We start from the raw sequence: 55,517 nt of genomic DNA on the forward strand, positions 1-55,517 counted from the left end.
TGGCGCGCCGCGCCACCCAGGCCGCGTTCCTCGCCGTGTTCCTGAGCGGGCCGCTGGCCGGGCTGTGGATCGCCCGCGGCACCCTGGCGTCGAGCGAGACCCTGGGGGTGCTGCCCCTCACCGACCCGCTGGTGCTGCTGCAGTCGCTGCTGGCCGGCCACCGGCCGGCGGCGACGGCGCTGCTCGGCGGCGCCCTGGTGCTGGCCGCCTACGCGCTGCTGCGCGGGCGCCTCTATTGCGCGTGGGTGTGCCCGGTCAATCCGGTGACCGACGCCGCCGCGGCCCTGCGCCGCCGGCTCGGCCTCAAGGAGGGCACCGCGCTGAACCGGCGGCTGCGCCTGTGGCTGCTCGCGGCCGTCCTGGTGGCCAGCGCCACCACCGGGGTGGTGGCGTGGGAGGCGGTCAACCCGGTCACCCTGCTGCACCGCGCCCTGGTGTTCGGCGGCCTTGCCGCCGCCGGCGCGGGCTGGGCGGTGGTGGTGGCGGTGTTCCTGTTCGACCTGGCGGTGGCGCCGCGCGGCTGGTGCGGGCACCTGTGCCCGGTCGGCGCCTTCTATGGCCGGATCGGCCGCTTCGGCCAGCTGGCGGTGACGGCGCCGCGGCGCGCCGCCTGCGACCATTGCCTGGACTGCTACCAGGTCTGCCCCGAACCCCAGGTCATCGCCCCGGCCCTCACCGGACCCGGCGCGCCGGCCATCCTGTCCCCCGACTGCACCGCGTGCGGGCGCTGCATCGACGTGTGCCCCCACGACGTGTTCGCCATGGCCCTGCGCCTGCCCCGCCTGCCGGCGGCGGGCGCCGGCGCGCCGCCCCTTCGCCAAGGAGAAGCACCGTGAGATCCCCAAAGACCTTCATTGCCGCGGCGGCCGGCCTGGCGCTGGTGTCCGCCCTCGCCCTGACCGGCCCGATCCCGCCCGCCAACGCGGTGGCCGACGAGGTCCAGTCGCTGCGCGGCCCGGTCGCCGTGCCCGCCGACGACCAGGCGCCGGCCATCACCGTGTTCAAGTACCAGGAGGGCGGCAGCTACTCCCGCAACTTCCGCCAGCAGCCGCCGCTGATCCCGCACCGCGTCGAGGCGTACCAGATCGACCGCAACGTCAACCAGTGCATGGGCTGCCACGACTGGTCCACGGCCAAGCGCATGATGGCGCCGCAGATCAGCGAAACCCATTACGTCGACCGCGCGGGCAACCGCCTCGACCAGATCGCCGGGACGCGCTGGTTCTGCACCCAGTGCCACGTCCCGCAGACCGACGCCAGGCCGCTGGTGGACAACGCGTTCACCGCCGCGCCGACGGTGCGCTGAGAACAGGGAAGGAGTGCCGGCCATGACCACCGACACCGCGGCATCCGGCGGCGCCGACCGCGCCGCCGCCTCCCCCCGCCCGGGCCTGGCGCGGCGGCTGTGGCGCACGCTGTGGCGGCCCAGCCTGCGCTGGTCGCTGGGCGTGCTGCTGATCGCCGGTGCGGTCGGCGGCGTGCTGTTCTGGGGCGGCTTCAACTGGGCGATGGAGGCGACCAACAACGAGGCGTTCTGCATCTCCTGCCACGAGATGCGCGACAACGTGTACGTCGAGTACCGCGGCAGCGTGCACGACAGCAACCCGTCGGGGGTGCGCGCCACCTGCCCCGACTGCCACGTGCCCAAGGACTGGACCCACAAGGTGATCCGCAAGATCCAGGCCTCCAAGGAGCTCTACCACCACCTCATCGGCTCCATGCCGACCCCCGAGACGTTCGAGGCCCAGCGCCTGCGGCTGGCCGGCAACGTGTGGCGGGCGATGAAGGCGACGGACAGCCGGGAGTGCCGCAACTGCCACAACTTCCAGTCCATGGACGTGGCCATGCAGGGCACCCGCGCCCGCGCCCTGCACCTCGAGGCGCCGGCCCGCGGCGAGACCTGCATCGACTGCCACAAGGGGATCGCCCACAACCTGCCCGCCGGCGCGCTGGAGGCGGCGCGGGCTCTGGACGGCGGGCACTGATCCCCCCCATTGTGCCGCGGTCCGGCAGCGGCGGAGGGGACGCGATGGAGCGCGTGGAGTGCGTGGTGGTCGGGGCCGGCGTGGTCGGCCTGGCGGTGGCCCGGCGGTTGGCCCTGGCGGGACGCGAGGTGGTGGTTCTGGAGGCCGCCGGGGCCATCGGCACCGGCACCAGCTCCCGCAACTCCGAGGTCGTCCACGCCGGCCTCTACTATCCCGCCGGCTCCCTCAAGGCGCGCCTGTGCGTGGCCGGCCGCGACGCCCTCTACGCCTATTGCCGGGACCACGGGGTCGCCCATCGCCGGCTCGGCAAGCTGATCGTGGCGACGGATGCGGGCCAGGCCGGGCGGCTGGACGCCATCCGCCGCCAGGCCGCGGCCAACGGCGTCCATGACCTGGAGCCGCTGGACGCCGCCGCGGTGCGGGCGCTGGAGCCCGACCTGCAGGCCGTCGCCGCCCTCTTCTCCCCGTCCACCGGGATCGTCGACAGCCACGGGCTGATGCTGGCGCTGCAGGGCGACGCCGAGGCCAACGGCGCCGCGATCGCCTTCCGCAGCCCGCTGGCCGGCGGACGCGCCGGCGCCGACGGGTTCGAGCTGGCGGTGGGCGGGGCGGAGCCCATGCGGCTCGGCTGCCGCGTGCTGGTGAACGCCGCCGGGCTGGGCGCCTGGGACGTGGCGCGCGCCCTGGACGGGCTGCCCGCCGGCGCCATCCCGCCGCAGCGTCTGGCCAAGGGCAACTATTATGCGCTGGGACACGGGCGGGCGCCGTTCCGCCACCTCGTCTACCCCGTGCCGGAGGACGGCGGGCTGGGCGTGCATCTGACCCTGGACCTCGCCGGGCAGGCCCGCTTCGGCCCCGACGTGGAATGGCTCGACGGCACCGCCTGCGACCACACGGTCGATCCCGGGCGCGCCATGCGCTTCTACGACAGCATCCGCCGCTACTGGCCGGGGCTTCCCGACGGCGCGCTGGTCCCCGCCTATTGCGGCATACGGCCCAAGCTGTCCGGCCCCGGCACCCCGGCGGCGGACTTCATGGTGCAGGGACCGCGCGACCACGGCCTGGCGGGCCTCGTCAACCTGTTCGGCATCGAGTCGCCGGGGCTGACCGCGTGTCTGGCGCTGGCCGACGCGGCGGCGGCCGCGCTTGAATGACGCGGCGGCGGCCGCGCTTGAATGACACGGCGGCGGCCGCGCTCGAGGAACCGGCGGCCGCCGCGCCCGGGTGATCCGGCCGGCCCCAACGCCAACGGCCCCCGCCGGTGGTCCGGCGGGGGCCGCGTGGGCCGGGGTGCCGCCCCTGGACGGGGCGGCGGTCTCCTTACTGCGAGTCCGGGGTGCTGGGATGCACCGCGCCCGAGCTGTTGCCGCTGACGGCTTCGCCCTCGCGGCCGGGCAGCGAAGGCGCCATGGCCTTGCCGCTCATGCCGGTCAGACCGGACGTGCCGGTGCCCACCGACGGGCCGGCGCTGCCGCCGGTGCCATAGGCATTGGACGAGAACGACCCGACGCTGGACAGAGCCTCCTTCGTCTCCTTGTCGGGAAGGCCGCTCACGGTCAGCCCCTGGGCGCGCTGGAAGTCGGACAGGGCGGCCTTGGTCTCGTCGCCCCAGCGGCCGTCGACGGTGACGTCGTGGCCGGCGTTGTTGAGGGCGTTCTGGATGTCGCGGACCTCGATCTCGCTCAGCGCCGTGTCGGGCGAGACGCCGGTCGTCATCAGGGTGTTCTGGCCCATGGCGCTGCTGCCGTCGCCCGCGGCGAGGGCGGCGCCCGAAACGGACAGGGCCCCGGCGGCCACGGCTGCGAAGAGGATACGGCGTGCACGCATGATTGTTTTCCTCCGATAGGAAGTCAAAGCCCGCCGCCGCGGTCCCGAGGGTTTCGGCGGCGGCAGGTCAACGATCAACAGGCGATGCCGGCAAAGCCGCCCCCATCTCTTTGGGCGTACGCTCAAAGGGGCGGGCGCCGGGGGCCGCCATCTTGACCGTTCCGTCGCGTCCCCCATCTATTGCATCGGGGGATGGCGCCGGGCTCGCCCGGGCCACCCCGCATCGCAACCGGGCGCCGCTTGATTGGGCCCTCCTGCTACTCGCTCGCTCCCGAGGAGGAAGCGCCATGTCGACTCGTGTCTCCCTGTTCAACAGTCCCCTTCTGCTCGGCTTCGACCAGTTCGAGCGCACCCTGGACCGCATCGCCAAGAGCTCGGCCGAAGGGTATCCGCCGTACAACATCGAGCAGACCAGTGACGACGGGCTGCGCATCACCCTGGCGGTCGCCGGCTTCACCAACGAGGACCTCTCGGTCCAGATCGAGGACAACCAGCTCGTGATCCGCGGCCGGCAGCAGGACGACAAGGCGCGGGTGTTCCTGCACCGCGGCATCGCCGCCCGGCAGTTCCAGCGCAGTTTCGTCCTGGCCGAGGGCATCGAGGTGGTCGGCGCCACGCTGGACAACGGCCTTCTCAACATCGACCTGGTGCGGCCGATGCCGGAGCCGAAGGTGCGGACGATCGCCATCCACCAGGCCGGCAAGGGCGCCGGGCGCGCCCAGGGCCCGCAGCACATCGACGTGTCACCGGAGCCCCCGCAGGAGGCGTGACGGGCCGGTTCCCGCCGGCGCACCCCCCGCAGATCCTTATTCGACGAAATGAGTCCGACATGAACATCGCCACACAGACGCTGCACCTGCTCTCCCCCGAGGACTTCGCCGCGTTCGGCGTCGACCACGTGGCCTATGTCAAGGAGATCGACGCCGACGGCGCGATCACCTTCTCGGTCCACGCCGCCGACGGCACCCCCCTGACCGTCCTGCCCAACCGCGAGATCGCCTTCGCCGCCGTGCGCCAGCACGACATGGAGCCGGTCAGCGTTCACTGATCCCGCACCCGCTGCGCCCGACACCCCTGCCCCGCCCCCGGCCCCGCCCCGCTCCGACGGGGCCGGTTGACGCGGGGGCCGGTTGACGCGGGGGGTTGAGAGCGGCGGCCGTCGGTGCGCATACTTGTCGCCGGCGATACCACCAGCCGCCACGGGCCAGCACCCCGCCGGCCGGTGCGGCAAGGAGAGCGGCCGTGGATGGAGGTGCGACGTCGAGCGAGGCGCACGAGAACGACGAGGCCGGATCGGCCGGGCACGCCGGAACCGGCGGGCTGGGGCGGGACGAGGAGGCGCGCGATTCCCTGCACATCCTCCCCTTGCGGGCGATTCCCCTGGAAACCCCCGGCCTCCAGCACGCGCGGCTGATCAAGAACGTGCGGCTGCAGACGGTCGTGGAGATGTTCAACGACGCCCAGACCGGCAGCGGCCAGGTCGCCCCGCACCAGATTTCCGTCTATTTCGAATCCCACAAGGAGGAAATCGAACGCGACCTGGTGAAGATCGACAAGATCAGCCAGGCCGCCAGCTTCGACGTCTATTCGTCGCGAATCGAGCTGCGCCGCCTCAACATCAAGGTGAACGACCACGAGTCGCTGGTCCTGTCGCCCAGGAAGCGGGCGGAGCTGACGGAATACATGCGGGTCTTCACGCGCCCGCTGATCGAATATGTGTACGGTGGCGAAGAACTGCAGATCGGCGACGTCGACGACCTCATCGGCATGTTCGCCCATCCCAACCGGGACGAGGCGCTCCGCAATCTGCGGGTGATGGCCGACCGGCTCGACATCGAGCTGATGGACATCCCCAACTTCCTCGAGGAATACGGCGATATCTTCCTGTCGCTCGCGTATTTCCGCAAATGCCTGGACACGATCGTTCCCGAGGTTCAGCGCTTCCTCACCTGGATGTCCGAAGTGCGTGAGTCCTCCGAGGTCAAGCGCGACTTCCGCCAAAGCAAGATCCTCGACGACATCGCCCGCGACCTGACCGACATCTCCACCTCGATCACCGGCCGGTTCGAGAGCTTCGACAACCGGACGAAGGACTTCTGGCGTGACATCAACGCCGAGACCTTCCACAGCATCCGCGAGCTCATCACCTCGCACCACGTGACCATCGGCGGGGTGCTGTGCGGCCTGGCGGTGAAGATGGATCTGTGGAAAGCGCGCTTCGCGCGCGGCGGCGGCGGCCCCAACCGGCGGATGGAGTTCATCAAGTCGGAGATCCTTCCCGGTCTGTCCCACATCAAGTCGCTGGAAACCTCGGCGCGCTCCGCCATATCGTGACGGCCGGGGCGTAAGGGGCATGGCGTGACGGAGGGGGCGGGGCATGGCTGACGGCACTGGCGCCACCTGGCGGTCCGTCGCGCGTGCCTGGCTGGCGCGCATTCCCTACGCCGAGCGCGTCGGCCTGGGCACGGTGGTCCTGCTGCTGCTGACCGCCGGCAGCATCTGGGCGTTCGTCTCGCTGGCGGACGAGGTGGTGGAGGGCGAGACCGAGGCCTTCGACCGCGCGATTCTGCTGGCCCTGCGCGCCGCCGACGATCTGTCCGACCCGCTGGGTCCGCGCTGGCTGGAAGAAACCGGGCGCGACATCACGGCGCTCGGCAGCATGGGGGTTCTGACCCTGTTCACCCTGGCGGTGGCCGGGTATCTGGCGATGCGGCGGCTGTGGCGCACGGTCGGGCTCCTGACGGTTTCGGTGGGCGGCGGCATGCTCGTCAGCACCGTGCTCAAGAGCGTGTTCGAGCGGCCGCGGCCCGACCTGGTCCCCCACGGCGCCTACGTCTACACCGCCAGCTTCCCCAGCGGCCATTCGATGATGTCGGCGGTGACCTACCTGACCCTGGGGGCGCTGCTGGCGCGCATCGAGCCCAACCCGCGGATCAAGGCCTATCTCCTGGCGTCGGCGGCGCTGGTCGCCGTGATGGTCGGGGTCAGCCGCGTCTATCTCGGCGTCCACTGGCCCACCGACGTGCTGGCGGGATGGACGGTCGGCGCGGGATGGGCGCTGGTGGTGTGGCTGGTGGCGCGGGCGTTGCAGCGGCGCGGCGGAATGGATCGGGCGACCGGCGCGGCGGGGCCACCCTCCTGACAGAACGCTGTCAGGAGGGGGGTGCTAGAAGGGGGGCGTGCCGGCACGCCACTGCGATCATCCCCACCCCGTCACCCCCCAACCGTCGAGGATCCCGCGATGAACACCGCCAACGTGGCCGTCTGGTTCGAAATCCCCGCCGCCGACTTCCCCCGGGCCGTGCGGTTCTACGAAGCCGTTTTCCAGGTGCGCCTGGTCGAGGAACGCTGCCCGTCCACCGGCACCGTGATGGCCGTCTTTCCCGCCGCGGAGGGCGCCGTCAAGGGCTGCGTGATCGCCGGCGAGGGCTTCACCCCGGGCGGCGCCGGCGCCGTCGTCTACCTCAACGGCGGCAGCGACCTCGCCGCCCCCCTGGCCCGGGTGTGGGAGGCCGGCGGCCGGGTCGTGGTGCCGAAGACCCTGATCGCCGAAGGGATCGGCCACTTCGCCCACGTGGTCGACACCGAGGGCAACCGCATCGGCCTGCACTCGCCGCAGTAGAAGCCGCCCGCCATGCGCCGCGCCGACCGCCTGTTCCGCATCGTCCAGATCCTGCGCAAGGGACGGCTCGTCACCGCGGCGGGGCTGGCGCATGCGCTGGAGGTCTCCGAACGCACCGTCTACCGCGACCTGCGGGACCTCGCCGCCAGCGGCGTGCCGGTGGAGGGCGAGGCGGGCGTCGGCTACCTCCTGCGGGACGGCTACGACCTGCCGCCGCTCATGTTCACCCACGAGGAGATCGAGGCCCTGGTGGTCGGCGCCCGCCTGGTGAGGGCGTCGGCCGGCGGTGCGCTCGCCGCCGCCGCGGCCGAGGCGCTCGACAAGATCGAATCGGCGGTGCCCGCCCAGCGCCGGCCCGACCTGACGGCGCCGCGGCTGTTCGCCCCGGAAACCTCCCTGTCGCCGGACCTCGGCGAGCGGCTGGACGCGGTGCGGCTGGCCATCAACGCCCGGCGCGTCGTCGCCTTCGACTACACCCGCGAGGATGGCGGTGCCTCCACCCGATCGGTGCGGCCGCTGGGGCTGTTCTTCTGGGGCAAGGTGTGGACGCTGGCCGGCTGGTGCGAGTTGCGCGACGGCTTCCGCACCTTCCGGGTCGACCGCATGAGCGAGGTCCGCGCCCTGGAGCGCGGCTTCGCCGAGGGGCCGGGGCAAGGGCTGGAGGACTATCTGGACCACTGCCGCTCCGGATAGGGGCGGCAGTGGTCCGTCTGCCGTCACGCCTGGGCGAGATTGCGCAACACGAAGTTGAGAACCCCGCCGTTGCGGTAGTATTCGACCTCGTCCAGGGTGTCGATTCGGCACAGCAGGGTCACCGTCTCCTGCCGGCCGTCGGCACGGGTGATGGTCACCGCCACGTCCTGGCGCGGCCGCAGCCCCGCCTCGATGCCGGCGATGTCGAAGGTCTCGCTGCCGTCGAGCTCCAGGGTCTGGCGTGTCGTCCCGTCCTTGAACTGCAGCGGCAGCACGCCCATGCCGACGAGGTTGGAGCGGTGGATGCGCTCGAAGCTCTCGGCGACCACCGCCCTGATGCCCAGCAGCATGGTGCCCTTGGCCGCCCAGTCGCGCGACGACCCCGTGCCGTATTCCTTGCCGGCCACCACCACCAGCGGCACCCCCTCGTCGGCGTAGCGCATGGCCGCGGTGTAGATCGGCATGCGCTCGCCGGACGGGAAGTGCCGGGTCTCGCCGCCCTCGACGCCGGGCAGCAGCTCGTTGCGGATGCGGATGTTGGCGAAGGTGCCGCGCATCATCACTTCGTGGTTGCCGCGGCGCGAGCCGTAGGAGTTGAAGTCCTGGGGCCGCACCTGGTAGCCCAGCAGGTACTCGCCGGCCGGGCTCGTCTTCTTGATGGAGCCGGCCGGGGAGATGTGGTCGGTGGTGATCGAATCGCCCAGCAGCGCCAGCAGCCGCGCCCCCTTGACGTTCTCCGCCGGCTTGGGCTCGCGCGGCATGTCGGTGAACAGCGGCGGCAGCTTCACGTAGGTGGAGCCCTCCTGCCACTGGTAGGTCTGCCCCTCGGCGGTGGCGATGGACCGCCACTCCTCCGGCCCCTTGAACACGTCGGAGTAGCGGGTGCGGAACATCTCCGGGGTGACGTTGGCGGCGATCGCGGCGTTCACCTCCTGCACGGTCGGCCAGATGTCCTTGAGGTAGACCGGCCGGCCGTCCCGCCCGGTGCCGAGCGGCTCGGTCACGAGGTCGATCTTCATGTTGCCGGCCAGCGCGTAGGCGACGCACAGCGGCGGCGAGGCGAGGTAGTTGGCCCGGGTGTGCGGGTTGACCCGCCCCTCGAAGTTGCGGTTGCCCGAGAGCACCGCGGCGACCACCAGGTCGCCCTCCTCCACCGCCGCGGCGATCGGCTCCGGCAGCGGGCCGGAGTTGCCGATGCAGGTGGTGCAGCCGTAGCCGGCCAGGGTGAAGCCGAGCTGGTCCAGGGAGGTTTGCAGCCCCGCCTTCTCCAGGTAGTCGGTCACCACCTGGGACCCCGGGGCCAGGGACGTCTTGACCCAGGGCTTGCTGGCCAGCCCCTTCTCCACCGCCTTCTTGGCGACGAGGCCGGCGGCGATCATCACCGCCGGGTTGGAGGTGTTGGTGCACGAGGTGATGGCCGCGATCACCACCGCCCCCTGCTCGAGGGCGTAGTCGGCGCCGTCCACCGGCACGGCGCGGGCCGGGGCCTCGGCCTTGAAGGTGCCGGTCAGGTCCGCGGCGAAGGCGGCGGCGGCGCCGGACAGGGGGATGCGATCCTGGGGCCGCTTCGGGCCGGCCAGCGACGGCTCGACGGCGGCGAGGTCGAGTTCCAGGGTCTCCGAGAACACCGGGTCCGGCGTTCCGGCCTCGCGCCACATGCCCTGGGCGCGGGCGTAGGCCTCGACCAACGCCACCCGCTCCGGGTCGCGGCCGCTGAAGGTGAGGTAGCGCACGGTCTCCGCGTCGACCGGGAAGATGCCGCAGGTGGCGCCGTATTCCGGGGCCATGTTGCCGATGGTGGCGCGGTCGGCCAGCGACAGGTGGTCGAGGCCGGGGCCGAAGAACTCCACGAACTTGCCGACCACGCCCTTTTTGCGCAGCATCTGGGTGACGGTCAGCACCAGGTCGGTGGCCGTCGCCCCCTCCTTCAGCCGGCCGGTCAGCTTGAAGCCGATGACCTCGGGGATCAGCATCGAGATGGGCTGGCCCAGCATGGCCGCCTCCGCCTCGATGCCGCCGACGCCCCAGCCGAGCACGCCCAGGCCGTTGACCATGGTGGTGTGGCTGTCGGTGCCGACCAGCGTGTCGGGGTAGGCGACCGGGCGGCCGGCGGGGTCGCTGTCGCTCCACACCGTCTGCGCCAGGTACTCGACGTTCACCTGGTGGCAGATGCCGGTGCCGGGCGGCACCACGCGGAAGTTGTCGAAGGCCTTCTGGCCCCAGCGCAGGAACGCGTAGCGCTCGTGGTTGCGCTCGAACTCCATGGCGACGTTGCGGGTGAAGGCGTCCGCGGTGCCGAAGAAATCGACCATCACCGAGTGGTCGATGACCAGGTCGACCGGCACCAGCGGGTTGATCTTCGTGGGATCGCCGCCGAGGTCGGCCATCGCCTCGCGCATGGCCGCGAGGTCACACACCGCGGGAACGCCGGTGAAGTCCTGCATCAGCACCCGCGCCGGCCGGTAGGCGATCTCGCGGTCGGAGCGGCGGTCCTCCAGCCAGGCGGCCACCGCCTTGACGTCCTCCACGGACACCGACCGTCCATCCTCGAACCGCAGCAGGTTCTCCAGCAGCACCTTCAGCGAGAAGGGAAGCCGCGAGACGTCGCCCAGCCCGGCCTCCTCGGCCGCCGACAGGCTGAAATAATCGTACGTCCTACCGCCCACGGTGAGCGTGCGGCGGGTGTTCAACGTATCCTGGCCGGTGAACGTCGTCACGGGAACGCCTCCATTTCGTCGTCGGGCCCTGGTCGAAAGGGCGCCGCATCGCTGTGCGCGCGGGACGGCGGCAGCAGCCGCGACCGCGGCCGTTATCACGGAGATAGGGCGCGCAGGGGCGGGAATCAAAGGCGCAGCGCGGCGGCGGGTCAGGGCAGCAGCTCGCGCAGCACCGGGTCCCAGGTCTGGGCGTAGAGGCCGAGCTGCTCGCTGTCGCAGGACCGGAAGAACCGGATGCGGACGTGGGACGGCACGATGACCTCCGGCGCGTCCAGCAATTCGCCGTCCATCCACCCGTCCGACCCGCGCACGGCGTTGGCGTAGCGGGTGAAATTGCTCTGCAACGCGGCGTTCTCCGGCTGCAGCATGAAGTCGACGAACAGCAGCGCCTCGGCGCGGTGGCGGGCGCCGCGCGGCACCAGCAGGGCGTCGGACCAGATGATCAGCCCCTCCTTCGGATAGACGTAGCGCAGGCTGGGCTTGAGCGCGCGCGCCTTCAGCGCGTCGCCGTTCCAGGCGACGCCGACGGCGATGCGGTCGCTGGCCAGGGCGTCGACCGCGGTGGTGATGGTGTAGACGCGGTCGGCGGCGAGCAGCGGCCGCACCAGGGCCAGCGCCCGCTCCAGATGGGCCGGGTCGGAGGTGCACTGGGGCAGGCCGAGGTGCAGCAGGGCCAGGCGCAGCGTCTCCTCGGCGCCGGCCAGGAACCCCACCTTGCCGGCCAGCGCCGGCGGCGGGTCGAACAGCAGCGAGACGCTGTCCAGGGGGCCGGACCACAGGTCGGTGTCGACCACCAGCGACGTGGTTCCCCACAGGAAAGGCACGCTCCACTCGTTCTCGCGGTCGTAGGGCGGCGAGCGCCAGCCGTCGAGGATGTTGACGTAACCCGGCAGCCCGAAGGCGTCGATCCGCTCCAGCAGACCGTCGCGGGCGAGAACCGGAACCTCGTAGTCGGGCGGGTTGATCAGGTCGTAGGAGGCCGGCGCGGCGCGGAACTTCTCCCGCATCTCGCTGATCGAGACGACCGGGTCGATGACGACGCGGATTCCCGTCTCCCGCGCGAACTTGTCGATCACCGCGGGCGCGACATAGCTGTCCCAGGTGAGCATCCGGATCTCCGTCGCCCCGGAGGGGACGGTTTGCACGACGCAGCAGAGGATCGCCAACACCACCAGTCTCGCGCGCATCATGACGCCCCCTCCTGTTCCCGTACGAGATTTCGGATGATCCATGCCCGCGGGATGATACGATGTTGCCTCCGACCACCCCACACCATTCCCACCGTCCGGGTGGCCGAAGAGGAATGTCCGACGCCGATGTGGCATCGCCGACGCAAACACAGCGTGCGCGCCACCGTGCTGGCGGCGGCCGGCGTCGTCGCGGCGATGACGGTGGTGGCCGGCGCCGTCAGCGCGTTCTTCTACACCCAGATCGAATCGCTGCTGGAGACGGTGGCCGAGGAGCAGGCGACCGCCCTGGCCGACGCCCTGCGGCTGGCCGAGACCTCCAACCGCTATGCCGTCGGCCGCGCCGAGATCGAGTCGGCCCGCAATCAGCTGCAGCGCCAGAACGCCACGGTGGCTTTGGCCCAGCACGCCCAGGGGCTGCACGAGGTGATCGTCGCCCTGCGCCAGGTGCCGCTCACCGCCCCCCACGCCGCGACCGTGGAGGGCCTGGTGACGACCATGGAGGACAATCTGCTGGTCATGAACCGGCTGGTCGAGCGGCGGATCGACCTGGAGGCCGCCGAACGCCGCAACCGCGACGACCTCGCACGGGTGCGCGCCGCCCTGGACCGGCTGCTGGCCGAGCACCGCGACGCCCGCCGGGCGGCCGGTCCGGTGGCCGACCCGGTGGCCGACCCGGTGGCCGACCCGGTGGCCGACCCGGTGGCCGACCCGGTGGCCGACCCGGTGGCCGACCCGGTGACCGACCCGGCCGGCGCGCCGGCGCTTGACGCGGCGGCGGGCCGCATCCTGCTGGCGCTCTACGAGGCCGGGCAGATCGCCCGGCCCGACGCCTTGCAGACGGTGCGGGCGGGCTACGACCGCGACCGCGCCCTGCTCTCCGTGATCGTGGCGGGCACCGCCGCCCGGGCCGCCGTCCTGGAGCGCCTGGACCGCGTCGGCACCGGCCCGGACGGCGTCTTCGCGGTGCGCGCCGCCCTGCTCGACACCCGCGCCGCCATGGACCGCAATGCGGTGCTCAGCCGGGAGGCCGTGGCCAAGATGGGGATCGCCGTCTCCCGGCTGGTGGCGGCGGTCGAGGCCGAGAGCGAGGGGACCAAGGTGGCGGCGGCCGCGCAGATCGACGCCGGGCGGCGCTGGCTGCTGGCGGTCGCCGTGCTGACCTTCCTCGGGCCGCTGGCCATCGTCTGGCTGGCGGTGAGCAAGACCATCGTGGCGCCCCTGGCGCGGCTGGCCGCGGTGACCCGTCGGATCGCCGGCGGCGATCTGCAGGCGCCGATCCCGGCGGCCCGGCACCGCGAGTTCCTGGAGATCGCCGAGGCCCTGGCGGTGTTCCGCGACACCACGGCGGCCCTGGCCCAGCGCACCCGGGCGCTGGGCCTCAGCGAAGAGGCCCAGCGCCAGGCCCGCGAGCAGGCCGAGCAGGCGCTGGCCGACCTCCGGGCAACCCAGGAGCAGCTGATCCAGAGCGAGAAGATGGCGGCCCTGGCCGGCGTCGTGGCCGGCGTCGCCCACGAGGTCAACACCCCGATCGGCATCAGCCTGACCAGCGCCAGCCTGCTCGACGAGGAGCTGGCGTCCATGGCCGCCCGCCTGCGCGACGGCAAGTTGCGGCGGTCCGAACTCGACCTGTTCCTGAGCCGCGCCCGCGACATCGCCTCCCTCATCCAGACCAACGTGAACCGCGCCGCCGGCCTGGTCCAGGCGTTCAAGCAGGTGGCCGCCGACCAGTCCAGCGAGCACCGCCGCCTGTTCGACCTCGCCGAGACCGTCGAGCACACGCTGGTCAGCGTGAAGCCCGCCTGTGACAAGGCCGGCCACGCCTTGCGCTGGCGCTGCCCTCCGGACCTGTTCGTCGACAGCTACCCCGGCGCCTTGAGCCAGGTGCTGACCATCCTGGCCATGAACTCCCTCGACCACGCCTTCGCCCCCGGTGTGCGCGGCAGCATCGTCGTCGAGGCGGCGGCGGCGGGGACCGACGGCATCCGGATCGACTACCGCGACGACGGGCGCGGCGTTCCGCCGGCCCTGCGGCGGCGCATCTTCGAGCCGTTCTTCACGACCCGCCGCAACCGCGGGAACACGGGTCTGGGGCTGCACATCGCCTTCAACATCGTGCAGCAGACGCTGGGCGGCCGACTCGACCTGGCCGGTGCGGAGAGCGACGCGGGAGGCGCCCATTTCGTCATCCGCATGCCCGCGACCGCCACCCTCGCCGAGCCCGCGGCCGGCGGGACCACCGACGCCCCGTCAGAGCGCGACGGCGGGCTGCGGCTGGACACCGCGGTCGGCCCGCACGGCGCCCCCTGACCGGGCGCACCCCGTCAGCCATGCCTGTCGGACGGTGTCCGGGTGGTGCCGGAGACGGGTCGGCCGGTGGCGCCGCGTGGGCCGGCTTACGCCGACCCTTCCAGCCAGCGCAGACGGAACGCCTGGGCATCGTCGGCGTGCTGGAAATCGAAGCCGAAGCAGCGGCGTCCCAGCAGATCGCGGCCGTGCAGCGGGATGAACTTGCCCGGCAGGCTCTCCTCCGCCCAGCGGATGATCGCCTTGCGGGTGTCCAGGTCGGGCGTTTCGGGAAACTGCACCGTCGTCCAGAGTTCCATGTCAGCCTCCCCACGCCATAGCCATGCCAGGCAGCATGTTGCCTGGAACCCACAATACATGATCTCACCTGTTGCCGCAAAGCCCTTTCACGTTACAGCCAAGCAATAAGAGCGCCAGATTCGCCACACCTTGGCGCCAATTTGAATAAAACAAAGATCATAAAATCTTCCTGAAAATGATTCTCAGGTCCGACCCGGCCATCCACTGGGGTCCGGCCAATGGTGCAGTGCGGTGGCGCTTCGGGAAGGGCGGCGGGGTCCGTTGGACCGGGTGGCTTACGACGGCCGCATCGCGACGAAGCGGACGAAGCTCAGGCCCCGTCCCAGCACCCGCAGGCGGGCCCACCACAGCGCCAGCTCGCGGGCCAGGCCGGACAGCAGCCGGCCATCGGGTGCCGACAGGGACTCCAGCCGCTCGGCGAGGTGGCGCACCCGTTCCAGGATCTGCCAGCGGTGCTGGAGGGTGAGATCCTCGCTGGTCCGCACGTCCATGTTGCGCTGGGCCAGCTCCTCGGCGACCCGCCGGGTCGTCCAGGGGAAGAGGTCCACCGGCTCCTCCGCCCGCCAGGTCGCCCAGGCTTCCGGCGAGTTGGGGACGCCGTCGGAGACATAGTCCATGAGCAGGATGCCACCGCGCGGCTTCACGCAGTCGCAAAGCTGGTCCAGGTAATGGTCCTTGTCGCGCACCCGGTGGATGATGCGGTCGGCCAGAACCAGGTCATAGGTTCCTGCGGGGTGGAAGGATTCCGGGTCGTAGGAGGCGATCGGCGCCTTGCGGTCGAACCCGGTGAACTGGGATCGCTTCATCGCCATCCGCGCCAGCACCGGCGAGGGCTCCAGCCCGGTCACCCAGGTGTCGAAGGCGCCGGCGATCGCCCGCGCCGCGCCACCCAGCCCGGCGGCGACGTCGAGAACGCTCTTGGCCGGGGTGAGACCGAAGGGCCGGACCGCGTCGACCGCCCATGCCCCGTCTCCGGGGCCGACGAACTCGTCCCCCCACAGCATCTGCGCGCCATGCACGCGGTCGACCGACCACAGCGGCCAGCCCCGGCGGTCCAGCTGGAGGTCCTCCAGCGACCGCACATCGGCATCGCCCTCCAGGGCGCTGGCGACGGCGGCCTGCGCCGCATCGGCCACCGACGCCTGGGACGGCGACGCCATGTCGAGACGGCGCAGCGAGGGGCGCCGTGCTTCGGCGCGCCGGGCCCGCGCCGCCCGCGCCGTGCGCTGCAGGCCGTCGAGGTCGTATCCCTCCCACCAGGCGAGAAGCCGCGCCCGCCAGTCGGGATTCAACCATCGCTCCAGTTCGCGCGCGTGCACAGCGGCTTCTCCGTCCTCGGCCGACATTTTAGAAGAATGCCGACTACTTGCGATACTCCTTTATAGAGGAGTAGTGTATGCGGCAAGTTGCAGTCAACATGATTTGTTTCTCACGAATTGTTCGCGATTTCTTTGGTTTCTGGCGTCGTTCTTTTAATCGAATTTTATACGCATGCGCGGCACCATGGCCCGACGCCGGGGCGCGGGCGGGGCACGGGCGGGGCGGCGGACCTTGACTCCGTTGCGCCGACCTCCCTTAAGTGCGCGCCCGGGGAACGGCCGCCGCGGGGAGCGCGCATGCTTGGGCTGATCGATGCTGTGCAACTCGGCAGCGTTCATGGCTGGCTGTGGGATCCGCGGCAGCCGGAGATCCGCCAGACGGCGACCCTGTGGGTCGACGGCGCGGAGGTCGCCCGGACCACCGCCGACCGGGATCGCCCGGACCTGCGGGACGGCGGCTTCGGCGACGGCGCCCATGGATTCGTCTTCACCCTGCCGCGCCGCCTGCTCGACAACCGCTTCCACACGGTCGCGGTGGCGGCGGGGTCCCGCCAGGAGCGGGTGGGCGGCGAGGTCCGGGCCTGGCTGCTCGACGAGACGGTGGAGCGATGCCCGCCCATCGTCGTTGCCACGCGGCCCAAGCCGCACACCCTCACGGTGTGCGCGATCGCCCGCAACGAAGCGCCCTATCTGCTGGAGTGGATCGCCTTTCACCGGGCGGTCGGCGTCGACCATTTCATCGTCTTCGACAACGACAGCACCGACGGCACGTCCGAAACGCTGGCCCGCCTTGCCGCGGCCGGCCTCGTCACCGCCATCCCCTGGCCCAGCGCGCCGTTCCCCGGGGGGCCGCAGGTGCCGGCCTACACCCACGCCGTCCACCGCTTCCGCAACCTGACGGAGTGGCTGGCCATCATCGACGTGGACGAGTTCCTGGTGCCGATGGCGGATGCCGACCTGCCATCCCTGCTGCGGCGCTACCCCGACGTCACCGGCCTGGCCGGTTCCTGGCGGGTGTTCGGCACGGCCGGCCAGCGGAGCCACGAGCCCGGCCTGGTGATCGACCGCTTCCGCCGCTGCGGCCGGCCGGACGACCCGCTGCACGCCCACGTCAAGAGCATCGTGCGCGCCGATTACATCGTCAAACCGATGGTGCACGCCCATGCCCTGCGCGAGGGGGCGGTGGTGGACGAGCAGCGCCGGCCCGTTCCGCTGAGCGGCGGCGGCATGCGCGCCGGCACCTCGGTCGAGGCGCTCCAGGTGAACCACTACGTCACGAAGTCGGTGGCGGAATGGGAGGCGAAACGCGCACGGGGCCGCGCCGACCGCGGCGCCGGGGCCGCCGACCACCAGCGCGACGCCCGCGAGTTCGCGGTGAACGATCGCAATGAGGCGGAGGACACGGCGATCCTGCGCTTTCGCGAGGCCACGATCGCCGAGATCGAGCGCCTGGAGACGCTGCTCGCGGCGCCCCGGGCCGCGGCCGGCGGCGACCCGGCGGACCCGGCGATCCCGCCGCCGCCGCCCGGTCTGGCCGCCCTGGACGGTGGCTGCGACGCCGCCGCGGCACCCGGCGACCGGCTTGCCGACCTGCTGGCGGATCACGGCGGCCTGCGTCCCGGCGACGGCGTCCTGGAGATCGGCAGCGGGGTCGGCCGGCTGGCCCGCGGGCTGGCGACCCGCCTGCGCACCGCCATCCGCTACGAGGGGGTGGACGCCCACCGCCCCCACGTCGAGTGGTGCACCGACCACATCACCCGCCGCCACCCCACGTTCCGGTTCCACCACGCCGACATCCGCGACGCCGCCCTCAACCCGCTCGGCGCCATGGATGCCCTGGGGTACCGCTTCCCCTTCCCCGACGGCGGCTTCCGCCTTGTCGCCCTGCGGACCGCCTTCACCCGGATGCTGGAGCCGGAGATCACGGCCCATCTGCGGGAGGTGCGGCGGATGCTGGCGCCGGACGGGCGGGTGGTCGCCGGCGCCTTCCTGCTCAACGCCGGGTCGCGCCGGGCGGTGGACGACGGGCGCAGCGCCGTCACCTTCGACTGCCGCGGCGAGCGCTGCTGGACGCACTCGCGCGAGCTGCCGGAGGTCGCCATGGCGTTCCCGGAGGAGGTGGTCCACGCGATGTTCGCGGCGGCCGGGCTGCATGTGCAGCGCATCGATTTCGGGGCCTGGACGGGCCGGGGACCGGCCGTCGCCCACCACGATACGATCACCGCCGTTCCGGCCCCCTGATCCACCGCCCTGAAGCCCGACGGAGACCCCCCTTGCGCAGCACGACGGACAACCCGTGGACGATCCTGTCGACCCGGCCGATCTACGAAAACCCCTGGATCCGCGTCGTCGAGCACGGCGTGCTCACCCCCCGCGGCTCGCCGGGGATCTACGGCGTCGTCCACATGCGCAACCTGGCGACGGGCGTGGTTCCGATCGACGCCGAGGGCTGCACGACCCTGGTCGGCCAGTACCGCTTCCCGCTCGAGGCCTACAGCTGGGAGGTCCCGGAGGGTGGCGGCGACCCGGCCCTCGACCCCCTGGAGTCGGCCAAGCGCGAGCTCGCCGAGGAGACGGGGTTGACCGCCCGCCACTGGCTGGAGATCCAGCGCCTGCATCTCTCCAACAGCATCACCGACGAGACCGCCCACTGCTTCCTCGCCTGGGACCTCGAGCAGGGCCACGCCAGCCCCGAGGACACCGAGGAGCTGCGGGTGCGCCGGGTTCCCTTCGCCGAAGCGCTGGCCATGGCCATGCGCGGCGAGATCACCGACGTCATGTCCGTGACCAGCCTGATGAAGGTGCGCCTCATGGCGCTGGACGGCACCCTGCCCGACGCGGTCGCCCGGCGGCTGCGCTGACGATCAGGCGGCGTCCGGGAACAGCGCGCGCAGCCCGGCGGCGCTGGCGGGGCAGACCCCCCGCTCGGTGATCAGGCCGCTGACCAGCCGGGCCGGCGTCACGTCGAAGGCGGGATTGGCGACGGGGCTGCCCTCGGGGATGACCCGCACCGTCGCGACCCGGCCCTCGCCGGTGACGCCGGTCACCGCGCCGACCTCCGCGGCGTCGCGCTCCTCGATGGGGATGCCGGCCAGGCCGTCGCCCAGCCGCCAGTCGATGGTCGGCGACGGCAGGGCCACGTAGAACGGCACGCCGTTGTCATGGGCCGCCAGCGCCTTGAGGTAGGTGCCGATCTTGTTGCAGACGTCGCCCGTGGCGGTGGTGCGGTCGGTGCCGACGATGCACAGGTCGACCTGGCCCCGCTGCATCAGGTGGCCGCCGGCGTTGTCGACGATCACCGTGTGTGGCACGCCGTGGCGGTTCAGCTCCCACGCCGTCAGGCTGGCACCCTGGTTGCGCGGCCGCGTCTCGTCGACCCAGACGTGCAGCGGCACGCCCTCCTCGAAGGCGACGTAGATGGGCGCCAGGGCGGTGCCCCAGTCGACGGTGGCCAGCCAGCCGGCGTTGCAATGGGTCAGCACGTGGACCGGCTCCCCCGGCGCCTTGGCCGCGGCGGCGGCACGGATCAGCGCCGCGCCGCTTTCGCCGATCGCCCGGTTGATGGCGACGTCCTCGTCGCACAGCGCCGCCGCCTCGTCCCATGCCGCCGCCACCCGGGCGCCGGGGGGCAACGGCGCCAGACGCGCCCGCATGCGCTCCAGCGCCCAGCGCAGGTTGACCGCGGTCGGGCGGGTCGCCAGCAAGACGGCCGACGCCTCGGCGAGGCGGTCGTCGCCGGCGTCGTCGGCCAGGGCCAGCGCCATGCCATAGGCCGCGGTGGCGCCGATCAGCGGGGCGCCGCGCACCAGCATGGCGCGGATCGCGTGGGCCGCCTCCTCCAGCGTCGTCAGCCGCGCCACGGCGAAGGCGTGCGGCAGTCTCGTCTGATCGATGATCTCGACCGCCCGGCCATCGGCCGCCGGCCAGATCGTGCGGTAGGCCTCCCCGTTCACCTTCATCGCCTGGACCTCCCCTCGTCAGCCCGGGTTGCTGCGGGCGTTGCCTGAGACACTTACGCGCGGGCGGCGCCGGCGATCAACCGTCGGCCGGGCCGCGCCGGAAAATCGCACCGCCCGGGAACCGTCGCGGCACCCGCGCGTTCCCCTGGCGATCAGGGAGCCGGGTGCGCGCAGGGCGACCGCCCCCCGTCGATCGTCCCCTCGCCGTCCCCGCCACCAACCCGGTTTCCATGACGCTGCCTCTCTCGACGCCCCGCTCGCCGCTCTACCGCCTGCCGGGAACGGCGCTGGTGGCGGTCGCCTGCGCGGTCGCGGTGCTGCTCACGGTCGCCATGCTGGGCCTGTTCGCCTGGCGCGACCGGACGGCGGCCTTCGACCGGGCCCAGGGCGTCGCCTCCAACATCAGCCTGCTGGTGGCCGAGCACGCCGCCCGCCTGGTGGAGACCAGCGACCTCATCCTGCGCCAGGTGGTGGCCGCCGCCGGACCGCCCGACACGCCGGTTCCGGACGACCGCGCCACCTGGCAGCGCCTGACCGAGCTGGCCGAGGGGATGCCCTACGTCGCCGCCATCCGCCTCGTGACCGCCGACGGGCGGGTGGCGCTGACCACCCGCCGCTTTCCCGCCGCCGCCCCCGACGCGGCGCCGCTGCGCGCCGACCCGGCCACCCTCGCCCTGCTGGAGGAGGGCCGTGGCGGCCTTCACATCGCCCGCGTCGATGCGACGGCCGGGAGCGGCGAGAGCGAGCCGCTGATCGTGCTGAGCCGGCACCTGGAGAGCGCCGGTGCGGTGCGCGGCATCGCCAGCGTCGCCGTGTCGCCACGTTACGTCCGCGAGATCTACCGCGCCTTCGACATCGGCTACGGCACCGAGGTGGCGCTGTTGCGCCCGGACGGCACGGTGCTGGTGCGCGAGCCCGGCGAGCCGGCGGCCACGGCCGGCGGGTCCCTGGTGGCGCGGCACCGCGTCGACGGCTTCGACCTGGTGGCGGAGGTGACCATACCCCGGGCGGGGGTGCGCAGCCTGTGGACGGAACGGGCAGAACGCTATCTGCTCTACGGCGCCGCGGCCCTGCTGGCGGTGGGCGGGTTGGGCACCCTGGCCTGGCAGCGCGCCCGGCGGGAACGCCGGGCCGAGAACGCCCTGAAGCACGCCTACGACACGCTGGAGGAGCGGGTCCGCCAGCGCACCGCCGAGCTGGAGGATTCCAACCACCAGCTCGAGCACGCCCTGGCCGACAAGGAGATCCTGCTGAAGGAGGTGCAGCATCGGGTCAAGAACAACCTGACCGTGATCTGCTCGCTGCTGCGCCTGCAGTCCAACCGGGTCGACGAGTCGGCGCGGGTCGCCTTCGACGAGAGCCTTCGGCGCATCCAGTCCATGAGCCTGGTGCACGAGCTGCTCTACCGCTCGGCCGAGCCGGCGCGCATCGACTTCGCCGACTGCCTGCGCCAGCTCTGCGACAGCCTGGCCCGCAGCTGCGGGTCCACCGCGGCGCGGGTGACGGTGTCGGCGCAGCCCTGGACGCTCGACGTCGACCGCGCCATGCCGCTCGCCCTGATGGTCAGCGAGCTGGTGTCGAACGCCCTGCGCCATGCGTTTCCCGACGGGCGTGCGGGCACCGTCGCGGTGTCCCTGGCCGCCGCCCCCGACCCCACCGCCGACGGCGACGCCGCCACCGCCATCGTCGTCGCCGACGACGGCATCGGCATGCCCAAGGAGTTGCTGGAGCCCGGCGCCGCGCAGCGCCGCGGCGCGCTGGGCCTGATCCTGCTGCAGGCGCTGGCCGCCCAGGCGGCCGCCGCGGTGCGCACCGACATCGGCGCGGGCACCCGGGTGACCCTGACCGTGCGCCACGCCGCCACCCGCCGCCGGGCCTGAGCGGGGGGCGGCGGGCATCGGAAAGCCCGCTTAGCCGGCCCCCCGCGGGGCGGCGTCCGGGCGGCCCCGGCCGGCCAGGAATTCGGCGAAGCGGCGGTCGGCGAGCCGGGCGTGCGCCCTCAGCCACCGCCCGACCATCGCCAGCAGCAGGTGGCGGCCGACGGCGCCGCCCCGGTCGCCGCCCCGGTCGCTGGCGCCGACGCTGGACACGAAGGCGCGCACCTCCTCCACCTGGCACAGGAACATGTCGTGGAGCGCGCGGTGGGAGTCGGCGCCGGGGTAGCGGCTGGCCGCCATCTGCGCCTCCTCCTCGGCGAAATGATGCCGCGCCTCTTCCATCAACGCGTCGCAGCGCCGGATCAGCACCATCGTCGGCACCCCGGCGTCCAAGCCAACGCGCAGATCCTCGTAGAGGGCGTACAGCCGCTGGTGGGACTCGTCCGCCGCCGCGGTGCCGGGACACAGCCGGCCGGGCCCGGCCGTCGTCCCCCCTGTTGCTGCCGTGTCGTCCATCGCCGCACCTCCGCCGGTGGCCGTCGCGCACCGACCGGACGCACACGTGGCGGTCCCGCAGCGCGCGCCGTTGGCAACATACGCGCGTATATGCTGCGACGACAATATCACTTTCGATGCGGTCGCACCGGCATGGACACGCAGCCGTCCCCGCGGCCGCCCTCCGCGCCCCACCCTCCGCCCGGTCCGACGTCGCACGTGCGGAATCAAAATCGTTCGGCAACGCGGCGAATGTGCTATCCTACGCCCCCGCTCCGTTCCGGGTTCCCCCCTGCCGGGCCGGGACCCGATCACCGGCGGGCCGCCAGCCGGCCGAACGCGCCGTTCCGGACCAACCAGCCTGCGCAGACAGAAGACCCGCATGAACATCACCATCGAACGCGCCGCCCTGCTTCGGTCCCTTGGTCACGTGCAGAGCGTGGTGGAACGCCGCAACACCATTCCGATCCTGTCCAACGTCCTGCTGACGGCCCGCGACGGCGAGCTGGCGCTGTCGGCGACCGACATGGATCTTGAGATCGTCGAGACGGTGCCGGCCCAGGTGGGGCGCGACGGCGGAACCACGGCCCCGGCCCACACCCTCTACGACATCGTCCGCAAGCTGCCCGACGGCAGCCAGGTGGAGCTGGACGTGGCCGGCGACGGCGGCCAGCTCACCCTGCGGTCCGGGCGCTCCCAGTTCAAGCTCGGCTGCCTGCCGGTGGAGGACTTCCCGCAGCTTTCCGGCGGCGACCTGCGCACCCGGTTCCAGCTTGCCGCGGCCGACCTGCGGGCGCTGATCGACCGCACCCGATTCGCCATCTCCACCGAGGAGACGCGCTACTACCTCAACGGCATCTACCTGCACGCCGCCACCGCCCGCGAAGGCGGGGGCGAGCTGCCGGTGCTGCGCGCCGTGGCCACCGACGGCCACCGCCTGGCCCGGGTCGAGATGCCCCTGCCCGACGGCGGCGAGGGCATTCCCGGCGTCATCGTGCCGCGCAAGACCGTGACCGAGGTGCGCAAGCTGATCGACGAGGCGGCCGACCGCATCGAGGTGTCGCTGTCGGAGAACAAGATCCGCTTCGCCTTCGACAGCATCGTCATGACGTCGAAGCTGATCGACGGCACCTTCCCCGACTACGAGCGGGTGATCCCGGTCGGCAACGACAAGGTGATGGAGGTCGACGCCAAGCTGTTCGCCGCCGCCGTCGACCGCGTCGCCACCATCTCCACGGAGAAGAGCCGGGCGGTCAAGCTGTCCCTGGTCAAGGGCCTGCTGACCCTGTCGGCGACCAGCCCGGAAGCCGGCAGCGCCACCGAGGAGCTGGAGGTCAGCTACCGCGAGGGTCCCCTGGAAATCGGCTTCAACTCCCGCTACCTGCTGGACATCACCCAGCAGATCGAAGGCGAGGGCGCCCGCTTCACCATGGCCGACGCGGCCTCGCCGACCATCGTCCGCGACGTCGCCGACCCGGCGGCGCTCTACGTGCTGATGCCGATGCGTGTGTGAGCGACACGTGCGGCCCGGGGCTCCGGCCCCCGCCACCCGGTAGCGCCCCCGTGCTGGAAGCCAGGACCATCGACCCGACGCCGAACACCCCCGCACTGCCGGCCGGCGCGTGGCAGCCGCCCGGACACGCCGACGCGGCCGCCGGCCCCGCCGCACCGCGCGGCGCGCTGGCGGTGACGCGCCTGACCCTGACCCGCTACCGCAGCTACGAGCTGGCGCGCCTGGAGCCGGACCGCCGGCCGGTGGTGCTGACCGGCCCCAACGGGGCGGGCAAGACCAATCTGCTGGAGGCGGTCAGCTTCCTCGCCCCGGGCCGCGGCCTGCGCGGCGCCACCCTGGCCGAGGTGGAGCGCCTCCTCCCGCCGTCCGCCCCGCCCGCCCCGGCGCCCGCCCCGGTCGCTCCCCCGGGCTGGGCGGTCGCGGCGGTGGTGGACACCCCGAGCGGCCCCGTGGAGATCGGCACCGGCCGCGACCCGCGGGCCGCGGAAGGCAACCGCCGGGTGGTGCAGATCGACGGCCAGCCGGCGAAGGGCCAGACGGCGCTGGCGGAGCACGTCAGCGTGGTCTGGCTGACCCCGCCCATGGACCGCCTGTTCCTCGAGGGGGCGAGCGGCCGGCGCCGCTTTCTCGACCGCCTGGTGTTCGGCTTCGACCCGGCCCACGCCGGCCGGCTCAGCCGGTACGAGCACGGCCTGCGCGAGCGGGCCCGGCTGCTGCGGGACGGCCGCGCCGACGACGGCTGGCTCAGCGGCCTGGAGGACCAGATGGCAACGTCCGGTGTCGCCGTGGCGGCGGCCCGGCGCGACGTGGTGCGCCGCCTGCGCGCCGCCTGCGCCCGCGCCGTGGGCCCGTTCCCCGGCGCCGACCTGGCGGTGGAGGGCACGGTCGAGGGGTGGCTCGACGCCGGGCCGGCGCTGGCCGCCGAGGACGCTCTGCGCGATGCGCTGCGCGCCGGGCGCCGCGGCGACGGCGCCAGCGGCGGGGCTGCGGTCGGCCCCCACCGCAGCGATCTGGCGGTCCGCCACCAGGCCAAGGATATGCCGGCAGGGCTGTGCTCCACCGGCGAGCAGAAGGCGCTGCTGATCGCCATCGTCCTGGCCAACGCCCGCCTTCTGGCGGCCGAGCGCGGGGCGGCGCCGCTGCTGCTGCTGGACGAGGTGGCGGCCCATCTGGACGCGGAGCGCCGGGCCGCCCTGTTCGGCGAGATCCTGGCGCTCGGCTGCCAGGCGTGGATGACCGGGACCGACGCCGCCATGTTCGCGCCGCTGGGCGACGACGCCTGCCGCTTCAGCATCGAGGAGGGCCGGGCGATGCCCGCGTAACCCCCCCGACGATCCGCCGGGCGGCGCAAAAATCTGCGGTCCGCCCCGCCGCGACACACCATATTTGGACTGACCTCTGTTAAACTAGACCCATGGCACAGGAAGCGATGAAACCCGTCCAACAGGACGACTACGGCGCCGATTCGATCACGGTCCTGCGGGGACTGGACGCGGTGCGCAAGCGGCCCGGCATGTACATCGGCGACACCGATGACGGCTCCGGCCTGCACCACATGGTCTACGAGGTCGTGGACAACGCCATCGACGAGGCTCTGGCCGGCTACTGCGACACCGTGGATGTGACGCTGAACGCCGACGGCTCGGTCACGGTGCGCGACAACGGCCGCGGCATCCCCACCGACACCCATCCCGAAGAGGGGGTGTCGGCGGCCATCGTGGTGATGACCCAGCTCCACGCCGGCGGCAAGTTCAACCAGAACTCCTACAAGGTGTCCGGTGGCCTGCACGGCGTTGGCGTCTCGGTGGTCAACGCCCTGTCGCTGACCCTGGAGCTGCGGATCTGGCGCGCCGGCCGGGAGTGGTTCGTGCGGTTCCACGACGGCGTGCCCGAGGGCGACCTCGCCGATGTCGGGGCGGCCCCGCTGGTGCAGGGCGCCGACGGCACGGCCAAGCCGCGCTCCGGCACCGAGGTGACCTTCCTGCCGTCGCGCCAGACCTTCTCCAACACCGAGTTCGACCTGCCGACCCTGGAGCACCGCCTGCGCGAGCTGGCGTTCCTCAACTCCGGGGTGCGGCTGCAACTGACCGACGCCCGCGGCGTCGAGCCCAAGCTGGTGGAGCTGTTCTACGAGGGCGGGCTGGAGGCCTTCGTGCAGTGGCTCGACCGCTCCAAGGTGGCGCTGCACAAGCCGGCGATCACCCTGCGCTCCGAGCGCGGCACCGAGCACGGCGGCATCGTCACCGTGGAATGCGCGCTGCAGTGGAACGACAGCTACCACGAGACGACGCTGTGCTTCACCAACAACATCCCGCAGAAGGACGGCGGCACCCATCTCGCCGGCCTGCGCGCGGCGCTGACCCGGGCCGTCAACAACTACGCCACTGAATCGGGAATCGCCAAGAAGGAGAAGGTGACCCTGTCGGGCGACGACGCCCGCGAGGGGTTGACCTGCGTCCTCTCGGTGAAGGTTCCGGACCCGAAGTTCTCCAGCCAGACCAAGGACAAGCTGGTGTCGTCGGAGGTCCGGCCGGTGGTCGAATCGGTGGTCGGCGAGGCGCTGGCCCAGTATTTCGAGGAGCACCCGGCCGACGCCAAGCGCGTCGTCCAGAAGGTGGTCGAGGCCGCCGCCGCCCGCGAGGCGGCGCGCAAGGCGCGCGAGATGACCCGGCGCAAGGGCGCGCTGGACATCTCCTCGCTGCCCGGCAAGCTGGCCGACTGCCAGGAGCGCGACCCGGCGGGATCGGAGCTGTTCATCGTCGAGGGCGATTCCGCCGGCGGCTCGGCCAAGCAGGGCCGCTCGCGCCAGTTCCAGGCGATCCTGCCGCTGCGCGGCAAGATCCTCAACGTGGAGCGGGCGCGCGCCGACAAGATGCTGTCCTCGGCCGAGATCGGCACGCTGATCACCGCCATCGGCACCGGCATCGGCCGCGACGAGAAGGACGGCTTCGACGTCGAGAAGGCGCGCTACCACAAGATCATCATCATGACCGACGCGGACGTGGACGGCAGCCACATCCGCACCCTGCTGCTGACCTTCTTCTTCCGCCAGATGCCGGAGCTGATCGACCGCGGCTACCTCTACATCGCCCAGCCGCCGCTCTACCGGATCAAGCGCGGCAACGCCAAGGAGCGCTACCTCAAGGACGATCCGGCGCTGGAGAACTTCCTGATCGAGGCGGCGCTGGGCGACCTGTCGGTGCAGCTGCCCGACGGCAGCCTGCTGGCCGGCGACGCCCTGCGCGACCTGGTGGAGAAGGCCCGCGCCGCCCGCCCCGCCATCGAGACCCTGGCCCGCAAGGCCGGCAGCACCGCGGTGGTCGAGGCGGCGGCGGTGAGCGGCGCCTTGTCGCCGTCGCTGGCCAGCGAGGACGCGGCGCCCCGCGCCGCCGAGGCCGCCGCGGTGGTGGCGGCCCGGCTGAACGCCCTGGACGCGGCCGAGCACGGCGGCGGCTGGCGCGGCGAGGCCCTGCCGACCGGCGGGTTGCTGGTGATCCGCACCCGGCGCGGCGTGACCCACCGCCACCGCCTGGACGGCGACGTCCTGCGGAGCGCCGAGGCGCGCCGGCTCGACGCCCTGGCCGGCGATCTCAAGCGGGCCTTCGCCGACCCCGCGCGCGCCTTCGAGAAGCAGAAGGAGGTGCGCGCCCTGACCGGCCCCCTGGTTCTGTTCGACACGGTGATGGAGCTGGGCCGGCGCGGCGTCACGGTGCAGCGCTACAAGGGCCTGGGCGAGATGAACCCGGACCAGCTCTGGGAGACCACCCTCGACCCGGTCAAGCGCTCGCTGCTCCAGGTCAGGGTCAACCACGCCGATCAGGCCGAGGAGGTGTTCTCCACCCTGATGGGCGACGTGGTCGAGCCCAGGCGCGAGTTCATCCAGGAGAACGCGCTGAAGGTGGAAAACCTGGACGTGTAGGCGGCCCGCCCGCGGTGGCGACGCCCACGTGCCCTTTGACGGCCGCCGCGGATGCGGCCAGCATGGGACGCGGGCGCACGGCACGGGAGCGGCAGGGGATGACCAACGCGAGCGCGCAGGGGTACGTGGACGACCCGCGCAACGACGGGGTGCTGGTCTGCGTCAACGGGGCCTTCGTGCCGCGGGCCGAGGCCACCGTCTCGGTGTTCGACGCCGGCTTCGTGCTGGGCGACGGGGTGTGGGAGGGGGTGCGGCTGGTGCGGGGCCACCTGCTGGCGCTGGACGACCACCTCGACCGCCTCTACGAGGGGGCCGGAGCGATCCGCCTGGACATCGGGATGGACCGCGACGCGCTGACCCGCATGGTGCGCGAGACCCTGGCCCGCAACGGCATGGAGGACGGCGTCCACATCCGCCTGATGGTCACCCGCGGCCGCAAGACCACCGTCAACCAGGACCCCCGTTTCGTGGCCGGTGGGCCGACCATCGTCGTCGTCGCGGAGTACAAGCAGCCGCGCCCCGAGGTGAAGGCCCGCGGCCTCGCCCTCTTCACCTCCACCTTCCGCTGCAGCGCACCCGACGTGTTCGACCTGCGCATCAACTCCCACAGCCGGCTGAACCTGATCCAGGCGCTGATCCAGGCGATCGACGCCGGCGCCGACGAGGCGCTGATGCTCGACCCCCACGGCTTCGTGGCGAGCTGCAACTCCACCAACTTCTTCGTCGTCCGCCGCGGCGCGCTGTGGACCTCCACCGGGCGCTTCAACTTCAAGGGCATCACCCGGCGCACGGTGCTGGCGCTGGCCCGCGGCGACGGCATGACCGTGGCCGAGACCGACTTAACCCTGGCCGAGACCTACGCCGCCGACGAGGCGTTCGTCACCGGCACGCTGGGCGGCATCACCCCGGTCACCCGCATCGACGGCCGCCCCATCGGCGACGGCCGGCCGGGGCCGGTCACCCGGGCGCTGGCCGCGCGCCACGACGCCTGGATCCACGAGGAGGCGTCGCGGTGACGGCGGCCCCGCCCGCCCCCGTCCGCATCGCCATGTGGTCCGGGCCGCGCAACATCTCCACGGCCATGATGCGGGCCTGGGAGAACCGGCCGGACACCGCGGTGGTGGACGAGCCGTTCTACGCCGCCTTCCTTGCCGAGACCGGCCTCGACCATCCCGGCCGCGACGCCGTGCTGGCCAGCCAGCCGACCGACCGGGGCGTGGTCGCCGCCGCCCTGGCCGACGGGCCGGTGCCCGGCGGCCGGGCCATCTTCTTCCAGAAGCACATGACCCACCACATGCCGCCGCACGCCGCCCTCAGCTGGGCCGACGGGATGCGCCACGCCTTCCTGATCCGCGACCCGGCCGAGGTGGTCGCGTCCTACCTACGGCGCCGCGGCAGCGTCACCCTGGCCGACATCGGCATCGTCCGCCAGGCCGAGCTGTTCGACCATGTGGCCGGCCGACTCGGCCGGGCGCCGCCGGTGGTGGACGCCCGCGACGTGCTGGCCGACCCGGCCGGCACCCTGGAACGCCTGTGCGCGGCCCTCGACGTCCCGTTCCACCCGGCGATGCTGCGCTGGCCGCCGGGGCGGCGGGCCAGCGACGGGGTGTGGGCGCCCCACTGGTACGCCGCGGTGGAGGCCTCCACCGGCTTCGCCCCGCCGCCGCCGCCGGCGCCGGCGCTGACGGGCGATGCGGCCGCGGTGGCCGAGGCGGCGCGGCCCCACTACGACCACCTGCGGAGCCGGCGCCTCGGCTGATCCGCCGGGGACTGGCCGGCGCGCCGGCGCGCACGACATCCTTGGACGACCGGACCGCCGCCCCTGGAGACGCCCCATGCTGCCCCGCCGCACCGCGCTGACCTTGTTCGCAAGCCTGATCGCCGGGTTGCCGCCGGGGGCGGTCGGGGCCGCCGCGCCGGACCCGGCGGCGGGTCTGGGCGATCCGGCGGGGCTGGTGGTGCTGATGCGCCACGCCCGGGCCCCCGGCACCGGCGACCCGCCGGGCTTCCGCCTGGAGGATTGCGCCACCCAGCGCACCCTGGACGAGGGCGGACGGGCCCAGGCGCGGCGCATCGGCGAGGCGCTGCGCGCCGCCGGCCTGGCCGACGCCCGGGTGCTGTCCAGCCAATGGTGCCGCTGCCTGGAGACGGCGCGGCTGCTGGGGCTGGGCCCGGTGGAGGAGGCGCCGGCACTGAACTCCTTCTTCGGCCGGGCGGAAGACCGCGAGGCGACGGTGGCGGCGGCCCGCCGCCTGCTGGCGGGCCTCCCCGGCGATGGCCGGCCGGTGGTGCTGGTCACCCATCAGGTCACGGTGACGGCGCTGACCGGCGTCTTTCCCGCCTCGGGCGAGGCCGTGCTGCTGCGCGCCGACGGCACCGGCGCCCCGCCGGTGGTGGGCCGGCTGCCGGCGCCCCCCTGAACGCCGCGCCGCCGCCGTTATTCCGCGTGCCCCCGGGCCGTCCCACAATGGTCACCGGCCAAGCTGGGGTGAGAACATGGCTAATGAAACGTTAATGTGGTTGGATGGGCGGGTCGAACGAGGGAGGACACCATGGCCCAGATCCTGACGCTCCACCGCACCCCCGACGCCCTCGCCCGCGTCGAGGAGGCCCAAGCCCGGGCCGACGCGTGCGCCGCCGAGCAGGCGGAGATGGCGACCGCCCTGGCCGACCTGCGCCGGTTGATGGCGGTGCACGAGGAGTCGCGGGCGCAGGCCGCCGCCTTCGCCCGGCTGTGCGAGGACGCCGGCGATGACGACCGGGCGATCGCCACCGTGCAGATCCTGCCGGTCGCGGTGACCGGCACCGACCACGACCGGCGGTACGGTTGACCCGGCGACGCTAGTCGGCGGCGCGCAGCGGCGGGCGGGCACGCCCGCGCACCGGGGCGCGGCTGCGGGCGTTGTTGCCGTCGGCGAGCTTGGCCAGCAGGCGCACCAACTCCACCCGCTCGTCGCCGGCCAGCGGCTTCATGATGTCCTGCTGGGCCGACAGCACGGCCTCGGCCGCCGCCCGCCGCAGGGCGAGACCGCGCCGGGTGATGTCGACCAGGATCGACCGGCGGTCCTCCAGGGAGCGGCGGCGTTCGACCAGGCCGCGCTCCTCCAGCTTCTTGATCACCACCGACACCGTCGTGCGGTCGAGCGCCACCAGCCCGCCCAGCGTCACCTGGTCGACGGACCCGTGCTCCTCCAGCGCGGCCAGCGCCACGTACTGCAGCGGCGTCAGGTCATGGGGACGGCAGTGGTCGAGGAAGACGGCGACGGCGATCTGGTGGCAGCGGCGCAGCAGGTTGCCCGGCAGTTCGTTGGCCTGGGACAGCGCGTGGCCACTGGCGGCGGGCGCTCGTTCGTTCATGGGGACTCCTCGGTCCTCGGCACCGCGGCACGGGCGTTCCACAGCAATACAGAAAGGGGCGCCACGGAGGGAAGCCTCCTGTGCGGGCCGGGCGCGCCGGCGACGCGGCGCGCCCGGCCCGCGGCCGCCGTCACGCCGCGTCGGGCTGGTTCTGCGGCAGGGCGCGCTCGAACGCCGGAAGGGCCCCGCAGGCCTCGACGATCCGCCGGATCGTCGGGTAGGGGTCCATGACGACGCCGAACCGCACGTTGTTGACCGCCTGGGAAAACAGGCAGAGGTCGGCCAGCGTCGGGGCGTCGCCATGGCAGAAGCGGCCGGTGTCCGGGCTGCCCGCCAGCAGGGCTTCCAGCGGCCCGAAGCTCTCCGCGACCCAGTGGCGGAACCACGCCGCCACCGCCGCCTCGTCCGCGCCGAAGCGCGTCTCGATGTACTGCAGGACGCGCAGGTTGTTGACCGGGTGGATGTCGCAGGCCACCGCGCCGGCCAGGGACCGCACCCGGGCGCGGGCCAGCGGATCGGCCGGCAGCAGCGGCGGCTCGGGGTGCACCTCCTCCAGGTACTCCAGGATCGCCATGGACTGGGCCAGCACCGTGCCGTCCGGCAGTTCCAGGGCGGGCACCAGCCCCTGGGGGTTGAGGGCGAGGTAGCCCTCGCCCCGGTGCTCGCCCTTGCGCAGGGCGTAGGCCCGGTACGCGTAGGGGAGGCCCTTCAGATGGAGGGCCACCCGCACCCGCACCGAGGTGGAGCTGCGGAAGAAGTTGTGCAGGACGAGCCCGGCCGTCACGATCCGCCCTCCGGCGCGACGATGGTGATGTCGTGGGTGCCCACCCCATCGACGCCGCCGGTCACATGGTCGCCGACCACGATCGGCCCCACCCCGGCCGGTGTGCCGGAGTAGATGAGGTCGCCCGGCTCGATGCGCATGGAGCGCGACAGGATCGCGATGATCTCCGGCACGTTCCAGATCAGGTCGGCGATGTCCTGGTCCTGCTTGACGGTGCCGTTGACGGCCAGCCAGATGCGCCCCGTGGTGGGATGGCCGATCTCCGACACCGGGCGGATCGGGCCCATCACCGCCGACTTGTCGAAGGCCTTGCCCCAGTCCCAGGGCCGCCCCTTTTCGCGCGCCTCGAGCTGCAGGTCGCGCCGCGTCAGCTCGTTGCCGACGCCATAGCCGAAGACATGCTCCAGCGCCTTGTCCTCGGGGATGTCGACGCCGCCTTTGCCGATCGCCACCACCAGCTCGATCTCGTACTGGAAGTTCTTGGTCTCCGGCGGGTAGGGGATGGCGCTGCCGTCGGGCACCACGGCGTCGGCCGGCTTGGTGAAGAAGAACGGGAACTCGCGGTCCGGGTCGCGCCCCATCTCGCGGGCGTGGGCGGCGTAGTTGCGGCCGACGCAGAACACCCGGCGCACCGGGAACAGGGCGTCGGTGCCGGTGACGGGCACCGCGACGGTCGGGTGCGGCGGGAAGATCCAGGAGGTCATGGCGGGTGTCCCTGTGATGGTCGTTTCGGGGTGGCTCAATGGTTGCCGCGGTCCTCGCGCCACAGCCCCAGCTTCTGCTGGGCGACGCGGTCGGAGAAGCTGAAGAGGGTGCTGTCCGCGTCGGCACGGTGGCTGACGTGCTTCCAGCTCGGCACGACGAAGATGTCCTTGGGGCCCCAGGCGATGGTCTGGCCGTCGATGGTGCTCTCGCCCTGCCCGTCCACCACCGCGTAGACGGTGGCGTCGGTGGACCGGTAGGCCGCGGTTTCGAGCCCCTTGGGCAGGAGCTGCATGAAGGCGGAGATGGTCGGCATCGGCGAGCCGCCGTCGACCGGGTTGACGTAGCGCATCTTCAGCCCGTGGCAGGGGTCCCAGGCCTGACCGGCGCGCATGCGCTCCAGCGCCTCGCGGGTGCGGGCGTAGGGATAGTTGAAGATGGGCGAGGTCGGCCGGGCGGCGACGTGGTCGACCGGCACCATGTTGGCGCCGTAGCGGGCCAGCGCGTCGCCGGTCGGGCGGGTCACCGGCTGCTCGTCCTCGGGGTAGGACTCGGCGAACGACGCGTCGAAGAACGACACCGTGGGGATGTCGAGCCCGTCCAGCCAGATCATCGGCTCGCTGCTCGCGTTGCCATGGTCGTGCCAGGCCTGGGCGGGGGTGATGACGAAGTCGCCGACCTCCATGACCGTGCGCTCGCCGTCGACCGCGGTGTGGGCGCCGCTGCCGTCCAGCACGAAGCGCAGGGCCGACTGGCTGTGGCGGTGGGCCGGCGCCACCTCGCCCGGCATGACCAGCTGCAGGCCGGCGTAGAGCGAGGTGGTGGTGCGGCTCTGGCCGCGCAGCCCCGGATTCTCCAGGATCAGCACGCGGCGCTCGGCCTCCTTGGCGGTGATCAGGCCACCGGCCTCCAGCAGCAGGGCCTTGGCCTCGGCGAAGCGCCAGAGGTGGGGCTGGCAGCCGCTGCGCGGCTCCGGCGTGATGATGCTGTTGAGCACCGCCCACAGGGGCGTGTAGTTGCGGGTGTCGATGCGGGCGTAGAATTCGCGCCGCTCGGGGGTGTCCTCGGGTTTCTCGTGCAGGGACATGGCGGATCTCCTGTCTTCAGATGGCCGCGCCGAGGCCGGTGACGCCGTAGAGCCAGGCGATGCGGTCGTAGTGCTGGTCCGGCGTGGACGAGCCGAGGATGGCGTCGCGCAGCGCGGCGCGGCCGCCGTCGGGGTGGTAGACGTACTCCCCCATCAGCCGCGAGTTGATCTGCACCCGGCCGGTGCGGATGAAGCGTTCGGTGTTGTAGGTGGTGAAGGCGGCGTGCAGGTCGCCGGTCCCCTCGGCCACGTGGTGCGACAGGTTGACCGCGTCCTCCAGGGCCATGCAGGCGCCCTGGGCCAGGTACTGCAGCATGGGATGGGCGGCGTCGCCCAGCAGCGCCACCCGGCCGTCGACCCAGCCGGCGACGGGATCGCGGTCGCACAGCACCCACTTCTTCCAGGTGTCGGCGCATTCCAGGATGCGGCGCGGCCGCTCGGCGACGTGGGAGAAGCCGGCGGCGACCTCGGCCTGGCTGACCGGCTGGCCCGCCACCGGCTCGCTGGCGTCGCTGTGGAACGTGACCACCAGGTTGTAGACCTTGCCACCCTTCAACGGGTAGTGGACGATGTGGCATTTCGGGCCGGCCCACAGGGTGGCGGCGTTCCAGCGCAGGTCCTCGGGCATCTGCTCGGTCGGGATGACCGAGCGGAAGGTGGTGTGCCCCGACACCCGCGGCGCGCCGTCGCCGATGAGCTGGGCGCGCACCCGCGAATGCAGGCCGTCGGCGCCGATCAGCGCCGCCCCCTCGACCCGCTCGCCGCCGGCCAGCACCGCGGTGACGCCGGCACCGTCCTGCTCGTAGCGCTCCACCGCGGCGCTGGTGCGCAGGGTGACCCGCGCGTCGGCCCGGCAGGCGTCGAGCAGGACGCCGTGCAGGTCGGCACGGTGGACCACCGCGTAGGGGTTCTTGAAGCGGCGGCGGAACGGCTCGTCCAGCGGGATGGCGGCGATGCGGCGGTCGTTCACGCTGTCCATCAGGATCAGGTGGTCGATGTAGACCGCCTTGGCCCGGGCGGCGTCGCCGACGCCCAGGTAGTCGAAGGCGTGGAAGGCGTTGGGGCCGATCTGGATGCCGGCGCCGATCTCGCCGAGCTGGGAGGCCTGCTCGAGGACGACGGTGGGGATGCCCTTGCGGGCGAGGCCGAGGGCCGCGGCCAGGCCGCCGATGCCGCCGCCGGCGATGAGGATGGGACTGTCGGTCATGGTCGGAGTCCTCCGCTGAGGTTCCAAGATGGTGTCGGGGCCGGCGTCAGCGCAGGGCCGAGGTGAGGGCCGGGACGAAGACGACGGCGAGGATGACGGCGCTGGTGACCAGGATGTAGGGAAGGATCGCCCGGGTGAGTCCGCCCAGCCGGGCGTCGCTCATGGCCGCGGCGACGTAGAGGCCGGCGCCCACCGGCGGCGTCAGCAGGCCGAGCGTCAGGGTCAGGCAGGTCACCACCCCGAAATGGACGGGGTCGATGCCGTAGGTGCCGGTGGCGATGGGCAGCAGGATGGGCACCAGCACGATCAGCGCGGCGATGCCGTCCAGCACCATGCCCACCGCCATCAGGAACAGGAAGACCAGCACCAGGAAGAGGGTGGGATCGCTGGTCAGCCCCTGCAGGACGGCGGCGGCGGTCTGCGGCACCTGGTTGAAGGTGAGCACCCAGCCGAACACCTTGGCGGAGGCGATGAGGAACAGCACGGTCGCCGTGTTGCGGGCGGTGCGGCCCAGCGCCGGCGACAGGTGCGACCACTTCAGTTCGCCGAACACCGGGCCGCCGATCACCGCCGCCAGCAGGGTGGCCACCGCCGCCGATTCCGTCGGGGTGACGATGCCCAGCGCGATGCCGCCGACGATCACCGCCGGGATCGACAGGGTGAGCGCCGCCCCGGCGGTCGCCCGCCACAGGTCCTCCGCCCCGCCCGAGCGCGGCCGGCCGTCGTGGGCGCGGCGCGCCGCGACGGCGATGACCCCGCACAGCAGCGCGAACAGCAGCAGCCCCGGCAGGATGCCGCCCACGAACATGGCGCCGATGGAGACCTGGCCGACCACGCCGTAGATGATGAAGATCATCGACGGCGGGATGATCGGGCCGAGCAGTCCCGACGCCGCCGTCAGCGAGGCGGCGAAGGTCCGGCTGTAGCCGTCGCGCTCCATCTCCGGCACCATCACCCGGCTCATGATGGCGATCTGCGCGGTGGCCGATCCCATGATGGAGGCCAGCAGCAGGTTGGCGCACAGCGAGACGTAGGCGATGGAATGGGGCAGCCAGCCGAGCCAGGCCCGCGCCGCGACGATGATGCGCCGGGTGATGCCGCCCTCGTTCATCAGCTCGCCCAGCAGGATGAACAGGGGAATCGCCAGGAGGTCGAACACCTCGATGGAGTTGAAGAGGATCTGCGGCAGCGAATCCAGCAGCCGGAAATTGCCGGTGTCGAAGACGAAGGCGAAGGTGGCGGCGAGCAGGACGAAGGCGACCGGCAGGCCGAGCGCCAGCAGCACCGCGAAGGCGACGACGACGGTCATGCCACGCGCTCCCGCGCCGCGGCCGCGGCGGTGCCGTCGGGTCCGGCGGCGGCACGCAGCAGATGGGCCAGCACATGGCTGAGCGCCGCGGCGGAGAACACCGGCACGATCAGGAAGAACGGCCATTTCGGCCAGCCCAGGGTGACCGCGAAGTCGAAGGACGCCGACGGCGAGCGGATCCACGCCACGGAATGCCAGAGGATGGTGGCGAGCAGGGCCGCCGCCACCGCTTCGGTGACGATCAGCACGGCGCGCCGGGCGGCCGGCGGCAGGGCGTCGGTCAGCAGGGTCATGCGGACCTGGATGTTCTCGTGGATGGTCACCGAGATCGCCAGGAAGGCCATCCAGATGAGGATGTAGACGGCCAGCTCCTCGGCCCAGTAGAGGGGCGCGTTGAGCAGGTAGCGCAGGCCGACGTTGACGATCAGCAGGACGGTGAAGACGACGATCAGCGCCTTGCAGGCGACCATCTCGGTCGCCGCCAGCAGCCGGCTCCAGCCGGCGGCCAGCCGTGCCGCGGTTCGAAGCATGGACGGACTCCGGCCAGGGCGGCCGGGGGCGGGACATCCCCCCGGCGCGCGGTCAGCGGGTGGCGGTCGGCGCGGCCCCGTCAGCGGGCGGCGCGGACCTGCTCCTGGAAGGCCCGGACCAGCGGCATGGCGCCGAACTGGGCCGCGAAGGCCTCGTTCGCCTTGGCGAAACCGGCCTCGGCATCGGGCAGAGTCACCACCTCCAGGCTGCCCTCGAGGCCGGCCAGGTTCTTGGTCTCCGCCTCGAGCTGGGCGGTGTTGGCCCAGGCCAGCGTCTCCGCCATGGTCTCGCGCACCAGCGCCTGCTGGTCCGCCGGCAGGGCCTGCCAGCGCGGCGAGCTGTAGACGGCGATCGCGGGGAAGGCCATGTGGTTGGTGATGGTGAGGCCCTTGGCGACGTCCTGGAACTTGGAGCCGACCAGGGCGTCCAGGTCGATGTCGACGCCGTCCAGCAGGCCGTTCTGCAGGCTCTGATAGATCTCCGGCAGGTGCACCGGCGTGGGCACGGCACCGGTCGCCTCCCACCACGTCTTCATGGCCGGGAACGGCACGATGCGGATCTTCCTGCCCTCCAGGTCGGCCACCGCGGTGGCCGGCGCCTGGCGCATCAGGATGTGGCGCATGCCGGCGAAGGTGTAGCCCAGCCCCTCCAGGCCGACCCGCTGCAGGTTGGCCAGCATCTCCTGGGCCGCCGGGGTCGCCGTGGCGGCCTGGGCGGCGGCCACGTCGTCGAACAGGAAGGGGGTGAACCAGGCGGTGATGCTGGGCTCGCGCAGACTGGTGATGGACGCCGTCATGATCCCCATGTCCAGCAGTCCCGTCTGCATCTGCTGGAACATCTCCGGCTCGTTGCCGAGCTGGCCGCCGGGGAAGATGGCCACCGTCAGCGCGCCGCCCGACTTCTCCTTGAGGGCGTCGGCGAAATGCTGCGCCGCCCTGGTCCAGACGTGCTGCGGCGGGGTGATCAGCCCCATCTTCAGTTCTTCGGCATTGGCCCCGGCGGCCACCGTCAAGGGCGCCAGAACGGCACCGACGGCCAAAACGCGCGTGAGGAACGTCATGGTTGTCTCCCGGCCCTGTGGTGATATCCCTACTTTTGTCGGGCGTTTTTCTTGTGCGCCCGCGGGCGCCCGCTGTTTGGTCTGGCCTGCGACGGTCGGACACTTCACCGGGCGCCCGTGGCATCACCTAACAAATTGCTCGGAAGGCTGTCAATCATATTACTGACGATTATTCCGGCGCCGCGGGAGGGGCCACCGGCCCGCCCCGCGGCGTGGCGGTCAGTAGGCGGGCGGGTCGCTGGCGGGAAAGGACTCGTCGGACGCCTCGTCCACCGTCTCCCAGGGGCGGCGGTCGGCGTCGCGCATGGCGCCCGGCCCGGCCGGGCGGATCTGCCCGGCGCACGCCTCCGGCCCTGCGGGGATGCCGTCGCGAAAGGCCGGGGCGTGGCGGTGGCCCCGCGACCGGCTCCACCACAGGGCGGCGGCCGCGCCGATGGCGGCCCCCGCGAGGCCGATCGCCAGCGACGGACCGGCGCGGCGGCTGTTGAAAGGGCTGGTGATGGTCATCTGACCTCCTCGAACGCTGATTGCCGCCGGGGGGACCGGGCGGTGTAGGGTGGCAACAGCCGCCACCGGCCCCCGTCACGGCCGCCCCGAAACTCACCCCCTGGCACGGAGTCCCGCCCCATGCCCCTCGCTTTCCTCGCCGGCGTCCGCGTCATCGACCTCGGCCAGTACGTGCCCGGCCCGTTCGCCACCCAGATGCTGGCCGACCTCGGCGCCGAGGTGGTGAAGGTGGAGGCCCCGGGGGGCGATCCGATGCGCCGCCTCGGCCCGCGAGACGCCGACGGCACCACCGCCGCCTACAAGCTGCTGAACGCCGGGAAGACGGTCGTGCGGGTCGACCTGAAGAGCGCGGACGGCCGCGCGGCCTTCGAGGCCCTGGTCGCCGCGGCCGATGCGCTGGTGGAGGGCTTCCGGCCGGGGGTGCTCGACCGTCTCGGGCTCGGCCACGACCGGCTGCGCGCGCTGAACCCCGGCCTGGTCCACGCCGGCCTGTCGGGGTGGGGCCGGGACGGCCCCTACGCCCTGCGCGCCGGCCACGACCTCAACTACATGGCGGTGGGCGGCGGGCTCGCCGAGTCCGGGACGGCGGAGCGGCCGGCCTTCGCCCATCCCCCCGTCGCCGATTTCGCCAGCGCCCAGCACGCGGCGCTGGCGGTGGTCGCCGCCCTGTTCGGCCGGGACCGCGGGGCCCACGGCGGGCGCGGACGGGGCGGCGGCGTCCATCTCGACCTGTCGATCATGGAAACGGTGCTGGGCTGGCAGGGGATGACGCTCACCGCGGCGGCGCGCGGCGCCCTGCCCGGGCGCGGCACCGGCCTGCTGTCGGGCGGCGCCGCCTGCTACGGCGTCTACCGCACCGCCGATGGCCGGTTCGTCACCCTGGCGGCGCTGGAGGCCAAGTTCTGGGAGGGTTTCTGCCGCGCCGTGGAGCGGCCGGACTGGATCGCCCGGCAGGACGAGCCGCTGCCCCAGGACGGCCTGACGGCCGAACTGGCTGCCCTGTTCGCCACCCGCCCCCTGGCCGCCTGGCAGGCGCTGCTGGACCCGGTGGACTGCTGCTTCGAGGCGATGCCCGACGCGGCCGCCGTGGCCGACCACCCCCACGTCACGGCGCGCGGCCAGGTGCGCCGCCACGGCGGCGCGGAGCCGCTGGTGGAGACCCTGCTGGGCCTCCGCGCCGACGGCGGCCCGCCGCCGGAGCGGACGCCGCTGGTGGAGAGCGACGCCGACACCGTGCTGATGCGTTGGCGCTGACCGGCGGCGTCACTCCTCCCGGCGGTAGGGCGACTCCTGGCCCAGCAGCTCGATCTCCGCCATCACCGCGGTCCGCTCGCGCTGGAGGTAGTCGGCGACCGCGGCGCGCAGGCCGGGGTTGCGCAGCCAATGCGCGGAATAGGTCGGCACCGGAACGTAGCCGCGCTGGATCTTGTGCTCGCCCTGCGCGCCGGCCTCGACTCGGGCCAGCCCGCGCTCGATGGCAAAGTCGATGGCGCGGTAGTAGCACGCCTCGAAATGAAGGAAGCGGTAGCGGCCGTCGGAGCCCCAGTTGCGGCCGTAGAGGGTGTCGGAGCCCAGCAGGTTCAGCGCGCCCGCCACCCATTCCCCGTCGTCCTCGCACAGGATGAGGACCACGGCGTCGCCCATGGTCTCCCCCAGGCGGTCGAAGAAGGCCCGGGTGAGATAGCCGCCGCCCCATTTGCGGTCGGCGGTTTCCATGTAGAAGCGATGGAAGGCGTCCCAGTGCTCGGCCTTCAGGTCGTCGCCGGTCAGGGTGTGCAGGCGCACCGTGCTGTCCGCCACGGTGCGGCGCTCCTTGCGGATCGCCTTGCGCTTGCGGGCGTTGAGCGCGCCGAGGAAGTCCTCGAAGGTGGCGTAGCCCTGGTTGTGCCAATGGTACTGGACGCCCAGCCGCTGCAGCCAGCCGGCGTTCCCCAGGCGCTGCCAGTCGTCCTCGGTGGGAAAGGTGACGTGCACCGAGGACAGCTCGTTGGTCTCCGCCACCTGGCGCATCGCCGCGATCAGCGCCGCCGCCACCTCCGGGCCGGCGTCGGGGCGCAGCAGCAGGCGCCGGCCCGGAACCGGGGTGAAGGGCACCGCCACCTGGAGCTTGGGATAGTACTGCCCGCCCGCCCGTTCGAAGGCGTTGGCCCAGGCGTGGTCGAACACGTATTCGCCCTGGGAGTGGGACTTCGCGTACATCGGCGCGGCCCCGGCGATCCGGCCCTCGGCGTCGAGCGCCGCGAGGTGGACCGGCTGCCACCCGGTGCCGGTGACCGCCGAGCGCGAGTCCTCCAGCGCGGCCAGGAAGGCGTGGCGCAGGAAGGGGTTGTCCGGCCCGGCGCAGGCGTCCCATTGCGCCGGGTCCGCCGCGGCGATCCCGCCCAGGAGGTTGACCGTGATGCTGTCCCGCCCGTCCATCCGCGCCGCCCCATTCCCCGCTCCGCGATCATCCATGCGGATCGCAGGCAAGGACGTGGGCGCCACGGTGCGGTGCGGCAAGGGCCGCCACGCCTCAGGCCAGCTCGAAGATCGCCTCGACCTCCACGGCGACGCCCAGCGGCAGCGACGCCGCGCCGACGGCGAAGCGGGCGTGCTTGCCGGCGTCGCCGAACACCTCCAGCATCAGTTCCGACGCACCGTTGATCACCGTGGGATGGTCGACGAAGTCCGGCCCGCAGTTGACGAAGCCGCCCAGCTTCAGGCAGCGCGCGATGCGGTCGAGGTCGCCGCCGCACGCGGCGCGCGCCTGCGCCAGGACGTTGAGCGCGCACAGCCGCGCCGCCTGCCGGCCCTCGTCCAGCGACAGCCCTGCCCCGACCTTGCCGAGGAACCGCTTCTCGCCGTTCCACACGGTGACCTGGCCCGAAACGTAGAGCGTGGTCCCGGAGACGCTGTAGGGCACGTAGGCGGCGACCGGCGCGGCCGCCTGCGGCAACTCGATTCCCAGGTCGCGCAGGCGCGCGTCGATGCGTCCGGCCATGGTCTCGGTCCTTCCTGAAGTGATGTCGGGCCTTGTGGCGGGGACGATAGCCGGTGGACGCCCCCCGGCAAAGGGGCCAACGCCCGTCCGGGCACGGGAAAATTTCGCCGGCCCCCCGGCAACCCCCGGCCCGGCCCGGCAAAGTTTTCCCGAACCACTCGGAATCTTTTGGCCGGACCGGTTCGCCCCCGCGCCCGCGCTGGACCACGACGGTTTTCCCTAACCCGCTGATTCCGAAGGGCATCACACCGATGCCACCCGCTCCGGAACGGACTGGCACGGCCCTTGAGTATCCCTAGGCGACGAACAAACACGTTGCCTCGCTCGGCCCCCCTCACCCGGCCGCGAGGCCGGCCTCAGAAGGAGACATGAGCCATGGCCATCAACGACGTCGCCCTCACCGCCTCGATGCGCGCCAACCTGCTCCAGCTGCAGAGCACGGAAGTCAAGATCGCCCAGAAGCAGAACATCCTCGCCACGGGCAACAAGATCAACTCGGCCCTCGACGGCCCGACCGCGTTCTTCGCCGCCAAGGGCCTGACCCAGCGCGCGGGCGACCTGTCGTCGCTGAAGGACTCGATGGGCCAGGCGATCAGCACCATCAAGGCGGCCGACAAGGGCATCACGGCGATCGAAAGTCTGATCGAGCAGGCCCGCGGTCTGACCACCGCCGCCTACTCCGCGCTGGGCAACGACGCCGGCTCCATCGCCACCCGCAAGGCGCTGTCGGAGCAGTTCAACTCGTTGAAGGGCCAGATCGACAAGCTGGCCGAGGACAGCGGCTACCAGGGCAAGAACCTGCTGGCCGGCGACGGCATGCGCCTCGACACCACGAGCGCCTCGCGCACCGCGGTCAACACCATCAGCGGCCTGGAAAACGCCCGCGTCACCAACGTCGTGGCCACCGACACCTACTCGATCCGCGTCAAGGGCGACGGCTCGATCGAGGGCGATGCCGGCGACATCAACGAGGCGGAGCTGGCGCACGGCCTGACCGGCCTGAAGCTGTCGGGAGCCCAGAGCAGCACGCTCGGCAACTTCTCCGACGTGTCGATCGAGGTGCGTGGCGCCAACGGCCGCGAGCGCTCCTTCATCGTCGGCGACGGCAACGAATCGCGCACCATCACCTACTTCGACAACACCCAGGCGATCGCCGCCAACACCACCACCACGGCGGCCTCGGCCACCCCGCAGGTCACCGCGGTCAAGATCAGCGGCACCATCGAGGAAGGCGACATCTTCTCGGTGACGGTGGAAGGCCAGACCTTCTCCTACACCGCGACCGCCGCCGACGTGGCGGTGGGCCAGACCGCGACCTCCAACGTGGCCGCCCACCTCAGCAACTCGATCTCCACCGCGCTCACCAACGGCGGCCGCCTGTCGGGCACCAGCTTCGACCTGGCGAGCGCGGCGGCGACCGGCGACACCCTGACCCTGACCGGCGCCACGGCCACCAACACGGCCCGCGAGGTGACGGTCAGCGCCAAGGCCGAGAACGCCCTGACCAAGAAGATCTCCGAGAGCTTCGCGTCGGGCACGGTGGTGTCGTTCACCGTCGACCGCAAGCTGCTGGAGCAGGCGGCCAACAGCGGCAACGGCGTGTCGACCATCGAGAAGAGCGTCGACATCCAGATCACCGCGACCAGCCTGTCGGGCCAGCAGATCACCCGCGACGGCACGGCCGCCCGCGGCGACGGCAAGCTCTCCGACGGTGAGAACTCCTTCGCCTTCGACACCGGCACGGTGCGCCTGAACGTCGACCAGAAGACCATCCAGCAGGCGGCCTCGGCCAACTGCGCCGCCAACCTGACGACGATCCAGGTCACCGACGCCAACTCGTCGAACGACCTGACGGTGCAGCTGAACGAGCGCAACACCAACTCGATCACCGTGCTCAGCCAGAACCTGACCACCACCGGCCAGGGCCTCCGCCTCGACTACGCGCAGAACCAGTGGCAGGACCGCTCTGACATCGACAAGGCGGTGGAGAGCATCGACTACGCCAAGGACCACCTGCGCTCGGCCTCGCAGACGCTGTCCACGAACCTGAACATCGTCACGACCCGCGAGAGCTTCACCAAGGAGTTCAGCGACGTGCTGGTGGAAGGCGCCAACAAGCTGACCCTGGCCGACCAGAACGAGGAGGGCGCCAGCCTCCTGATGTTGCAGACCCGGCAGCAGCTCGGCACCATCGCCCTGTCGCTGGCCAACCAGTCGCAGCAGTCGATCCTGCGGCTCTTCTAGGCCGCGGCGGCGCCGCCGCCTCACCGCACCGACCGAATCGGGCGCCTCCTCGCGGGGGCGCCCATTTCGCGTCGCCGGGGCGGGCCGCTACCGGGTGGCCGCCTCGACCAGCGCGCGGGCGTCCGCCGCCAGCCGTTCACGGCTCTCCGCCCGCGTGTACATCATGTGGCCGCCGGGATAGACCGGCACCGTCACCCGGTCGCGCTCCTCCGGCGGCAGTTCCAGCCGCGCCGCCACCCAGCGCGAGGCCATGTAGGGCGTCACCAGGTCGGTCAGGCCGTGCGCCATCATCACCCGCAGCCCCGGCGTCAGCGCCAGCACGCTCTGCAGCTGCTCCAGGGCGCTCGGCGCGTCGTTGCGCGGCCACTCCCAGCCCCGCGACACGGCGCGGCTCAGCAGCCGGAACGGGGTGTCGGTGCGGAACGCCAGTTCGTCCTGGACGTAGCCGGCGAAGGCGGTGGCGTAGACCGGCAGGGTGCCGGTCAGGAAGGGGTCGTCGGCGATCCGGGGCGACGCCGGGTCGGGGTCGGGGCCGAGGAAGGTGCCGTCGTAGATGCTGGCGATCCGGCCGCGGTCGCGCACGATCTCGCGGGCGAACAGGCCGATCGGGATCATCGCCCGGCGCCGCGCCACCAGCTCCGGGGCCAGCCCGGTCACCGCCGCGACCGCGTCGAACAGCGCCTGGGCCCGCTCCGGCCGGGCCAGGTCCAGGCCGGCCAGGCCGGCCACGTAGTCGCCCAGCGCGAAGGGTTCGGCCCGCTGGGCGGCGGCGGCGGGGTCGCCCGCGACCTTGCCCAGGGCGGCGGCGCTGGCGGCGAACGAGGGCAGTCGCAGCGCCCACCCCAGCAGGTCGGACGCGTCGTCGCCGATGGTGCCGAAATCGACCACCGGGGAGACCATGATCAGCCCGTTGACGGCGATCCCCGGCCCCTCGAACAGCTCGCCGGCCATGCGGGCGATGCGGAAGCCGCCGTAGCTCTCGCCCACCAGGAACTTGGGCGAGCCCCAGCGGCCGTTGCGGGCGAGCCACAGGCGCACCACCTCGGCCAGGCTCTCGGCGTCGGCGTCGACGTTCCAGAAACGCCGGGCGGCGCCGTCCTCGTCGCCGCTGGCGCGGCTGAAGCCGGTGCCGACGGGGTCGATGAACACGAGGTCGGTGAAGCGCAGCCAGGTGTCGGGGTTGTCGACCACCGGCGCCGGCGGCCGGGTCAACCGCCCGTCGGCCTCGAACCGCACCATCCGCGGCCCCAGCGCCCCCATGTGCAGATAGGCGGAGGCGGCGCCGGGGCCGCCGTTGAAGACGAACGCCACGGGCCGCCCGCCGGCCCCGCCCTCGGCACCGCCCGGCCCCTCCAGGGTGTAGGTGGTGGTGAACACCCGCGCCGCCGGGTCGTCCGTGCCGTCGGCCCGCAGCGGCAGGAACTCGGCCACCGCCGTGTAGGCGAGGTCGCCGCCGGGCAGCGACAGGGTGTGGCGGGTGAGCGCCCGCTGCGGGTCGAACGCCGCCGCCGCGCCGCCCGTGCGCGGGCCGGCCGGGTCCGGGCCTCCGGCCGGGTCCGGGCGCGCGTCGCCGGTGGCCGGTTCAGCGGTCGCGGCGGCCAGCGTGGCGGCCGGCGCCAGGCCGAGCGCCAGGCCAAGGGCCAGCGCCGCCGCCGCTGCGGCGGGCGAGCGGCGGGGCGGGGGGGGCGGCCTGGGGCCTCCCGGGGGGGGGGCGGGGGGGGGCGGGGGGGGGGGGCCGGGGGGGGGGCGGCCATTGTGGACCATTTCCCGCCCCCGGCAACCCGGTGCGTCGCCGGCCGGCGCGGTCGACCGGAGTACCCCCGTCAGGCCAGGACGATGCTGGCGGCCGTCAGCTGGTCCGGCCGCACCCCGACCAGTTCGATGGTGTTGGGCGCCACCAGGCCAAGCAGGCCGGGGACCGCGCTGCTGCCGAGGTCGATCAGCGCGAAGCCGCCCTCGCTGGTGCCCACCCGGCCGGCCAGCAGGCCGGCGACGTCGGCCAGCCCGGTCCCGTTGACGCTCGCGGCGATCAGCAGGCGGTCGACCCCGGCGTCGAACTCGAACACCCGGTCGACGCCGCTGGCGTGCCCGAACACGAAGACGTCGGCGCCGTCGACCCCGTCCCCGCTCCCGCCGTAGAGCGCGTCGTTGCCGCCGCCGCCGTCCAGCGTGTCGGCGCCGAGGCCGCCGTAGAGCACGTCGCCGTTGTACCCGCCGTCGAGCGCATCGTCGCCCTGGCCGCCGTGCAGAAGGTCCCACCCGGACCCGCCGATCAGCGTGTCGTCGGCCTCCTGGCCCAGCAGGGCGTCGTCGTTGAACGCGCCGTCGAGCCGGTCGGCGCCGCCGCCGCCGCGCAGCGTGTCCACCCCCATGCCGCCGTCCAGCGTGTCGGCGCCGCCGCCGCCGTCCAGCGCGTCGTCCCCCCAGTTGCCGAACAGGCGATCGTCGCCGAGCCCGCCGAAGACCACGTCGTCGCCCTGGCCGCCGAACAGGGTGTCGGCGTCCTGCCCGCCGAACAGCGTGTCGGCGTCCGTGTTGCCATAGAGCAGGTCGCCCCCGGTGTTGCCGTAGAGCGCGTCGGCACCCTGCCAGCCCGACAGCACGTCCGCCCCGGCGTTGCCGACCAGCGCGTCGGCCCCGCGCCCGCCGTTGAAGCCGTCGGCGGCGGCGGACCCGATGAGACGGTCGGCGCCGTCGCCGGCGTAGACCGTGGCGATGGCGCTGCCCGCCCCGACCGCGAAGTCGGTGCCCCCCAGGGAGCCAACCCCGCCCGAGAGGTCGATCACCGAATCGGTGCTCACCGCGGCGGCGTTCAACGTGTTGATGCCGTGCGCGTCGACCAGGGTGGCGCGGGCCGGGTCGGCGGCGGCGAGACGGGCGTAGTCGTCGGTGTAGACGTGGGTGTCGTCCTCCCCGCCCGGGCCGCCCATGGCGTTGATCGACCACTGGTCGAGGACGGCGGTGGCGGCGCCATCGGCGCTGTCGATCCGCAGCGTCCAGGTTCCGGCCGCGTCCTCGCCCCAGTGGCGGGTGCTGTTGAAGGTCCAGTCGAGGCTGGCGAGGCTGCCGTCCGGCAGCGGATCGCCGGCCACGTTCACCGCCGGCGTGCGGTCGGACAGGACGCTCGCGGTGCCGTCGGGGGACACCAGGGTTATGGTCAGGCCGTGCAGGTCGGTGTCGCGCAGCGTCACGTGCACCTGCACCTGCTCGACCCGGAGCGGCTGCGCGAACACCGCGGTGGCCTGCAGCGTCCCGCCCGCGGCGAGCGTCCCGCTCCCCTGCTGGACCGCGCCGCCGACCTGATCGAGGTTGGCCGCCGTCGACTGGCGCGTCCAGGTCTCGGCCAGGCGCACGGCGGCGTGGGCGTCGACGCCGCCGAAGCCGTAGTCGTGGCTCACCAGGTGGCCGCCGCCGTTCCAGTCCGCGGCCCCGTTGGTCGCCCAGCGCGCCGTCGAGGCGCTGTCGATCCAGCGCGCCGAGGACGCCAGGATCTCCTGGACGTCGCGGTACCCCAGCGCCGGGTTGGCCTCCAGAACCAGGGCCACCACCCCGGAGACGATCGGGGCGGCCGCCGAGGTGCCGCCGAAATCGTCGGCGTAGTCGCCGGGGGCGTATCCGCCGCGGCCGGTGATGTCGGCGGTCACCACCGTTCCCTGCGCCGCCCCGGTGGGCCCGGCCACCAGCAGGCTGGCACCCGGCGTGCTGTAGTCGGCGACGCGCCCGGTGTCCCCGGCGGCGGCGACCTGGACCGTCCAGGGCGATCCGTTGGACCCGTCGTAGTTGGTGTTGAAGGTGGTCTCCGCCGTCGCCCCGCGGTCGTTGCCCCCGGCGAACACGCTGATCGTGCCGAGACCGTCGCGGCCCTGCGCGGCGAGCGTGCGGCCGATGTCCCACCACTGGCCCTGCACCGCCGCCTGGTCGTAGGCCGAGAACATCGGCCCCCAGCTGTTGTTGTAGACGTCGGCGTCCCCCTCCAGCACCCGGGCGGCCCCCGCCGCGTAGCGCTCCACCGCCTGCAATCCGGCGTCCGGCGTGCGCACGGCGACGTCCGCCAGCATGAAGAAGCCGGAGTCGTACGCCACGCCGACCCCGCCCACCCCGTTCTCCGCCGCCGACACCAGGCCGGCCACCGCGGTGCCGTGGGCGTCCTCCGCCGGCGCCACGTCGCGGCTCGGCGCCAGGACGTTCCACGACAGGTCGGCGCGCAGGTTGGCGACCAGGTCGGGATGGGTGGCGTCGACGCCGCTGTCCTGGATCGCCACCAGCACGCCGCGCCCGGTGTACTCGGGCCACACCGACACGACGTCGATGTCGTACCGCTCCCCGTCGGCGCCGAGCTGCCCGGTGTTGAGAAGGTGCCACTGGGCGGCGAACAGGGGGTCGGTCGGAAGGTGGGGCATATGCGACACTCGGGTTGTTGCCTGGACACGATGACACAACCAGCAATCAAACGTTGTCAATTGCCGGCATCCTCCCGTCACCGAAGCCTCTTGCGTATGAGAATGATTTGCATTATCGGTGTGTGAGGATCGGGAACACCGAGCGTATGGGAGGGAGGCTGGACATGTGCGACCGCTGCGCGAAATCCGCCAAGAAGGCCTTGATCGCCCGGCGCGACAGGCTGCCACTCTGGCTCATCCCCCAGTGCTTCCATTGCACCATCGTCGGCACCTGCTTCAGCCACGACGACACGGTGAAGCTGAGCCGCCGGCTCGACCTGCGGGTCGCCCCCGACGCCCGCTCCTACGACGTCCACCGCCATTTCGTGCAGGCCGCCGGCGAGGCCGGCCCGGCGGCGAAGCTGATGCAGAAGCTGCTCGACGAGAAGCACGGCGGTGCGGTGCGCCGATTCGCCCGCGAGACCACCGAGGCCGGCTGGCTCGCCCGCTGGGAGGAGGCGGTGGCCGCCGGCAACGTGGCCGGCGCCCTGTGGGCGGTGATGACCCTGGCCAACGTCGCCGAAGAGGTCCGCCAGCGCGCCTACGGCGACGTCCACATGATGTCGCACCTGATGGGCGGGGAGACGCGCCAGCGGCTGCGCACGGTCCAGGAGGCGGAGCGCCGCTGCACCGATCTGGAGGCGCGGCTGGTCCGCGGCGAACGGGCCGCCGCCGAGAAGCTGGCGGAGAAGGACGAGCGCATCCACCAGCTCGAGGCGGCGCTGGCGGAGCGCCGGCGCACCGCCGCGGTGCGGACCGCGCCGACGACCGCCTTGACACCCGCCGGGGCGACCGGGGCGGTGGCCGGGGCGCCCGGGTCGACCTCGGGTCCGGCGCCGCGACGCGCCGGCCGCGCCGAACGCCAGGCCGAGGCGCTGCGCCGCCGGGTCGCCGCCGAGCGCGCCCGCGCCCGCCACGCCGAGGCCGAGGCGGATCGCCTGCGCGGCCTGCTGGACTCCCTGCCGCGGCGGCCGGGCGGGACGCCCGCCGCGGCCGGCGACCCCCGGCCCCCGTCTCCGGCGAACCTGGACGGGCGGGCCATCCTCTATGTCGGCGGCCGCCCCGCCCTGATGCCGCACCTGCGCGCCGCCGTGGAGTCGCGCAACGGCTGCCTGCTGCACCACGACGGCGGCATCGAACAGGCGTCGCGCTGCCTGGAAGGGCTGGTGGAACGGGCCGACGTCGTGGTCTGTCCCATCGACTGCGTCAGCCACGACGCCTGCCTGCGCGTCAAGGGGATCTGCCGGCGACTGCAGAAGCCCTTCCTGCCGCTGCGCAGCGCCGGCGCCTCGACCTTTGCCCGGGCCCTTGGTGCCCTAGGTTCCTTGGGCGAGGACCGGCCGCTGTCGTAGCGGGCCGGGGCCGATGCCCGCCACCGCCACCGCCACTCCGGATTCCATGGCCAAGCACGACACGGGAAACCCTTGCACCGGCCTGTGCAAGTTCGACGCCGCCACCGTGTGCCGCGGCTGCCGCCGCAGCCGCGCCGAGGTGCGCGGCTGGAAGCGGCTGGACGACGACACCAAGGCGGCGATCAACCGCCGCTGCACGCTCGACCGCAAGATCGCCAAGCTCGAGGCCAAGCTGCTGAAGCTGCGTGGCAAGCGCGCGGGGCTGGCGGAGCCCGGCCCGCGGCTCGCCCGCGTCGGGCGCTGAGGCCCGGGCGCGGCGCCGATCAGACGGCGCCGCCCCGGGCCGGGGCGCCGCCGTCGTCGCCCGCCCGGGCCTCCCGCGCCGCCCGCTGGGTGGCCGGCTGGCGCGGTGTCGCGCCGACCGGCCGCGGCGGCCGTTCGCCATCCTCGGCCGCGGGAAACATCGGGCACGGCGCCGCCTCTTCGACCTCGTACCCGGCGCTGCGGGCGTAGCGCAGGCCGGCGCGGTCCGTCGCGTCCTTGCGGCTGTTGGCGGCCACCAACCAGGTGCGCGGGGCGCGCCAGATCGCGCCGGGGCGGCTCTCGCGGGTGAGCGGGTCGACCGCGGACTGGGTGACCCGCACCATCCAGATCCGCCCGCCCCTGGCCTCCTGCCGGTCGAACACCCAGTACCGCTCGACGGGCAAGCGCCGGGCGTCGGCGAGGCGGCGCTCGGCCACCTCGAGCGCCCGTTGCGCCTCCGCCACCCGGGCCTCGGCGGCCCGCACCCCCTCCTCGGCGGCGGCGGCGCGGCGGCGGCCATCGGCCAGCCGCCGGTCGAGGCTGCGCAGGACGCGCTGATCCTGGGCCATCTCGCGGCGCAACGCGGCGAGCCGACGCTCGCCGCGCCGGTTCACGATCACCGCGATTCCCAGCAGCAGGACGGACGCGTAGACCAGAAGAGCCGTCATCGGGCGGCGGCACCGTCGCCTGCGCCACCGTCGGCGGCGGATGCCACCGTCCCCACCCGCACCCCACTGCCCTCGGGGAAGACCCGCCGTGCCGTCGCCGCGGCGCTGTCGGCGGTGGGCGCCCAGACCAGGGCCACGTTGCGGCGCTCCCAGATGGCGCGGGCGAAGACGACCCGGCGGGCCTCGGCGCGGGCCACATCGCCGCCGTTCAGCTCGCAACGGAACAGGGTGCAGCCGGGCTGGGGGACGCCGAGCTCGTGCACCAGTTCCACCTTCTCGGCGGCGACGCCGCGCACCGCCGCCTCGGCCCGCATGCGGCGGGTCTCCAGTTCCCCGCAATCGCCCTGCCGTCCCTGGATCAGCCGTTCCGCGGCGCTGATCCGGCGCTCCATCACGCCGATCTCGTCGTTGCGGGCCTCGACCACCTGGTGCAGGGCGCGGCGCCGGCGGGTCATCGCGGCGCCGCGCGCCGCGCCGAGCACCAGCGCCAGCCCGAGCGCGCCCGCGCTGATCACCGCCAGCCCGATGGCGAACATCTCCAGCGGAAGCATCGCCACCGCTCAGCCGCCACCGCGCACGCGGCGGCCCCCGGCAGCGCCGCGGGCAGGGCGCGCCGCCCCCCGTCCGCCTGCGCCGTTGCTGCCCCGAAATGCGTGCATCGCCCCTCGCGCCGTCCCTCTTGTCACACCCGCCATGGACGGCCCGGGCGCACGTGCCCCGGCCTCGGCACCGGAGTCTACGCGGTTTTGCCGCACCGCGGCAGACATCTTTGGCAAGAACCCGCCACGGACCGGCACGCCCGGACTCGTTCTGTGGCAAACACCCCGACATTGCGACACCCCCGCGCCGCCGACGCGGTTTGTCATAAATCGACGTTTGACGGTCGGACGCCGCCGGTGGTTCTCTCGGTTCTCCCGATCGAAGAAGGACCGCCCGGCATGGTGCTCGACGACCCCCTGTTCGCCAGCGAAGAGGAGGACGACAGCCCGGCCGGCCCGCGGCCCGCGCCGTGGACCGTGCTGGTGGCGGACGACGACCCCCAGGTCCACGCCATGACCGGGGTGCTGCTGCGCGACTTCGAGTTCGAGGCGCGCCCCTTCGAGGTGGTGAGCGCCTATTCCGCGGGCGAGGCCGCGGCCATCCTGGCGGCCCGGCCGGACATTCCGGTCATGCTGCTGGACGTGGTGATGGAGACCAACGACGCCGGCCTGCGCCTGGTCCGCCGCATCCGCCACGACATGGGGAACCGCAGCGTCCGCATCATCCTGCGCACCGGACAGCCGGGCGAGGCCCCGGAACGCGAGGTCGTGGTCGCGTACGACATCAACGACTACAAGGCCAAGAGCGAGCTGACCGCGCAGAAGCTGTTCACCTCGCTGGTCGGTGCGCTGCGGTCCTGGCGGGACCTGCTGGCCGTCGAGCGCAACCGCCAGGGCCTGCAGAGCATCCTCGACGCATCGGAGCTGCTGCTGGCATCGCGCTCCCTGGACGGACTCGTGCAAGGCATGGTGGCGCGGCTGCCGCGGGTGGTGCACCACGCCGGCGGCGCCGTCGTGGCCTGCCGGGAGGCGGCGGACGGATGCACCGCGGTCGCCGGCTCGGGCCGCTTCGCCGCCACGGTGGGGCGGTCCGTCGACGGCGGACTCGACGCCGCGAGCGCCGCCGCCGTCGCCGCCGGTTTCGCCACCGGGCAGAGCGTCTACGGGGATGAGCGCTGCGTCCTGGTGTTCCGCACGATGGCGCACGGCACCACGGTCTTCCTCATGGAACGCCCCGAGCCCTACGGCGACGACGAGCACCGGCTGCTGACGCTGTTCTGCGAGCGGATCGCCCTGGGCATCGACCATGCCTGCCTCTACGACGACCTCCTGACGCTCAACCGCACGCTGGAATCGCGGGTGGAGGCGCGCACCGCCGAGCTCGCCGCCAGCCGGACCGCGCTCGCCGCCGCCAAGGACCGCGCGGAGACCGCGCTGGCCCGCGAGATGGAGGCGCGCCAGCAGCAACGCCAATTCGTCGCCATGGTGTCGCACGAGTTCCGCACCCCGCTGGCGGTGATCGACAGCGCCGCCCAGATGCTGACCCTGCGCGCGCGCGACGCGGCCCCCGACATGCTCGACCGTCTGACGGTGGTGCGCACCAGCGTCCACCGGCTGACCGGCATCATCGAAACCTACCTGACCGACGAGCGCCTGATGTCCGGCTCGCTGACCCTCGACCGCCGCACCGTCGGGGTGGACGACACCCTGCGCACGATGGTCGGCCACCTGCGCATCGCCCATCCCGACCACGCCTTCGCCCTCCACCTCGGCCCGTCGCCGCTGCCCGTCGACGCCGACGCCCACCTGCTGGAACTGGCCCTGGCCAACCTGCTGGGGAACGCGGTCAAATACTCCTCCAACGACCCGAGGGTGGAGGTTTCGGCGCGGCGCGCGCGGGGCGCGGTGATCGTCGAGGTCCGCGACCACGGCTGCGGCATCCCCGCACCCGAACAGGCCCACGTCTTCGCCCGCTTCTTCCGCGGCAGCAACACCACGGGGGTGACCGGGACGGGCATCGGCCTGCACACGGTGCAGCAGATCGTGGAGCTGCACGGAGGCACCGTCGCCGTGACCAGCGCAGAGGGCGCCGGCACCACCTTCCGGGTGGTCCTGCCGGCCGCGGCGGCCCCATGAACGGACGTCCGACAACCGCCGCCGCCACCACGCCCGCCGCCACGCCCGCCGGCATCCCGGGGCCTTCGCCGTGGCGCGCGCCGGGAAACGGTGACATAGTCGCCCACGGAATGGAGACGGGCCAGGGCGCGCCGAGCGCCGGAGCGGCTCCACGGAGCTCAAGCGGACCGCCGACCATGCTGGCACAGGAGTACGCCGCCTTCAAACGGGAGTTGGATGCCAAGGGCATCATCTTCTCCTTCAGCGGGTATCTCTCCGAAGGAATCCTCTATTCGCTGGGCGAGGCCCTGCGCGAGAAGATGACGCTGGAGGAGGCCGACGCCCCGACGGTGCGCCGCGTCTTCTCGGTCTTCGTCGAGCAGATGCAGAACATCATCCGCTATTCCGCGGAGAAGATCGGCGCCGGCGCCGACCGCGGCGGCATCGAACTGAGCGCGGGCATGGCGACGATCGGGATGGAGGACAAGACGTTCTTCATCGTCTGCGGCAACACGCTGCGCAACAGCGACGTGCCGGCCCTGAAGAAGCGGCTGGACTTTCTCGGCACCCTCGACAAGGCGGCCATCAAGGCCCACTACCGCGAGCAGTTGCGCGAAGCCCCCGATGAGGGCAGCCGGGGCGCCACCATCGGCCTGATCGAGATCGTCCGCCGTGCCAGCGAGCCGATCGAGTACGACTTCACCGCCGTGGACGACGAACGCAGCTTCTTCTGTCTGAAAGTCCGTATCTGAGAGCGCAATGGAATCCTTGACCATCGAGGCCACGCGGCGGACGCCGCGGGTCGATTTCGATTTCACCGGCGGCGATCTGCGCCTGAGCGGGGAGTCCTACCCCGACGATTCCGCGTCCTTCTTCGGCCCGGTTCTGGCCGCGCTGCGCGGGTGGCTCGCCGGGTCGTCGGTCCCGGTCCGCTTCGAGGTGGAACTGCTCTATTTCAACAGCTCCAGCGCCAAGGCCCTGATGAACATGTTCCAGGCGCTCGAGGAGGCGGCGGCGGCGGGCCGCTCCGTCACGGTGCTGTGGCGCTGTGACGAGGAGGACGACACCATGCGCGAGTTCGCCGAGGACTTCTCGGAGGATCTCGAGCACGTCACCTTCACGGTCCTGGAACGGCAGGCCGAGGCCCAGGAGACCCGCGGGGCGCCATGACCTTCAACCTGTTCGACGCCGAGGAACAGGTCATCAACCGCGCCGAGCAGCTCAGGTCCCGGCTGGCGGCGGTCGCCCCGGAGTGCAGCGGCGACCTGGAGGCGCTGATCGACGCGTTCAAGCGCTCCTACCGCGACCAGCGCCGGCTGGTCCGCGTCAGCGACCGCCTGCAAGCCCAGCTCGCCACCGCCAACGAGGAGCTCGAAGGCCGCCGGGTCGAGGCGGAGACCGCGCTGACCCACCTGCGCGAGGCGCAGGACATGATCGTGCGCGCCGAGCGGCTGGCCTCGCTGGGGGCGCTGGTCGCCGGCGTGGCGCACGAGATCAACACCCCCGTGGGCATCGCGGTGTCCTGCGCCTCCCACCTCGCCGACGCCACCACCCGGCTGACGGCGAAGGTCGACGACGGCTCGCTGCAGCGCGCCGACTTCAAGCGCTACCTCGCCACCGCCAGGGACACCACCGCGCTGGTGCTGGCCAACTGCGAGCGGGCGGCGACCCTGATCACCAGCTTCAAGCAGGTCGCCGTCGATCGCGCCAGTTCCGAACGGCGGACGGTGCGGCTGGGCGCCTATGTCCGCGAGGTGGTGCTGAGCCTTCAGCCGGAGTTGCGCCAGAACCATCACACCATCGTGGTGGAATGCCCGGCCGACCTGGAGGTCGACGGGTACCCCGGCGTGGTGTCGCAGATCCTCACCAACCTGGTGATGAACGCGCTCCAGCACGCCTTCGCCGACGGCCGCCCCGGCACCATGACGGTCCGGATCACCGCCCCCGACGGCGACGACGGCACGGTGGAGCTGGTGTTCGCCGACGACGGCGCCGGCGTGGCCCCGGACGCGCTGCCACACCTGTTCGAGCCGTTCTACACGACCCGCCGGGGCAGCGGTGGCAGCGGTCTGGGCCTCCACATCGTCCACAACCTGGTGTCCGGCCCGCTGGGCGGCACCATCGGCGTGGCCAGCGCGCCCGGCCGCGGCACCACCTTCACCCTGCGCTTCCCCTGCCGCGCGCCCCAGGCGTCGCCCGGCGACGCCTGATCCGGACCGCCGCCCGGCCACCGCCGGGCGCGGCCTCACGCCACGCGCACCGGCGCCGAGAACACGTAGCCCACGCCGTGCACCGACTTGAGCGGCGTCGTTTCGCCCAGCGCCGCCTCCATCTTGTGCCGCAGGCGGCCGACCACGGTATCGATGGAGCGGTCTTCGGGGTTCCAGCGCCGGTTGTGCACCGCCATCGAGATCTGGTCGCGGGTCGCCGGCTCGCGCGCCTGCTCGGCCAGCAGGCTCATCAGCTTCATCTCGGTGCTGGTGAGCGGAATGGCGACCCCGCCGGGGCTGGTGAGCGCCCAGTCCGTCGCGTCGAGCGTCCATCGCCCCTCGTCCCCCGCGGCCGTCTCGGCCGGCGCCGGGGCCGCGGCGTCGAGGGCGTCGAGGCGGCGCA

At 72.7% G+C, this 55,517-nt stretch carries 52 protein-coding genes (2 of these 52 running past the window's edge); 29 read left to right on the forward strand and 23 right to left on the reverse strand.

What is annotated here, in order from left to right; all coding sequences use genetic code 11:
• The 4 genes in view from napH to AC6H2I_RS14135 are tightly spaced (at most 44 nt apart) and all read left to right on the forward strand, a layout consistent with a single transcriptional unit that may run on beyond the window.
• Positions 1 to 836 carry the 3' portion of a quinol dehydrogenase ferredoxin subunit NapH gene (gene napH, locus AC6H2I_RS14120; RefSeq protein WP_497501292.1) on the forward strand. The gene continues 79 nt to the left of window position 1, outside the view, so the window shows 836 of its 915 coding nt (coding positions 80-915); the start codon falls outside the window, past its left edge; its stop codon occupies positions 834 to 836.
• The gene (locus AC6H2I_RS14125) at positions 833 to 1,306 is read left to right on the forward strand and encodes a nitrate reductase cytochrome c-type subunit (RefSeq protein WP_497501293.1); all 474 of its coding nucleotides are present in this window, start codon (positions 833 to 835) and stop codon (positions 1,304 to 1,306) included. The genes napH and AC6H2I_RS14125 overlap by 4 nt, the downstream gene beginning before the upstream one ends.
• Positions 1,307 to 1,328: 22 nt before the next feature.
• Positions 1,329 to 1,985 carry a NapC/NirT family cytochrome c gene (locus AC6H2I_RS14130; protein WP_497501294.1) on the forward strand — a complete coding sequence of 219 codons (657 nt, stop codon included), beginning with the start codon at positions 1,329 to 1,331 and terminating at the stop codon, positions 1,983 to 1,985.
• Positions 1,986 to 2,029: 44 nt separating this feature from the next.
• Positions 2,030 to 3,139, forward strand: coding sequence for an NAD(P)/FAD-dependent oxidoreductase (locus AC6H2I_RS14135; RefSeq protein WP_497501295.1), 1,110 nt, complete (start codon positions 2,030 to 2,032; stop codon positions 3,137 to 3,139).
• A 166-nt stretch (positions 3,140 to 3,305) separates the two neighbouring features.
• Here AC6H2I_RS14135 and AC6H2I_RS14140 read toward each other — a convergent pair whose 3' ends face one another.
• Positions 3,306 to 3,812 (reverse strand): peptidoglycan-binding domain-containing protein, encoded by a 507-nt coding sequence (locus AC6H2I_RS14140; protein WP_497501296.1) that lies wholly within the window; start codon positions 3,810 to 3,812, stop codon positions 3,306 to 3,308.
• A 287-nt stretch (positions 3,813 to 4,099) separates the two neighbouring features.
• On the opposite strand from AC6H2I_RS14140, the gene AC6H2I_RS14145 reads away from it, so the two are divergent.
• The 6 genes from AC6H2I_RS14145 (at position 4,100) to AC6H2I_RS14170 (ending at position 8,127) form a co-directional block, all read left to right on the forward strand.
• Positions 4,100 to 4,582, forward strand: coding sequence for an Hsp20 family protein (locus tag AC6H2I_RS14145; protein ID WP_497501297.1), 483 nt, complete (start codon positions 4,100 to 4,102; stop codon positions 4,580 to 4,582).
• 59 nt (positions 4,583 to 4,641) lie between these two features.
• Complete coding sequence (locus AC6H2I_RS14150; RefSeq protein ID WP_497501298.1) at positions 4,642 to 4,860, forward strand: DUF1150 family protein; 219 nt, start codon at positions 4,642 to 4,644, stop codon at positions 4,858 to 4,860.
• 194 nt (positions 4,861 to 5,054) lie between these two features.
• Positions 5,055 to 6,146, forward strand: coding sequence for a hypothetical protein (locus AC6H2I_RS14155; protein ID WP_497501299.1), 1,092 nt, complete (start codon positions 5,055 to 5,057; stop codon positions 6,144 to 6,146).
• Between the two features lie 43 nt (positions 6,147 to 6,189).
• Positions 6,190 to 6,954, forward strand: coding sequence for a phosphatase PAP2 family protein (locus AC6H2I_RS14160; protein WP_497501300.1), 765 nt, complete (start codon positions 6,190 to 6,192; stop codon positions 6,952 to 6,954).
• Positions 6,955 to 7,053: 99 nt separating this feature from the next.
• Positions 7,054 to 7,434 (forward strand): VOC family protein, encoded by a 381-nt coding sequence (locus tag AC6H2I_RS14165; RefSeq protein ID WP_497501301.1) that lies wholly within the window; start codon positions 7,054 to 7,056, stop codon positions 7,432 to 7,434.
• Between the two features lie 12 nt (positions 7,435 to 7,446).
• Positions 7,447 to 8,127 carry a helix-turn-helix transcriptional regulator gene (locus AC6H2I_RS14170; protein WP_497501302.1) on the forward strand — a complete coding sequence of 227 codons (681 nt, stop codon included), beginning with the start codon at positions 7,447 to 7,449 and terminating at the stop codon, positions 8,125 to 8,127.
• Between the two features lie 23 nt (positions 8,128 to 8,150).
• Here the strand turns inward: AC6H2I_RS14170 and acnA are convergent, their stop codons facing one another.
• Entirely contained in the window at positions 8,151 to 10,844 is a 2,694-nt protein-coding gene (acnA, locus tag AC6H2I_RS14175) for an aconitate hydratase AcnA (RefSeq protein ID WP_497501303.1), read from the reverse strand.
• A gap of 149 nt (positions 10,845 to 10,993) precedes the next feature.
• A complete protein-coding gene (locus AC6H2I_RS14180) occupies positions 10,994 to 12,034 on the reverse strand; it encodes an extracellular solute-binding protein (protein ID WP_497501304.1) in 1,041 nt (346 codons plus the stop codon).
• A 126-nt stretch (positions 12,035 to 12,160) separates the two neighbouring features.
• Between AC6H2I_RS14180 and AC6H2I_RS14185 the strand changes: the two genes are divergently transcribed.
• Positions 12,161 to 14,341 (forward strand): ATP-binding protein, encoded by a 2,181-nt coding sequence (locus tag AC6H2I_RS14185; RefSeq protein WP_497501305.1) that lies wholly within the window; start codon positions 12,161 to 12,163, stop codon positions 14,339 to 14,341.
• A gap of 86 nt (positions 14,342 to 14,427) precedes the next feature.
• Here the strand turns inward: AC6H2I_RS14185 and AC6H2I_RS14190 are convergent, their stop codons facing one another.
• Together AC6H2I_RS14190 and AC6H2I_RS14195 are read right to left on the reverse strand one after the other, a co-directional pair.
• A complete protein-coding gene (locus AC6H2I_RS14190) occupies positions 14,428 to 14,637 on the reverse strand; it encodes a hypothetical protein (protein ID WP_497501306.1) in 210 nt (69 codons plus the stop codon).
• Between the two features lie 276 nt (positions 14,638 to 14,913).
• Entirely contained in the window at positions 14,914 to 15,957 is a 1,044-nt protein-coding gene (locus AC6H2I_RS14195; protein ID WP_497501307.1) for a methyltransferase domain-containing protein, read from the reverse strand.
• Positions 15,958 to 16,254: 297 nt separating this feature from the next.
• Here AC6H2I_RS14195 and AC6H2I_RS14200 point away from each other — a divergent pair, with 297 nt between their 5' ends.
• Entirely contained in the window at positions 16,255 to 18,198 is a 1,944-nt protein-coding gene (locus AC6H2I_RS14200; RefSeq protein ID WP_497501308.1) for a glycosyltransferase family 92 protein, read from the forward strand.
• A 32-nt stretch (positions 18,199 to 18,230) separates the two neighbouring features.
• Positions 18,231 to 18,818 carry an NUDIX domain-containing protein gene (locus AC6H2I_RS14205; protein ID WP_497501309.1) on the forward strand — a complete coding sequence of 196 codons (588 nt, stop codon included), beginning with the start codon at positions 18,231 to 18,233 and terminating at the stop codon, positions 18,816 to 18,818.
• A gap of 3 nt (positions 18,819 to 18,821) precedes the next feature.
• Here AC6H2I_RS14205 and mtnA read toward each other — a convergent pair whose 3' ends face one another.
• Positions 18,822 to 19,916, reverse strand: coding sequence for an S-methyl-5-thioribose-1-phosphate isomerase (gene mtnA / locus AC6H2I_RS14210; protein ID WP_497501310.1), 1,095 nt, complete (start codon positions 19,914 to 19,916; stop codon positions 18,822 to 18,824).
• 230 nt (positions 19,917 to 20,146) lie between these two features.
• On the opposite strand from mtnA, the gene AC6H2I_RS14215 reads away from it, so the two are divergent.
• Positions 20,147 to 21,796 carry a sensor histidine kinase gene (locus AC6H2I_RS14215; RefSeq protein ID WP_497501311.1) on the forward strand — a complete coding sequence of 550 codons (1,650 nt, stop codon included), beginning with the start codon at positions 20,147 to 20,149 and terminating at the stop codon, positions 21,794 to 21,796.
• A gap of 30 nt (positions 21,797 to 21,826) precedes the next feature.
• Here AC6H2I_RS14215 and AC6H2I_RS14220 read toward each other — a convergent pair whose 3' ends face one another.
• Positions 21,827 to 22,309, reverse strand: coding sequence for a bacteriohemerythrin (locus tag AC6H2I_RS14220; RefSeq protein WP_497501312.1), 483 nt, complete (start codon positions 22,307 to 22,309; stop codon positions 21,827 to 21,829).
• Between the two features lie 361 nt (positions 22,310 to 22,670).
• Between AC6H2I_RS14220 and dnaN the strand changes: the two genes are divergently transcribed.
• From dnaN to AC6H2I_RS14255, 7 genes are all read left to right on the forward strand, one after another.
• Complete coding sequence (gene dnaN, locus AC6H2I_RS14225; protein WP_497501313.1) at positions 22,671 to 23,801, forward strand: DNA polymerase III subunit beta; 1,131 nt, start codon at positions 22,671 to 22,673, stop codon at positions 23,799 to 23,801.
• A gap of 173 nt (positions 23,802 to 23,974) precedes the next feature.
• Positions 23,975 to 25,123, forward strand: coding sequence for a DNA replication/repair protein RecF (gene recF, locus AC6H2I_RS14230; RefSeq protein WP_497501378.1), 1,149 nt, complete (start codon positions 23,975 to 23,977; stop codon positions 25,121 to 25,123).
• A 92-nt stretch (positions 25,124 to 25,215) separates the two neighbouring features.
• Positions 25,216 to 27,720, forward strand: a complete 2,505-nt coding sequence (gene gyrB / locus AC6H2I_RS14235) for a DNA topoisomerase (ATP-hydrolyzing) subunit B (protein WP_497501314.1) — start codon at positions 25,216 to 25,218, stop codon at positions 27,718 to 27,720.
• A gap of 98 nt (positions 27,721 to 27,818) precedes the next feature.
• Positions 27,819 to 28,736, forward strand: a complete 918-nt coding sequence (locus AC6H2I_RS14240; protein WP_497501315.1) for an aminotransferase class IV — start codon at positions 27,819 to 27,821, stop codon at positions 28,734 to 28,736.
• Positions 28,733 to 29,479 carry a sulfotransferase-like domain-containing protein gene (locus AC6H2I_RS14245; protein ID WP_497501316.1) on the forward strand — a complete coding sequence of 249 codons (747 nt, stop codon included), beginning with the start codon at positions 28,733 to 28,735 and terminating at the stop codon, positions 29,477 to 29,479. The genes AC6H2I_RS14240 and AC6H2I_RS14245 overlap by 4 nt, the downstream gene beginning before the upstream one ends.
• Before the next feature lie 76 nt (positions 29,480 to 29,555).
• Positions 29,556 to 30,140, forward strand: coding sequence for a histidine phosphatase family protein (locus AC6H2I_RS14250; protein ID WP_497501317.1), 585 nt, complete (start codon positions 29,556 to 29,558; stop codon positions 30,138 to 30,140).
• Between the two features lie 132 nt (positions 30,141 to 30,272).
• Positions 30,273 to 30,551, forward strand: coding sequence for a hypothetical protein (locus AC6H2I_RS14255; RefSeq protein ID WP_497501318.1), 279 nt, complete (start codon positions 30,273 to 30,275; stop codon positions 30,549 to 30,551).
• Between the two features lie 10 nt (positions 30,552 to 30,561).
• On the opposite strand, the gene AC6H2I_RS14260 is transcribed toward AC6H2I_RS14255, so the two are convergent.
• The 9 genes from AC6H2I_RS14260 to AC6H2I_RS14300 form a co-directional block, all read right to left on the reverse strand.
• Entirely contained in the window at positions 30,562 to 31,077 is a 516-nt protein-coding gene (locus AC6H2I_RS14260) for a MarR family winged helix-turn-helix transcriptional regulator (protein WP_497501319.1), read from the reverse strand.
• Positions 31,078 to 31,207: 130 nt separating this feature from the next.
• Positions 31,208 to 31,861: a maleylacetoacetate isomerase gene (maiA, locus tag AC6H2I_RS14265; protein WP_497501320.1), complete on the reverse strand. Its 654-nt coding sequence runs from the start codon at positions 31,859 to 31,861 to the stop codon at positions 31,208 to 31,210.
• Entirely contained in the window at positions 31,858 to 32,565 is a 708-nt protein-coding gene (locus AC6H2I_RS14270) for a fumarylacetoacetate hydrolase family protein (RefSeq protein ID WP_497501321.1), read from the reverse strand. The genes maiA and AC6H2I_RS14270 overlap by 4 nt, the downstream gene beginning before the upstream one ends.
• A gap of 35 nt (positions 32,566 to 32,600) precedes the next feature.
• Positions 32,601 to 33,650, reverse strand: coding sequence for a gentisate 1,2-dioxygenase (gene gtdA, locus AC6H2I_RS14275; RefSeq protein ID WP_497501322.1), 1,050 nt, complete (start codon positions 33,648 to 33,650; stop codon positions 32,601 to 32,603).
• A gap of 16 nt (positions 33,651 to 33,666) precedes the next feature.
• Positions 33,667 to 34,857: a 3-hydroxybenzoate 6-monooxygenase gene (locus AC6H2I_RS14280; RefSeq protein WP_497501323.1), complete on the reverse strand. Its 1,191-nt coding sequence runs from the start codon at positions 34,855 to 34,857 to the stop codon at positions 33,667 to 33,669.
• 46 nt (positions 34,858 to 34,903) lie between these two features.
• Positions 34,904 to 36,166, reverse strand: coding sequence for a TRAP transporter large permease (locus tag AC6H2I_RS14285; protein ID WP_497501324.1), 1,263 nt, complete (start codon positions 36,164 to 36,166; stop codon positions 34,904 to 34,906).
• Positions 36,163 to 36,696, reverse strand: coding sequence for a TRAP transporter small permease (locus tag AC6H2I_RS14290; protein ID WP_497501325.1), 534 nt, complete (start codon positions 36,694 to 36,696; stop codon positions 36,163 to 36,165). The genes AC6H2I_RS14285 and AC6H2I_RS14290 overlap by 4 nt, the downstream gene beginning before the upstream one ends.
• Before the next feature lie 80 nt (positions 36,697 to 36,776).
• The gene (locus AC6H2I_RS14295) at positions 36,777 to 37,757 is read right to left on the reverse strand and encodes a TRAP transporter substrate-binding protein (RefSeq protein ID WP_497501326.1); all 981 of its coding nucleotides are present in this window, start codon (positions 37,755 to 37,757) and stop codon (positions 36,777 to 36,779) included.
• A gap of 219 nt (positions 37,758 to 37,976) precedes the next feature.
• Positions 37,977 to 38,264, reverse strand: coding sequence for a hypothetical protein (locus AC6H2I_RS14300; protein ID WP_497501327.1), 288 nt, complete (start codon positions 38,262 to 38,264; stop codon positions 37,977 to 37,979).
• A 120-nt stretch (positions 38,265 to 38,384) separates the two neighbouring features.
• Between AC6H2I_RS14300 and AC6H2I_RS14305 the strand changes: the two genes are divergently transcribed.
• A complete protein-coding gene (locus AC6H2I_RS14305) occupies positions 38,385 to 39,518 on the forward strand; it encodes a CaiB/BaiF CoA transferase family protein (RefSeq protein WP_497501328.1) in 1,134 nt (377 codons plus the stop codon).
• Between the two features lie 9 nt (positions 39,519 to 39,527).
• On the opposite strand, the gene AC6H2I_RS14310 is transcribed toward AC6H2I_RS14305, so the two are convergent.
• Positions 39,528 to 40,682, reverse strand: coding sequence for a GNAT family N-acetyltransferase (locus tag AC6H2I_RS14310; protein WP_497501329.1), 1,155 nt, complete (start codon positions 40,680 to 40,682; stop codon positions 39,528 to 39,530).
• Between the two features lie 94 nt (positions 40,683 to 40,776).
• The gene (locus tag AC6H2I_RS14315; RefSeq protein ID WP_497501330.1) at positions 40,777 to 41,244 is read right to left on the reverse strand and encodes a RidA family protein; all 468 of its coding nucleotides are present in this window, start codon (positions 41,242 to 41,244) and stop codon (positions 40,777 to 40,779) included.
• A 375-nt stretch (positions 41,245 to 41,619) separates the two neighbouring features.
• Here AC6H2I_RS14315 and AC6H2I_RS14320 point away from each other — a divergent pair, with 375 nt between their 5' ends.
• Entirely contained in the window at positions 41,620 to 43,488 is a 1,869-nt protein-coding gene (locus AC6H2I_RS14320; RefSeq protein WP_497501331.1) for a flagellin N-terminal helical domain-containing protein, read from the forward strand.
• Positions 43,489 to 43,575: 87 nt separating this feature from the next.
• Here AC6H2I_RS14320 and AC6H2I_RS14325 read toward each other — a convergent pair whose 3' ends face one another.
• Entirely contained in the window at positions 43,576 to 45,252 is a 1,677-nt protein-coding gene (locus tag AC6H2I_RS14325; RefSeq protein ID WP_497501332.1) for a S10 family peptidase, read from the reverse strand.
• A gap of 59 nt (positions 45,253 to 45,311) precedes the next feature.
• Positions 45,312 to 47,888, reverse strand: a complete 2,577-nt coding sequence (locus AC6H2I_RS14330) for a S8 family serine peptidase (RefSeq protein WP_497501333.1) — start codon at positions 47,886 to 47,888, stop codon at positions 45,312 to 45,314.
• 164 nt (positions 47,889 to 48,052) lie between these two features.
• Here AC6H2I_RS14330 and AC6H2I_RS14335 point away from each other — a divergent pair, with 164 nt between their 5' ends.
• Together AC6H2I_RS14335 and AC6H2I_RS14340 are read left to right on the forward strand one after the other, a co-directional pair.
• Complete coding sequence (locus tag AC6H2I_RS14335; protein WP_497501334.1) at positions 48,053 to 49,279, forward strand: DUF2325 domain-containing protein; 1,227 nt, start codon at positions 48,053 to 48,055, stop codon at positions 49,277 to 49,279.
• A gap of 46 nt (positions 49,280 to 49,325) precedes the next feature.
• Entirely contained in the window at positions 49,326 to 49,583 is a 258-nt protein-coding gene (locus AC6H2I_RS14340) for a DUF1289 domain-containing protein (protein ID WP_497501335.1), read from the forward strand.
• A 19-nt stretch (positions 49,584 to 49,602) separates the two neighbouring features.
• Here the strand turns inward: AC6H2I_RS14340 and AC6H2I_RS14345 are convergent, their stop codons facing one another.
• Complete coding sequence (locus tag AC6H2I_RS14345; protein WP_497501336.1) at positions 49,603 to 50,250, reverse strand: hypothetical protein; 648 nt, start codon at positions 50,248 to 50,250, stop codon at positions 49,603 to 49,605.
• A complete protein-coding gene (locus AC6H2I_RS14350) occupies positions 50,247 to 50,807 on the reverse strand; it encodes a hypothetical protein (RefSeq protein WP_497501337.1) in 561 nt (186 codons plus the stop codon). Before AC6H2I_RS14350 ends, AC6H2I_RS14345 begins: the two co-directional genes overlap by 4 nt.
• Positions 50,808 to 51,188: 381 nt before the next feature.
• On the opposite strand from AC6H2I_RS14350, the gene AC6H2I_RS14355 reads away from it, so the two are divergent.
• The 4 genes from AC6H2I_RS14355 (at position 51,189) to AC6H2I_RS14370 (ending at position 55,114) form a co-directional block, all read left to right on the forward strand.
• A complete protein-coding gene (locus AC6H2I_RS14355) occupies positions 51,189 to 52,925 on the forward strand; it encodes an ATP-binding response regulator (RefSeq protein ID WP_497501338.1) in 1,737 nt (578 codons plus the stop codon).
• A 176-nt stretch (positions 52,926 to 53,101) separates the two neighbouring features.
• Complete coding sequence (locus tag AC6H2I_RS14360) at positions 53,102 to 53,656, forward strand: SiaB family protein kinase (protein ID WP_497501339.1); 555 nt, start codon at positions 53,102 to 53,104, stop codon at positions 53,654 to 53,656.
• 7 nt (positions 53,657 to 53,663) lie between these two features.
• Positions 53,664 to 54,074, forward strand: coding sequence for a DUF1987 domain-containing protein (locus tag AC6H2I_RS14365; protein ID WP_497501340.1), 411 nt, complete (start codon positions 53,664 to 53,666; stop codon positions 54,072 to 54,074).
• Positions 54,071 to 55,114, forward strand: coding sequence for a sensor histidine kinase (locus tag AC6H2I_RS14370; RefSeq protein WP_497501341.1), 1,044 nt, complete (start codon positions 54,071 to 54,073; stop codon positions 55,112 to 55,114). Before AC6H2I_RS14365 ends, AC6H2I_RS14370 begins: the two co-directional genes overlap by 4 nt.
• Before the next feature lie 35 nt (positions 55,115 to 55,149).
• On the opposite strand, the gene AC6H2I_RS14375 is transcribed toward AC6H2I_RS14370, so the two are convergent.
• Positions 55,150 to 55,517, reverse strand: the 3' portion of a protein-coding gene (locus tag AC6H2I_RS14375) for a response regulator transcription factor (protein ID WP_497501342.1). Its footprint extends 352 nt past the window's final position; 368 of the gene's 720 nt are visible here — the last part of the coding sequence; the start codon falls outside the window, past its right edge; the stop codon is at positions 55,150 to 55,152.

The sequence above is a fragment of the Azospirillum sp. NS33 genome, assembly GCF_059703765.1.

Bases quoted from the DNA above. Each gene is read 5' to 3' on its own strand.
- AC6H2I_RS14315 (WP_497501330.1), bottom strand. From the start codon at position 41,244: ATGGCCGGACGCATCGACGCGCGCCTGCGCGACCTGGGAATCGAGTTG.
- AC6H2I_RS14150 (WP_497501298.1), top strand. From the start codon at position 4,642: ATGAACATCGCCACACAGACGCTGCACCTGCTCTCCCCCGAGGACTTC.
- AC6H2I_RS14305 (WP_497501328.1), top strand. From the start codon at position 38,385: ATGCCCCTCGCTTTCCTCGCCGGCGTCCGCGTCATCGACCTCGGCCAG.
- AC6H2I_RS14295 (WP_497501326.1), bottom strand. From the start codon at position 37,757: ATGACGTTCCTCACGCGCGTTTTGGCCGTCGGTGCCGTTCTGGCGCCC.
- AC6H2I_RS14345 (WP_497501336.1), bottom strand. From the start codon at position 50,250: ATGACGGCTCTTCTGGTCTACGCGTCCGTCCTGCTGCTGGGAATCGCG.
- AC6H2I_RS14330 (WP_497501333.1), bottom strand. From the start codon at position 47,888: ATGCCCCACCTTCCGACCGACCCCCTGTTCGCCGCCCAGTGGCACCTT.
- AC6H2I_RS14320 (WP_497501331.1), top strand. From the start codon at position 41,620: ATGGCCATCAACGACGTCGCCCTCACCGCCTCGATGCGCGCCAACCTG.
- AC6H2I_RS14215 (WP_497501311.1), top strand. From the start codon at position 20,147: ATGACGCTGCCTCTCTCGACGCCCCGCTCGCCGCTCTACCGCCTGCCG.
- AC6H2I_RS14145 (WP_497501297.1), top strand. From the start codon at position 4,100: ATGTCGACTCGTGTCTCCCTGTTCAACAGTCCCCTTCTGCTCGGCTTC.
- mtnA (WP_497501310.1), bottom strand. From the start codon at position 19,916: ATGAAGGTGAACGGGGAGGCCTACCGCACGATCTGGCCGGCGGCCGAT.
- AC6H2I_RS14165 (WP_497501301.1), top strand. From the start codon at position 7,054: ATGAACACCGCCAACGTGGCCGTCTGGTTCGAAATCCCCGCCGCCGAC.
- AC6H2I_RS14135 (WP_497501295.1), top strand. From the start codon at position 2,030: ATGGAGCGCGTGGAGTGCGTGGTGGTCGGGGCCGGCGTGGTCGGCCTG.
- AC6H2I_RS14290 (WP_497501325.1), bottom strand. From the start codon at position 36,696: ATGCTTCGAACCGCGGCACGGCTGGCCGCCGGCTGGAGCCGGCTGCTG.
- AC6H2I_RS14255 (WP_497501318.1), top strand. From the start codon at position 30,273: ATGGCCCAGATCCTGACGCTCCACCGCACCCCCGACGCCCTCGCCCGC.
- AC6H2I_RS14140 (WP_497501296.1), bottom strand. From the start codon at position 3,812: ATGCGTGCACGCCGTATCCTCTTCGCAGCCGTGGCCGCCGGGGCCCTG.
- AC6H2I_RS14250 (WP_497501317.1), top strand. From the start codon at position 29,556: ATGCTGCCCCGCCGCACCGCGCTGACCTTGTTCGCAAGCCTGATCGCC.
- AC6H2I_RS14325 (WP_497501332.1), bottom strand. From the start codon at position 45,252: ATGGTCCACAATGGCCGCCCCCCCCCCGGCCCCCCCCCCCCGCCCCCC.
- AC6H2I_RS14310 (WP_497501329.1), bottom strand. From the start codon at position 40,682: ATGGACGGGCGGGACAGCATCACGGTCAACCTCCTGGGCGGGATCGCC.
- AC6H2I_RS14185 (WP_497501305.1), top strand. From the start codon at position 12,161: ATGTGGCATCGCCGACGCAAACACAGCGTGCGCGCCACCGTGCTGGCG.
- gtdA (WP_497501322.1), bottom strand. From the start codon at position 33,650: ATGTCCCTGCACGAGAAACCCGAGGACACCCCCGAGCGGCGCGAATTC.
- AC6H2I_RS14220 (WP_497501312.1), bottom strand. From the start codon at position 22,309: ATGGACGACACGGCAGCAACAGGGGGGACGACGGCCGGGCCCGGCCGG.
- AC6H2I_RS14180 (WP_497501304.1), bottom strand. From the start codon at position 12,034: ATGATGCGCGCGAGACTGGTGGTGTTGGCGATCCTCTGCTGCGTCGTG.
- AC6H2I_RS14280 (WP_497501323.1), bottom strand. From the start codon at position 34,857: ATGACCGACAGTCCCATCCTCATCGCCGGCGGCGGCATCGGCGGCCTG.
- AC6H2I_RS14160 (WP_497501300.1), top strand. From the start codon at position 6,190: ATGGCTGACGGCACTGGCGCCACCTGGCGGTCCGTCGCGCGTGCCTGG.
- AC6H2I_RS14355 (WP_497501338.1), top strand. From the start codon at position 51,189: ATGGTGCTCGACGACCCCCTGTTCGCCAGCGAAGAGGAGGACGACAGC.
- AC6H2I_RS14300 (WP_497501327.1), bottom strand. From the start codon at position 38,264: ATGACCATCACCAGCCCTTTCAACAGCCGCCGCGCCGGTCCGTCGCTG.
- gyrB (WP_497501314.1), top strand. From the start codon at position 25,216: ATGGCACAGGAAGCGATGAAACCCGTCCAACAGGACGACTACGGCGCC.
- AC6H2I_RS14240 (WP_497501315.1), top strand. From the start codon at position 27,819: ATGACCAACGCGAGCGCGCAGGGGTACGTGGACGACCCGCGCAACGAC.
- AC6H2I_RS14260 (WP_497501319.1), bottom strand. From the start codon at position 31,077: ATGAACGAACGAGCGCCCGCCGCCAGTGGCCACGCGCTGTCCCAGGCC.
- AC6H2I_RS14340 (WP_497501335.1), top strand. From the start codon at position 49,326: ATGGCCAAGCACGACACGGGAAACCCTTGCACCGGCCTGTGCAAGTTC.
- AC6H2I_RS14285 (WP_497501324.1), bottom strand. From the start codon at position 36,166: ATGACCGTCGTCGTCGCCTTCGCGGTGCTGCTGGCGCTCGGCCTGCCG.
- AC6H2I_RS14365 (WP_497501340.1), top strand. From the start codon at position 53,664: ATGGAATCCTTGACCATCGAGGCCACGCGGCGGACGCCGCGGGTCGAT.
- AC6H2I_RS14335 (WP_497501334.1), top strand. From the start codon at position 48,053: ATGTGCGACCGCTGCGCGAAATCCGCCAAGAAGGCCTTGATCGCCCGG.
- AC6H2I_RS14170 (WP_497501302.1), top strand. From the start codon at position 7,447: ATGCGCCGCGCCGACCGCCTGTTCCGCATCGTCCAGATCCTGCGCAAG.
- AC6H2I_RS14270 (WP_497501321.1), bottom strand. From the start codon at position 32,565: ATGACCTCCTGGATCTTCCCGCCGCACCCGACCGTCGCGGTGCCCGTC.
- AC6H2I_RS14200 (WP_497501308.1), top strand. From the start codon at position 16,255: ATGCTTGGGCTGATCGATGCTGTGCAACTCGGCAGCGTTCATGGCTGG.
- AC6H2I_RS14190 (WP_497501306.1), bottom strand. From the start codon at position 14,637: ATGGAACTCTGGACGACGGTGCAGTTTCCCGAAACGCCCGACCTGGAC.
- dnaN (WP_497501313.1), top strand. From the start codon at position 22,671: ATGAACATCACCATCGAACGCGCCGCCCTGCTTCGGTCCCTTGGTCAC.
- AC6H2I_RS14370 (WP_497501341.1), top strand. From the start codon at position 54,071: ATGACCTTCAACCTGTTCGACGCCGAGGAACAGGTCATCAACCGCGCC.
- AC6H2I_RS14130 (WP_497501294.1), top strand. From the start codon at position 1,329: ATGACCACCGACACCGCGGCATCCGGCGGCGCCGACCGCGCCGCCGCC.
- AC6H2I_RS14360 (WP_497501339.1), top strand. From the start codon at position 53,102: ATGCTGGCACAGGAGTACGCCGCCTTCAAACGGGAGTTGGATGCCAAG.